This is a genomic window from Rheinheimera riviphila, from assembly GCF_004005945.1.
Classification (GTDB): Bacteria; Pseudomonadota; Gammaproteobacteria; order Enterobacterales; family Alteromonadaceae; genus Pararheinheimera; species Pararheinheimera riviphila.
In genome coordinates, this window is the sequence record NZ_SACS01000009.1 from 1 (window position 1) to 57,671 (window position 57,671).

Annotated in this window: 50 protein-coding genes (1 of these 50 running past the window's edge); 30 read left to right on the forward strand and 20 right to left on the reverse strand. The window is 49.2% G+C overall.

The window, feature by feature from the left end; genetic code table 11:
• Positions 1-688, reverse strand: a 688-nt coding sequence (locus EOE67_RS09590) for an IS110 family transposase (RefSeq protein WP_164852273.1), incomplete at its 3' end; no start/stop codon positions are given.
• Positions 689-1,155: 467 nt separating this feature from the next.
• Here EOE67_RS09590 and EOE67_RS09600 point away from each other — a divergent pair.
• The 5 genes from EOE67_RS09600 to EOE67_RS09620 are packed head-to-tail and all read left to right on the forward strand — an operon-like array spanning position 1,156 to position 6,273.
• Positions 1,156-1,830: an ABC transporter ATP-binding protein gene (locus tag EOE67_RS09600; RefSeq protein WP_127698881.1), complete on the forward strand. Its 675-nt coding sequence runs from the start codon at positions 1,156-1,158 to the stop codon at positions 1,828-1,830.
• On the forward strand, positions 1,824-2,810 hold the full coding sequence (locus EOE67_RS09605) for an HlyD family secretion protein (RefSeq protein ID WP_240652773.1): 987 nt from the start codon (positions 1,824-1,826) through the stop codon (positions 2,808-2,810). Before EOE67_RS09600 ends, EOE67_RS09605 begins: the two co-directional genes overlap by 7 nt.
• Entirely contained in the window at positions 2,807-3,853 is a 1,047-nt protein-coding gene (locus EOE67_RS09610) for an HlyD family secretion protein (RefSeq protein ID WP_127698882.1), read from the forward strand. Before EOE67_RS09605 ends, EOE67_RS09610 begins: the two co-directional genes overlap by 4 nt.
• Entirely contained in the window at positions 3,850-5,034 is a 1,185-nt protein-coding gene (locus tag EOE67_RS09615) for an efflux RND transporter periplasmic adaptor subunit (RefSeq protein ID WP_127698883.1), read from the forward strand. The genes EOE67_RS09610 and EOE67_RS09615 overlap by 4 nt, the downstream gene beginning before the upstream one ends.
• A gap of 3 nt (positions 5,035-5,037) precedes the next feature.
• Positions 5,038-6,273 carry an ABC transporter permease gene (locus tag EOE67_RS09620; protein WP_127698884.1) on the forward strand — a complete coding sequence of 412 codons (1,236 nt, stop codon included), beginning with the start codon at positions 5,038-5,040 and terminating at the stop codon, positions 6,271-6,273.
• Between the two features lie 207 nt (positions 6,274-6,480).
• Here EOE67_RS09620 and moaA read toward each other — a convergent pair whose 3' ends face one another.
• Genes moaA through EOE67_RS09655 form a run of 7 tightly spaced genes read right to left on the reverse strand, consistent with a single transcriptional unit; the run spans position 6,481 to position 15,307 of the window.
• The gene (gene moaA, locus EOE67_RS09625; RefSeq protein WP_127698885.1) at positions 6,481-7,506 is read right to left on the reverse strand and encodes a GTP 3',8-cyclase MoaA; all 1,026 of its coding nucleotides are present in this window, start codon (positions 7,504-7,506) and stop codon (positions 6,481-6,483) included.
• A gap of 38 nt (positions 7,507-7,544) precedes the next feature.
• On the reverse strand, positions 7,545-7,937 hold the full coding sequence (gene nirD, locus EOE67_RS09630) for a nitrite reductase small subunit NirD (protein ID WP_127698886.1): 393 nt from the start codon (positions 7,935-7,937) through the stop codon (positions 7,545-7,547).
• A complete protein-coding gene (gene nirB, locus EOE67_RS09635) occupies positions 7,937-10,537 on the reverse strand; it encodes a nitrite reductase large subunit NirB (RefSeq protein WP_127698887.1) in 2,601 nt (866 codons plus the stop codon). Before nirB ends, nirD begins: the two co-directional genes overlap by 1 nt.
• Positions 10,538-10,546: 9 nt before the next feature.
• A complete protein-coding gene (locus tag EOE67_RS09640; protein WP_127698888.1) occupies positions 10,547-11,986 on the reverse strand; it encodes an NAD(P)/FAD-dependent oxidoreductase in 1,440 nt (479 codons plus the stop codon).
• Positions 11,983-12,837, reverse strand: coding sequence for an ABC transporter ATP-binding protein (locus EOE67_RS09645; protein ID WP_127698889.1), 855 nt, complete (start codon positions 12,835-12,837; stop codon positions 11,983-11,985). Before EOE67_RS09645 ends, EOE67_RS09640 begins: the two co-directional genes overlap by 4 nt.
• Before the next feature lie 37 nt (positions 12,838-12,874).
• On the reverse strand, positions 12,875-13,873 hold the full coding sequence (locus EOE67_RS09650) for an ABC transporter permease (protein ID WP_127698890.1): 999 nt from the start codon (positions 13,871-13,873) through the stop codon (positions 12,875-12,877).
• A gap of 27 nt (positions 13,874-13,900) precedes the next feature.
• Entirely contained in the window at positions 13,901-15,307 is a 1,407-nt protein-coding gene (locus EOE67_RS09655) for a CmpA/NrtA family ABC transporter substrate-binding protein (RefSeq protein WP_240652774.1), read from the reverse strand.
• Between the two features lie 483 nt (positions 15,308-15,790).
• Here EOE67_RS09655 and moeA point away from each other — a divergent pair, with 483 nt between their 5' ends.
• Positions 15,791-17,011, forward strand: coding sequence for a molybdopterin molybdotransferase MoeA (gene moeA, locus EOE67_RS09660; RefSeq protein WP_127698891.1), 1,221 nt, complete (start codon positions 15,791-15,793; stop codon positions 17,009-17,011).
• 892 nt (positions 17,012-17,903) lie between these two features.
• Here moeA and EOE67_RS09665 read toward each other — a convergent pair.
• From EOE67_RS09665 to EOE67_RS09680, 4 genes are all read right to left on the reverse strand, one after another.
• Positions 17,904-19,232: an O-antigen ligase family protein gene (locus EOE67_RS09665; protein ID WP_127698892.1), complete on the reverse strand. Its 1,329-nt coding sequence runs from the start codon at positions 19,230-19,232 to the stop codon at positions 17,904-17,906.
• Positions 19,233-19,353: 121 nt separating this feature from the next.
• Positions 19,354-19,830, reverse strand: coding sequence for a hypothetical protein (locus tag EOE67_RS09670; protein WP_127698893.1), 477 nt, complete (start codon positions 19,828-19,830; stop codon positions 19,354-19,356).
• A 33-nt stretch (positions 19,831-19,863) separates the two neighbouring features.
• The gene (locus EOE67_RS09675) at positions 19,864-21,966 is read right to left on the reverse strand and encodes a bifunctional diguanylate cyclase/phosphodiesterase (protein WP_164852274.1); all 2,103 of its coding nucleotides are present in this window, start codon (positions 21,964-21,966) and stop codon (positions 19,864-19,866) included.
• Between the two features lie 143 nt (positions 21,967-22,109).
• Positions 22,110-22,760 carry a transglutaminase-like cysteine peptidase gene (locus tag EOE67_RS09680; RefSeq protein ID WP_127698895.1) on the reverse strand — a complete coding sequence of 217 codons (651 nt, stop codon included), beginning with the start codon at positions 22,758-22,760 and terminating at the stop codon, positions 22,110-22,112.
• 572 nt (positions 22,761-23,332) lie between these two features.
• Between EOE67_RS09680 and galU the strand changes: the two genes are divergently transcribed.
• From galU to EOE67_RS09765, 17 genes are all read left to right on the forward strand, one after another.
• A complete protein-coding gene (gene galU / locus EOE67_RS09685; RefSeq protein ID WP_206099548.1) occupies positions 23,333-24,277 on the forward strand; it encodes a UTP--glucose-1-phosphate uridylyltransferase GalU in 945 nt (314 codons plus the stop codon).
• A gap of 124 nt (positions 24,278-24,401) precedes the next feature.
• Entirely contained in the window at positions 24,402-25,412 is a 1,011-nt protein-coding gene (locus EOE67_RS09690; protein ID WP_127698896.1) for an NAD-dependent epimerase, read from the forward strand.
• Between the two features lie 47 nt (positions 25,413-25,459).
• On the forward strand, positions 25,460-26,719 hold the full coding sequence (locus EOE67_RS09695; RefSeq protein WP_127698897.1) for a flippase: 1,260 nt from the start codon (positions 25,460-25,462) through the stop codon (positions 26,717-26,719).
• A complete protein-coding gene (locus tag EOE67_RS09700; RefSeq protein WP_127698898.1) occupies positions 26,712-27,863 on the forward strand; it encodes a hypothetical protein in 1,152 nt (383 codons plus the stop codon). The genes EOE67_RS09695 and EOE67_RS09700 overlap by 8 nt, the downstream gene beginning before the upstream one ends.
• A 235-nt stretch (positions 27,864-28,098) precedes the next feature.
• A complete protein-coding gene (locus tag EOE67_RS09705) occupies positions 28,099-28,974 on the forward strand; it encodes a glycosyltransferase (RefSeq protein WP_127698899.1) in 876 nt (291 codons plus the stop codon).
• Complete coding sequence (locus EOE67_RS09710) at positions 28,967-30,079, forward strand: glycosyltransferase family 4 protein (RefSeq protein WP_127698900.1); 1,113 nt, start codon at positions 28,967-28,969, stop codon at positions 30,077-30,079. The genes EOE67_RS09705 and EOE67_RS09710 overlap by 8 nt, the downstream gene beginning before the upstream one ends.
• A complete protein-coding gene (locus EOE67_RS09715) occupies positions 30,076-31,311 on the forward strand; it encodes a WcaI family glycosyltransferase (protein ID WP_127698901.1) in 1,236 nt (411 codons plus the stop codon). Before EOE67_RS09710 ends, EOE67_RS09715 begins: the two co-directional genes overlap by 4 nt.
• A 5-nt stretch (positions 31,312-31,316) precedes the next feature.
• Positions 31,317-32,438: a GDP-mannose 4,6-dehydratase gene (gmd, locus tag EOE67_RS09720; protein WP_127698902.1), complete on the forward strand. Its 1,122-nt coding sequence runs from the start codon at positions 31,317-31,319 to the stop codon at positions 32,436-32,438.
• Between the two features lie 27 nt (positions 32,439-32,465).
• Complete coding sequence (gene fcl / locus EOE67_RS09725) at positions 32,466-33,431, forward strand: GDP-L-fucose synthase (RefSeq protein WP_127698903.1); 966 nt, start codon at positions 32,466-32,468, stop codon at positions 33,429-33,431.
• A gap of 11 nt (positions 33,432-33,442) precedes the next feature.
• Complete coding sequence (locus EOE67_RS09730) at positions 33,443-33,892, forward strand: GDP-mannose mannosyl hydrolase (protein WP_127698904.1); 450 nt, start codon at positions 33,443-33,445, stop codon at positions 33,890-33,892.
• On the forward strand, positions 33,885-35,099 hold the full coding sequence (locus EOE67_RS09735) for an acyltransferase family protein (protein ID WP_164852276.1): 1,215 nt from the start codon (positions 33,885-33,887) through the stop codon (positions 35,097-35,099). The genes EOE67_RS09730 and EOE67_RS09735 overlap by 8 nt, the downstream gene beginning before the upstream one ends.
• Positions 35,096-36,370: a hypothetical protein gene (locus tag EOE67_RS09740; RefSeq protein WP_127698906.1), complete on the forward strand. Its 1,275-nt coding sequence runs from the start codon at positions 35,096-35,098 to the stop codon at positions 36,368-36,370. Before EOE67_RS09735 ends, EOE67_RS09740 begins: the two co-directional genes overlap by 4 nt.
• An 87-nt stretch (positions 36,371-36,457) precedes the next feature.
• Positions 36,458-36,901: a VanZ family protein gene (locus tag EOE67_RS09745; protein ID WP_164852277.1), complete on the forward strand. Its 444-nt coding sequence runs from the start codon at positions 36,458-36,460 to the stop codon at positions 36,899-36,901.
• Positions 36,902-37,322: 421 nt separating this feature from the next.
• Entirely contained in the window at positions 37,323-37,670 is a 348-nt protein-coding gene (locus tag EOE67_RS20520; protein ID WP_164852278.1) for an acyltransferase, read from the forward strand.
• Positions 37,667-38,542, forward strand: coding sequence for a glycosyltransferase family 2 protein (locus EOE67_RS09755; protein WP_127698909.1), 876 nt, complete (start codon positions 37,667-37,669; stop codon positions 38,540-38,542). Before EOE67_RS20520 ends, EOE67_RS09755 begins: the two co-directional genes overlap by 4 nt.
• 128 nt (positions 38,543-38,670) lie before the next feature.
• On the forward strand, positions 38,671-40,089 hold the full coding sequence (locus EOE67_RS09760; RefSeq protein WP_127698910.1) for a mannose-1-phosphate guanylyltransferase/mannose-6-phosphate isomerase: 1,419 nt from the start codon (positions 38,671-38,673) through the stop codon (positions 40,087-40,089).
• 3 nt (positions 40,090-40,092) lie between these two features.
• Complete coding sequence (locus EOE67_RS09765) at positions 40,093-41,472, forward strand: phosphohexomutase domain-containing protein (RefSeq protein ID WP_276317439.1); 1,380 nt, start codon at positions 40,093-40,095, stop codon at positions 41,470-41,472.
• Positions 41,473-42,317: 845 nt separating this feature from the next.
• Here EOE67_RS09765 and EOE67_RS09770 read toward each other — a convergent pair.
• Positions 42,318-43,109, reverse strand: a complete 792-nt coding sequence (locus EOE67_RS09770; protein WP_164852279.1) for a PEP-CTERM sorting domain-containing protein — start codon at positions 43,107-43,109, stop codon at positions 42,318-42,320.
• 208 nt (positions 43,110-43,317) lie between these two features.
• Entirely contained in the window at positions 43,318-44,286 is a 969-nt protein-coding gene (locus tag EOE67_RS09775) for a hypothetical protein (RefSeq protein ID WP_127698912.1), read from the reverse strand.
• A 229-nt stretch (positions 44,287-44,515) separates the two neighbouring features.
• Between EOE67_RS09775 and EOE67_RS09780 the strand changes: the two genes are divergently transcribed.
• From EOE67_RS09780 to EOE67_RS09810, 7 genes are read left to right on the forward strand one after another with little or no spacing between them, the layout of a single operon-like run.
• Positions 44,516-45,916: an undecaprenyl-phosphate glucose phosphotransferase gene (locus EOE67_RS09780; RefSeq protein WP_127698913.1), complete on the forward strand. Its 1,401-nt coding sequence runs from the start codon at positions 44,516-44,518 to the stop codon at positions 45,914-45,916.
• A 16-nt stretch (positions 45,917-45,932) separates the two neighbouring features.
• The gene (locus EOE67_RS09785) at positions 45,933-47,141 is read left to right on the forward strand and encodes an outer membrane beta-barrel protein (RefSeq protein WP_164852280.1); all 1,209 of its coding nucleotides are present in this window, start codon (positions 45,933-45,935) and stop codon (positions 47,139-47,141) included.
• 9 nt (positions 47,142-47,150) lie between these two features.
• Complete coding sequence (locus EOE67_RS09790) at positions 47,151-47,672, forward strand: polysaccharide biosynthesis/export family protein (protein ID WP_068065103.1); 522 nt, start codon at positions 47,151-47,153, stop codon at positions 47,670-47,672.
• On the forward strand, positions 47,672-49,867 hold the full coding sequence (locus EOE67_RS09795; RefSeq protein ID WP_127698915.1) for a GumC family protein: 2,196 nt from the start codon (positions 47,672-47,674) through the stop codon (positions 49,865-49,867). Before EOE67_RS09790 ends, EOE67_RS09795 begins: the two co-directional genes overlap by 1 nt.
• Entirely contained in the window at positions 49,864-50,619 is a 756-nt protein-coding gene (locus tag EOE67_RS09800; RefSeq protein WP_127698916.1) for a tyrosine-protein phosphatase, read from the forward strand. The genes EOE67_RS09795 and EOE67_RS09800 overlap by 4 nt, the downstream gene beginning before the upstream one ends.
• The gene (locus EOE67_RS09805) at positions 50,616-51,416 is read left to right on the forward strand and encodes a hypothetical protein (protein ID WP_127698917.1); all 801 of its coding nucleotides are present in this window, start codon (positions 50,616-50,618) and stop codon (positions 51,414-51,416) included. The genes EOE67_RS09800 and EOE67_RS09805 overlap by 4 nt, the downstream gene beginning before the upstream one ends.
• Positions 51,413-51,862, forward strand: a complete 450-nt coding sequence (locus tag EOE67_RS09810; protein WP_240652775.1) for a 3-phosphoshikimate 1-carboxyvinyltransferase — start codon at positions 51,413-51,415, stop codon at positions 51,860-51,862. Before EOE67_RS09805 ends, EOE67_RS09810 begins: the two co-directional genes overlap by 4 nt.
• A gap of 131 nt (positions 51,863-51,993) precedes the next feature.
• Here the strand turns inward: EOE67_RS09810 and ttcA are convergent, their stop codons facing one another.
• The 6 genes from ttcA to EOE67_RS09840 form a co-directional block, all read right to left on the reverse strand.
• On the reverse strand, positions 51,994-52,938 hold the full coding sequence (gene ttcA, locus EOE67_RS09815) for a tRNA 2-thiocytidine(32) synthetase TtcA (RefSeq protein ID WP_127698918.1): 945 nt from the start codon (positions 52,936-52,938) through the stop codon (positions 51,994-51,996).
• 107 nt (positions 52,939-53,045) lie between these two features.
• Positions 53,046-53,969: a universal stress protein UspE gene (gene uspE / locus EOE67_RS09820; protein WP_127698919.1), complete on the reverse strand. Its 924-nt coding sequence runs from the start codon at positions 53,967-53,969 to the stop codon at positions 53,046-53,048.
• Between the two features lie 104 nt (positions 53,970-54,073).
• Positions 54,074-54,802, reverse strand: a complete 729-nt coding sequence (gene fnr, locus EOE67_RS09825) for a fumarate/nitrate reduction transcriptional regulator Fnr (protein WP_127698920.1) — start codon at positions 54,800-54,802, stop codon at positions 54,074-54,076.
• A gap of 44 nt (positions 54,803-54,846) precedes the next feature.
• Positions 54,847-55,515, reverse strand: a complete 669-nt coding sequence (locus EOE67_RS09830) for a sulfite exporter TauE/SafE family protein (RefSeq protein WP_127698921.1) — start codon at positions 55,513-55,515, stop codon at positions 54,847-54,849.
• Between the two features lie 12 nt (positions 55,516-55,527).
• The gene (gene ccoS, locus EOE67_RS09835; protein ID WP_127698922.1) at positions 55,528-55,815 is read right to left on the reverse strand and encodes a cbb3-type cytochrome oxidase assembly protein CcoS; all 288 of its coding nucleotides are present in this window, start codon (positions 55,813-55,815) and stop codon (positions 55,528-55,530) included.
• A protein-coding gene (locus EOE67_RS09840; protein ID WP_127698923.1) for a heavy metal translocating P-type ATPase crosses the window boundary here: on the reverse strand, positions 55,812-57,671 show its 3' portion. The gene runs 543 nt beyond the window's last position; only the last 1,860 of its 2,403 coding nucleotides appear in the window; the start codon falls outside the window, past its right edge; its stop codon occupies positions 55,812-55,814. The genes ccoS and EOE67_RS09840 overlap by 4 nt, the downstream gene beginning before the upstream one ends.

The window sequence follows — 57,671 nt, forward strand, 5'->3', positions numbered from 1 at the left end:
TAACCTGTGATGATTTCATCGTCGATGGTAACACGCAAAGCTCTGCCAGAATGGCGATGGCGCTGGTCTCACCAATGCCCTTGGCTGCTGTCATATGGCTAAAGTGTGCTGCTAAGTTGTCATCGCCGGCAATCAGTGCCAGAGCCGCCTGCGTCAGGCGTTTGATGCGCCGCTCCAGTTGGTCAATACCTTCTTGCTCATCTTCAATCAGCATTGGAAGCGTCATACTTTTTGATGTCAGCGCATGCAGCCGATTCTTCGCCTGCGTGCGGCTTCCCGTTAACCGGTTGAGCTGTCGGCCTATATCCCGCAGCCCAAGCAGTTCGTCTTGAGGTACATTCCATCGCCGCGGCGACATACACTGCGCGAATTCAGCCAGCAATGCTGCATCTACTGCATCGGTTTTGTTGCCGTTGAGCTTCATCGCCGCAAAGTGATGAAAACTCTTGGGATTAATCACCGACACCGGTAAATTCGCTTTAGCCAAAGCCACCGCAAGGTCGAGATAATAAATTCCGGTCGCTTCCATCACGACCAACTCAGGGGCAAATTTTTGCAACTTACGCACAACAGCTGCATGGCCATCAGGTGTTTGGCTGAATTGCTCGACTTTATTCGGTTTGCCGTCAATTCTGACAACCACATCAAAAGTCTTCGCAGCAACGTCAATCCCAACAAATGCGCTCATATGCTTCCCCTTTTATCATCAAATAGGCCAGAATAGTCACCGGCTCCCCGACCTCGCACTTGATGCTTGGCTCGACCTTGTGATGCGAAGTCCTTGTTATGCAAGGCTTCCGGATACTCTACGAGTTGAGCAATGAGGCGGGGGGCTACTCTACATACGAGGTCAGATAATGCTGCCTCTAGGGCGGAACAGCCTCCCCGGTAAACTGATAAAATTATTAACTCAATAAGATTCAACATACAAGGGCGCTACTCGCCGCGTCAGCGGCAGTACGCCGAAGCTATCTCGACTGTCATTTTACCTTTATCGACATATCTGGTTACATATCATCAACAGCTGGCCCTGAATTCAGATATTACATTCCGACTTATATATGGCACACTCGGATTGATGAATATTTGTAATTATTTTCCGAACTCTGTTACAAATACCTACTGATATTAATGATAAAACCAGGGACATTAGGGATGATTGAAGCGCGCCAGTTGAGGAAGGTGTTCGGACAAGGCGAAAATGAAGTGATCGCTTTGCATGATATCAATCTGAGCATTGCTGAAAATGAATTCGTGGCCATCATGGGCACTTCAGGCTCGGGCAAATCGACTTTGATGAATTTACTGGGTTGCCTCGACCGGCCAAGTGAAGGTAGCTATCAACTGAACGGCAAGTTGATCAGTGAAATGAATGACGAAGAGTTATCCGCGATCCGCAATCAGCATATTGGTTTTATTTTCCAGTCCTTTCATTTACTTCCAAGATTAACCGCCGCCGAAAATGTCGCATTGCCGCTGCGTTATACCGAAATTCCGACCGAACAAGGGCTGGTGCGTGCTCAAGCATTACTGGAACAAGTAGGGCTTGGCCATCGTATGCAACACAAACCGCATGAAATGTCCGGTGGTCAGCGCCAACGCGTGGCCATCGCCAGGGCCTTGGTCAACAAACCGAAAGTGATTTTTGCTGACGAACCGACTGGTAATCTCGACAGCAAAACCTCCGATGAAATTATGCAAATCCTGACCGATCTGCATCAGCAGGGGAACACCATTGTGATGGTCACCCATGAAGATGAAATTGCCGCTTATGCCAGACGGGTTATCCGGATGCGTGACGGTAAAATTATTGAGGACAAAGTATGCTGATCCCGCTGACTTACCTGATGTTGCTAAGCACCGTGACAGCAAACTCGCTGACAGCAGGCCCGGTGGCTGCAAGTTCGATCCCAACAAGCGAGCTGCCATTGATGTTAACGGGCACACTGCAATCGGAACATCGGCAGTCGATAGTGGCGCCGCTCAGTGATAGCTGGCAAATCCAGGTGCAATGGTTAAAACCAGAGCAAGAAATCGTCAAAAAAGGCGATCTGGTTGCGGTATTTAACGCAGGTAATAGTAAAGCCAATATCGAACAGTTAAAAAACCAGCTGATTTTAGCCAATGAACAATATAAGCAGATGGAGTCTGAAAACGCGCTACTGGTGATGGAAGCCGAGTTTGAGCTAAAACGGAATCAGTTACTGCTGGAAAAAGCCGGTATCGATGCCGCGGTGCCGCTTGAAAACCTCAGCCGCTATGATTACGAGAAGTATCAACTGGAGTTAAGCCGCGCCAGAACGCTGGCCGAAAAAGCGGCGGAAACCCTGGCGACTGCCCGAATCACCCAATCGACAGTGCTAAAAAAACAACAGCTGCAACAACAGCAGACCACGGCAGAACTGGCCGACGCCGAGCTACAACTGAGTAAAATGAGTATTTATGCCGAGCGCACCGGCTCGATCAATTACAGTTTACATCCTTGGTTTCGGACCAAACTTTTTGCCGGCGTGACCGCGCAACCAGGCTGGCTCATCGCCGAAGTGGTTGAACAACAAGGTTTATTTATTGAGTCTTGGGTTCACGAAATGGACATCAGCCGGTTAAAAGCGGCCACAACCCTGACCGCTCGTTTTGATGTCGCGCCCAATCAACTCTTTACCGTGCAACTGACAGACTTGGCGCCACAAGGGGAAAAACGGCAGAGTTGGGGCAGCGGCATGTATTTTAAAGCCAGATTTAAGACGCAGCAGTTGCCAATTAATGATGCGTTGCTTGGCATGGGTTTGTTGATAGAGGCGACCTTATGAGCGGTTTTCGTTTAAGCCAGGGCATTATTGTGGTGCTGGTCGCGGGTCTGCTGAATGCCTGTGAACAGCCCCAGGCTCAGGTCAAAGTGGTCCAAATATCATCGGTGAAAGCCACCGGCGAGCTGGTCGCTGCGACCTCGTTTAAAGCGTCACCGCCCAGTGTCAGCCAGTTGTGGCAATACAATATTAAAGAGCTGGCGCCTGAGAGCAGTTTGCTCAAAGCCGGTGAGGTGGTGGTGGGTTTTGACAGTCAAACCATCGCTGAACAATTGGAAACCAAAACCGTTGAATTACAAAGTGCCCGCCAGGAGCTGGCCAATCGGCTGCAGCAGGATGAACAGCGGTTTGAAGAGCTGAAACTGGAACTGGCGGAGCGGAAAATGGAGTTTGAACGCGACCAACGCAAAGCTGACATTACCGATCATTCGCGCTCGGCCAATGATCGGCGTAAAGCCCGCATCGACTTTACCATCGCCAGCAATCAATACGATTTGGCCAAAAGTCGGCTGGAATTTCATCAGCAACAGCGAAAAGCGCAGGCCGAAATGCTGCAATCGAAAATTTCACGGCTAAGCAGCGAAGTCGAGCAGTTTAGCGACGAAATCAATCGGATGCGGGTCACAGCGCCGTTTGCCGGGATGGTGATTTATGTCGCTGATTATCAGGGCGAGAAATCTTCGGTCGGAGATACGGTACAGTTTGGTCAACCAATTGCCGAGATTTCGCAGCTCGACACGCTGTATGTCAAAGCCGAAATTGATGAAATTGACGTCAAACGGCTGCAACTGGGGCAAAAAGTACAAATCCAGCTTGATGCACTGCCGGAGCGTAGTTTCAGCGGCACTTTGACCAGCCTCGGTGTGGCGGTGCGCGATAAATCGGTGGAAAACTTAAGCCGGGTGGTCGACGCGCAAGTGAAGTTTGATGCGCTGGACACTGGTTTGCTGCGACCCGGCATGAGCGCCAGGCTGAGTATTCAGCCGCTTGCTGCGTCATCGAAGCCAGCTACTTTGCCTGCTAAAACCGGGGACGCTGCGCCATGAAACAAATCATTATTCCTTCGCTGGCGATGCTGAGCTTACTGCTTGCAAGCTGCGGCGAACCAACCAGCACAGTGCCGACGTTTGAATTAAGCCCGCAGCGCTTGCAACATCAAATCAGTGCCGAAGGTGAGCTGTTTGCAGTGAACGCGGTCAGTATCCACGCGCCTGCCAGTCGCGGGCCACGATTTATCTATGAAATTTCGCCGGAGTTTAGTGAAGTGACACCAGGGCAACGCGTAGTCACTTTTGATGCAACCCAGTTGCAGCGCGAGAAAAGGCAAGCGGGTACCGCTTTGGCTGGGGTCGCTGCTGATAAATCAAAAAAACTCACCGACCAACAAGGCGATTTGCTGAAACTGGGTTTGGATCGGCTACTGGTCAAACGCGAATTCAGCTTTGCCGATCAATTTAATATTGATGACGTGCAGATCCGCTCCCGGCTGGAAATTCTCGACTCGATGCAAAACAAAGAGTTTTTGGCGGATAAGCAGCATTATCTGGGTTGGCAGCAACAAAGTTTTCAGCAAAAAAGTCAGGGTGAACTGGAGCTATTACAGTTGCAGCAAGATCAGCAACAAAGCCTGCTGAGCCAGGCTGAAAGTGGCTTAAATGCGCTTGAAATCAAAGCGCCGCACAAAGGCATTTTGCTGTTTGAAACTAACTGGCGCGGTGAAAAACCGGAAGTCGGCCGGATGGTATTTCCAGGCGATAAAATTGGCAGTATTCCGGATTTGAGTCTGCAACACATTAAATTACAAGTGATTGAGCAAGAAGCAAAAGGTCTGACGGCCGGCCAGCAAGTGCGGTTTGTGATGGCTGCGGATCCCGGTTTGCAGCTTCGCGGAAAAGTGCTGAAGGTCAGTCAGGTCGGACGTTCGCGTGAACGGCGTGACCCCCGTAAATATATTGACGTGGTGGTTGAACCGGCAGCGCAACATCCGGCTTTTATGCCCGGTAAAAAAATCCGCGCCACCATTGAAGTCAACAGCCGCGATGACGTGTTACAAGTGCCATTACAGGCCATTTTTAGCGCTGAGCAGCAATCTTATGTCTGGAAACAACAAGGTAGCAGCTTTGAGAAACAGTCGGTCAGTCTGGGTGAAAAAAGTCTGACGCACGCCGAGGTGCTGTCCGGGTTGGCGGTTGAAGATCGCATCGCCCTTATTGATATAGGAAGCTAACGGATGAAGTATCAGGCATTACTCAAAGATACGGTTGCTGAATTAGCGCAGCACAAATTACGGACTTTCCTCACCTTACTCGGAATGATCTTTGGGGTTGGCGCGGTGATTGCGATGCTCAATATCGGCGAGGGAGCCGAGCGGGAAGCATTAAAAACCATTGAGACCATGGGTTTACGTAACTTGATTGTCGAAGGCAAAACCTTTGATGAAAAAACTTTAATCGAGCAGCGTAAACATTCGCTTGGTTTAACCCAAAGCGATATGCAGACCGCGGTCAGCACCTTGCCCGGTATTACCGGTTTTAGCGCCGAGCGTTCGCTTGATACTTATGCCTTGTTAAGCCATCACGCGAAAAGTGATGCCAAAGCGATTGGCGTCAGTGCTAGTTATATGGAGTTAAGCAATTTAACCTTCGCTGCGGGCCGGAATTTTACCGAAGAAGAAGACTTGTATGCGGCGCAGGTCGCGGTGTTGGGATCGCAACTGGCGCAAACTTTGTTTCCGGAAGGGGATGCGTTGGGGCAACCGGTGAAGGTCAATCATGTCTGGTTAAAGGTCATTGGCGTATTGGCGTCGCGTGATCAAGATCAACAGGAGTTTCAGGGCATTAAACTCGGTGGTGAACAAAATCAGTTGTTTTTGCCGTTAAATACCGCGACCAGCCGCTTCCGCTCGCTGCCGCTTGGTGCTGAACTTAGTGGTTTCAGATTGCAGCTGGAAGATAGCGAACAAACTGCTTTGACCGCCCGGGCGCTGGATTTTTTGTTAAAGCAGCGGCATAAAGATATCGACGACTATCAGCTGGTGGTCCCGGCGGCCTTGCTGGCGCAACAAAAACAAACCCAACAGATTTTTAATATCGTGATGTCTTGTGTCGCCGGGATTTCGTTACTGGTCGGCGGTATCGGTATTATGAATATTATGCTGGCCACAGTGCTGGAACGAACCAAAGAAATTGGTTTATTACGCGCCGTTGGTGCCACCAAACGCGATATCCGGCTGCAATTTGTGGCAGAGAGTTTCGCCATCGCTATCGCCGGTGGCATTCTGGGGATTTTGTTCGGGATTATTCTGTCGGAACTGATCGCCTTTTATTCCGAATGGGCAGTGTCCTGGTCAATCCCGGCGATAGTTCTGTCGTTTAGTATCTGCGCGCTGATTGGCATTGCTTTTGGGGTGTATCCTGCAATTAAAGCGTCAGAGTTAGATCCAATTACCGCGTTGCAGACGGATTAACAGGGGATTGGTTGATATTGAATATTTAGTAGGGAATTTGGCAATGACCACACGGCGTACTAGCCTTCGGCTGAGTACGCCCTACGGAAATGTGTTTAAGCTATTGTTTTAAAGTATAAAAATTCCGTAGGGCGTCACTCACCGCGACCGCGGTAGTGCGCCGGATGCGTGACGAGGTTTGTTGCTGCAAATTTAAAAAACCTTTCTTCAACCCCCAATCATCGCAAAATGGCGGGTGGCGCCGGTTTGTTGGGTGGTTAATAAATGGCTGGCGGTTTTTTGCTGCACTTGTTGTTGTAGCCATTGTTGTAATACCTGGGTGTCCGGTTTTTGTTGGTTTTGCGACGATTCGTTTTGGCGCATGACCGCCTGCAACAGCGGCCGCAGATTCTGGTGCTCTTCGGCAAACAAACATAAAAACAGCTGGCCGGTGCTGGAGACACGCAGCCGGTTACAGTCATCGCAAAAATGCTCGCTATATGGCGTGATAAAACCGATTTTTCCCTGATAATCCGGATGCTGATATTCGCGCGCCGGGCCGGCATGTAACGCAGGTGTTTGCAGCTGCCAGCCTTGTTGTTGCAATTGCTCGCACCAGGCGCTGGCGCTTTGTTGTTGTTTTTTGAAAAATGCGTTACTATCGCCGGTTTGCATCAGTTCAATAAAACGCAGGCTGATATTGCGCTTTTGCACAAAGGCCAGGAAATCCGGCAGCGCCATGGCGTTGTAAAACTTCAGTAGCACGGTATTGATTTTAATCGCACTAAAGCCAAGTTCAGACGCTAGTTCTAATCCTTCCAGAATGTCCGATAGCCGATCCTGCCCGGTGATAAGCGCAAACGTCGCCGCGTCCAAACTGTCGATACTGATATTCAGCTGATCCAAACCTGCTTCGCGCCAGGCGACAACATCCTTTTTTAGCCGGTAGCCATTGGTGCTCAGCGCGACCGTTTCGATGCCCGGAATGGCTTTGATTGTGCGGATAATGGCGCACAAGTCTTTGCGTAAACTAGGTTCGCCGCCACTAATACGGACCTTTTTAGTACCAAGCGCGGCAAAACTTCGCACCAATATTTCTATTTCTGGCAGGGTTAGTTCTGCTTTGCTACAGGACGCATCGACGCTTGAACCGTCCGGCAGGCAATACTGACAGCGAAAGTTACATTGCTCGGTAATGGATAGGCGCAAGTAACTAAAACGCCGGCCGAAATTGTCTTCCAGCCGGTTGCTCATGTTTGTATCTAGCTGAAAAACTTCAGCTGAGCGCGCCATTAAGCACAAGCCTGCAGCGTATCAGCGCTTTGCAGCAACCAAAGTTTACCTTCGCTCACCGCCACCGAATAGGTTGGTAACTGTAATTCAGGTTGTTGCAGGCAAACGCCATCACGCAGCCGGTATTGCTGTTTGTAGAGCGGTGAGGCCACATAAAACTCACCCTGGCTTTCGCCAATCAAGCCGTGCGCAATCACCGGCGCCTGCGTCACAGGGTCCAGATGTCCCAGCGCATAAATGGCCGGATGTTGATCCGGTAGATAAAACAGCGCAATGCTTAAGCCGTTGTAGTTGGCCGCAACGCCGGAATAAGGAACTAAGTCGCTGATGGCGCAAAGTGGCACCGTAATGGCGGGCGTACTTGCGAGTGTCGTGGTAAATGATGTTGTCATCAGCGGTTCTCCTCAGCAAAAGTTTCGGTTGGTATGGCTGGTGCGCTAACCTGTGCCTTAAGTCGCGGGCTGGCGGCATCAATAAACTGGCTAGGAATAAGCTGGCCCCGCTCGCTGCGAAAACCAAAGCTGTCGCGCTCTGGCGCAGGCGCGTTGACAAAACTTTTGAATCGGGCGCGCTGTTCTGGCGTTTCTAAGGCGGTTTTCCATTCACATTGGTAGTTGTCGACCAATAGCGCCATTTGCGCTTCAAGTTCAGCACCAATGCCAAGGCTGTCGTGCAAAATCACCTGTTTTAAATAATCCAGGCCACCGTCGAGGTTGCCAAACCAGACCGAAGTGCGTTGCAGCCGATCGGCGGTCGCGATATAAAACATCAAAAAACGGTCGATGTAGCGCAGCAATTGCTCGTCGGTTAAGTCGGTGGCGAATAAGTCGGCGTGGCGTGGTTTCATGCCGCCGTTGCCGCAGACATACAAGTTCCAGCCATTTTCGGTGGCAATGACGCCAACATCTTTACTCTGCGCTTCGGCGCATTCACGGGTGCAACCGGAGACAGCCATCTTGATTTTGTGCGGGGCGCGCACACCTTTGTAGCGATGTTCAATCAACACCGCCATGCTGACGCTATCTTGCACACCGTAGCGACACCAGGTACTGCCAACACAGGATTTCACTGTGCGCAGCGACTTGCCATAAGCATGACCCGTCTCAAAACCGGCATCAATCAGCTGCTGCCACACCAGCGGCAGCTGATCTAAGGTCGCGCCGAATAAATCAATGCGCTGACCGCCGGTAATTTTGGTGTAGAGCTGATATTGCTCAGCAATCTGGCCGATGCTAATCAGCATTTTTGGCGTGATTTCGCCGCCCGGAATACGTGGCACCACTGAATATGTACCGTTTTTTTGCATATTGGCCAGAAAGGTATCGTTGGTGTCCTGCAGCGCCACATGCGGCTTGGCCAATACCGGTTCATTCCAGCAACTGGCCAAAATAGAACCGACAGCTGGTTTACAAATCTCACAGCCATGGCCTTTGCCATGTTGTGCAATAAGCTCGCTAAAGGTTTTGATATTGCCAACCCGCACCAGGTGATACAGCTGCTGGCGGCTATAGGCAAAATGCTCACAGATATCTTTTTTCACTGTGACGCCGCGGCTGGTCAGTTCATGGTCCAGCACGCTTTTTAATAGCGCGGCACAGCCACCACAACCGGTGCCAGCTTTGGTACAGCTTTTAAGGCCGACTAAATCCTGGGTGCCAGCGTCAATGGCGCTACAGATATTGCCTTTGCTGACATTGTGACAAGAGCAAATGGTAGCGGTGGCGGGCAGGGCGGCGACGCCTAAAGTTGGCGCCGGGCCAGAAGTCGGTAATATCAGCGCTTCCGGATTTGCCGGTAATTTCAGGCCATTTAGTACATATTGCAGTAAATTATCGTAATAGCTGTTGTCACCAACCAGCACGGCGCCGAGCAATTTTTTACCATCTTTTGACAGCACTAATTTGCGGTACACGCCACTTTGGTCATTGCGATAGCGCAAGCTTATCGAGCCCGGCGTTTTGCCATGGGCGTCGCCAATTGAGCCGACATCCACCCCAAGCAACTTAAGCTTGGTTGACATATCGGCGCCCAAAAACTTTGGCTCGGCGTCCAGGCATAAACGGGCTGCTGCGGCACGGGCCATCTGGTAACCGGGTGCGACTAAACCGAAAATCTGGTTGTTCCAAAGCGCACATTCGCCGATGGCAAAAATGTTGGCATCGCTGGTCTGGCACTGATCGTTAATCACAATGCCACCACGTTCGCCAAGCGTGAGTCCGGCAGCTTTGGCCAAAACGTCTTGTGGCCGGATCCCGGCAGAAAACACAATCAAATCGGTTTCCAGATGTTGACCATCGGTAAATTGCAGTTGCAGCCGCTTTTCGCTGCCAGCGCAAATTTGCGCTGTGGCTTTTTCGGTATGCACGGTGACGCCTAACGCCTGAATTTTTGCTTTGAGTAACTCACCGGCGTCCGGATCCAGTTGTACCGGCATGAGGCGGGACGCAAATTCCACCACATGCGCTTCGAGGCCAAGCATTTTTAAGGCATTGGCCGCTTCTAAGCCGAGTAAGCCACCGCCGATCACCACGCCAGTCGTAGCATGTTGGCTGCTTTGATAAATGGCGTCTAAATCTTCTAAGGTGCGATAGACCAGACAATGTGGCTGTGTATTGCCCGGAATGGGCGGTACAAAAGGGTAGGAGCCGGTGGCCAGTACCAGTTGATCGTATTTGTATTCGCCTTTTGCGGTGCTGACGGTTTTCGCGCTTGGATCAATCGCCAGCACCGCTTCATGCAGATGCAGCTTAATACCATGCTGCTGATAAAAATCCGGCGCTGCCAGCATCAGGCCATCAGCGCTTTGTGATTGAAAATACTCGGATAAATGTACCCGGTCATAAGCGGCGACCGGCTCAGCGCCAAATACCTGAATATTAAACGACGGGATATTAAAAGTGGGGTCTTGCTGCTGACTTTTTTCGACCAGTTGCTCTAAAAAATGTTGGCCGACCATGCCGTTGCCAATGACAATTAATTTTAAAGTTTGCATCTGCTGCTCCTAGGCGGCTAATTCGCCCGCGCTGTGCGAAAGGTTGGGATCGGTGGTTGGCGAGACTGTTGTCGGCTGCCTGAATAACAACGTTGGATGGCTGCCTTGAATTTGATGGCTGTCCTCGATTGGGGCTTGCTGTAGCAGTTGGCCATAAAACAGGCTATTGCTGGTATCGCCATACAGCACTGCGCCAACCAAGCGGCCTTGCTGCCACCAGAGTTTGCGATAATCGCCAAGCTGGTGATCCTGATAAACGGCGGTTTGGTCAAAGCTGGTTGGATCTTTGAGCAAAGTCGGGATGTCGCCGCAGGACCATAAATCGATGCCGCTGATTTTTAAAGCGGTGGCGGTATTGTCCGGCGTGAACGTAGCCGTACCACCGGTTAAAACTTGCGCTAACACAGTTGCTTGACTGCGAATTGGCGCAAGTAAACCAAAAGTTTGGCCAGCAAATTCTGAGCATTCGCCGAGCGCAAAAATTGCCGGATCTGAGCTTTGTAAGCGGCTATCGACACAAATGCCGCTGTTGGTTTTCACCCCGGCCAGCTGTGCCAATTGAATATTTGGGCTAATGCCAAGGGCTAACACCAATAAATCACAAGGCAAACGGCGGCCGTCTTTCAGAATCACTGCGGACACATTGCCATCGGTTTTATGCTGCAAACTGGCGATTTCACGGCCAGTTAAAATCATCAAACCGCGGCCGCGCAGTTCGCTGGCCAGTAAATCGGCGGCGGTTGCATCCAGCTGCCGGTTCAGCAAATAAGGACTGCGCTGCAATAAACAGACTTGCATGCCTTGTTTACGCAAACCTTCGGCTGCTTCCAAACCTAGAAACCCACCGCCGACCACAATGGCGTGACCTGGTTTGTGGGTGTCTCCAATTACTCCAATTCCAGCCTGACCTGATTTGTGGCTGTCCTCAATTTTGGCCACAGTTTTGAATTGAGCATCGTGCGGCTGAAAACGCGCGGCGGTTTGCTGCAACAGCGTCAAATCGCGCCAGTTGCGAAAATGGCAGATATTTGATGCTGTCCCAACTGCCTGCCGGGCGTATTCCGGCGTACTACCTTTTGCACCACAAGCAAACACCAGTTGCTGATAGGTCCAGCAAAAACCTTGTTGGCTGATCACCCGCCGATCGACGCGGTCGATGAGCACCACCGGATCCTGCAGATGCAGATCAATGCCATGTTGTTGATACCATCCCAGCGGCTCCAGCATCGCTTGCTCTGGCGCCAATTCACCGGCCAGTACCGGCGATAACAACACTCGGTTGTAGGCAGGCAAGGCTTCGTCGCCAATCACCAAAATACGTTGTGGCCGGTTTGGTTGTTGTATTAGTTCGCTTAACAGCGCAAAGCAGGCCATGCCGTTGCCGATGATCACCAGTTGATAGTCGGTTTGGGGCGTGCCAGCTGTTGGATGGAGGTTGCTCAAAGTCATGCTGATTTCGCCTCCACTGTCACGATTGCAGGTTTTGCTGCTTTGGTTTGCGTATGCAAAGGCTCAATTTTGCGCTGCTTTTCATACAAGAAACTCAGCACCTGATGGCGATAATGGTTGTAACGGGCATCGTCCGACAACGCCAGCCGTTCGCGTGGCCGTGGCAAATCGATGTGCAAAATCTCGCCGATGGTGGCAGCAGGGCCGTTGGTCATCATCACGATGCGATCGGATAACAACACCGCTTCATCGACATCGTGGGTGATCATAATCACTGTGTTATTCAGTTTCGCCTGAATATCCATCACCGAATCCTGCAGATGGGCGCGGGTCAGGGCGTCGAGCGCCCCAAAAGGTTCGTCCATCAACAGCACTTGCGGCTGCATCGCCAGTGCTCGGGCAATGCCGACCCGTTGTTTCATACCGCCGGAAATTTCTGACGGGCGTTTATCCAGCGCGTGGGTCATTTGCACCAAAGCTAAGTTGTGCAAAATCCAGTCGCGCATTTCGCTTTTGGATTTTTTGCCGCGAAACACCTGTTTTACCGCCAGTTCAACGTTCTGGTAGACCGTGAGCCACGGCAACAACGAGTGGTTCTGAAACACCACCGCGCGTTCTGGCCCCGGTTCATTCACTTCTTTGTTATTTAAAATCACGCCGCCGGTGCTGGCTTGCAATAAACCGGCGACAATATTCAGCACCGTCGATTTACCGCAACCGGAATGGCCAATCAGGCTGACAAATTCGCCTTGGGCGATATCCAGATTGACGTTTTGCAGCGCAACAAAATCACCTTTGGCAGTGGGGAAACTGATCCCGACCTGACTGAGTTGTAATTGGGCTTTTTGCATTTTGCAGCTCCTGTAAGCTTGTTTATCGCAACCGCTGTTAACGCAGTACGGCGTTTTTATCCCAGTTGACGTAGCGCTGTAGTAACAACATCAGCCGATCCAGCACAAAACCAATCACGCCAATCACCAGCACCGCAGCGCAAATGCGGCTAAGTGATTGCGATGAACCATTCTGAAATTCGTCCCAGACAAATTTGCCAAGCCCAGGGTTTTGCGCGAGCATTTCGGCGGCAATCAGCACCATCCAGGCAATGCCCAGCGATAGTCGCATCCCGGTAAAAATCATCGGAATTGCTGAAGGCAGCACGATGGTTTTGATATGGCTGACCCAGCGCAGCCGCAGCACTTTGCTGACGTTTTCCAAATCGGGCGAAATCTGACTCACACCGACAATGGTATTGATCAGCGTCGGCCATAATGAACAGAGCGCCACGGTAAAAGCCGAGACTAAAAAGGATCGGGATAACCCACCTTCGGTTTGCGGGTACAAAGCGCTGACCAAAATGGTAATAAGCGGCAGCCAGGCCAAAGGCGAAATCGGTTTAAACAGCTGAATGAGCGGATTAAACACCGCATATAACTTCGGACTTAACCCAATCACCACGCCAGCCGGAATGGCCAGCAAGGTTGCCAGCGCAAAACCGCAGAGCACCGTCAGCAAGCTAGTGGCGATTTGACTGAAAAAAGTCGGTCGGCCGCTGTAAGGGCGAATTTGTGCTTCACTGTTTGGATCAGTCAGTCTTAACTGCTCCAATCGCGCTTGCTGGCGCTGATAAAACGCCGCTTCGCGTTGTTGCTCGGCCTGGTGCTCATCCAACAAATTACTGAACTGTTCAGCCACCGCAACTGGTCCCGGAAACGAGCCTAAAGTCGTCACAATCTGACTGGCAACGGCGTGCCACAGCAGGAAAAATAGCGTCAGACCGACCAGCGGTAATAACAGTTGTTGCAACCGTAGCTGGGTTTGTGGGTGTTTGGCCCAGTTCAATTTATGGCTTTGTGTTTTGACCCAACGGGCTGGCAAAAATATCTGCATCTCGAATACTCCTTCCGATCACGCCGGTTAGTCTTTGTTACCGAGCGCAAACTGGCGCAGGTATTGGTTGGGTGTGCGCCCATCAAAGGCGATACCATCGATAAACGGCATCACACCAGCAGCGCGCAGGCCGGTTTCAACGTTAAAATCGGGGAAATCAGCCGCTGTTAGTTTTTGCTCTTTGATAAGTTCCATCGCTGCTTGTTGATAAATCGCCGGCTGAAACACTTGTTTGGCGGTTTGTAGGTACCAGGCGTCAGTTTGCGCGCTACTGATTTGGCCCCAACGGCGCATTTGCGATAAATACCAAATTGCATCTGAGTAATAAGGGTAGGTAGCGTGGTAGCGGAAAAACACGTTAAAATCCGGTGCTTTACGCACGTCGCCTTTGCTGTATTCAAAGATACCGGTCATGCTGTTGGCGATAATTTTCTCATCGGCGCCCACATAAAATGGCTGGGAAATTAATTTTGCGGCGGCGGCGCGGTTTTGGTTGTTGTTTTGATCCAACCAATGGCCAGCGCGGATCAAGGCTTTGACCAGCTTTAAGTGCGTCGTCGGGTTTTTCTCGGCCCAGCTTTTACTGACCCCAAAGATTTTTTCTGCCATATGCCGGTGAATATCTTCATTGGTCACCACCGGCACGCCTAAACCACGGGCCACTGCCTGTTGGTTCCACGGCTCGCCAACGCAATAACCATCAATGGTGCCTGCTTCTAAAGTTGCTGGCATTTGTGGTGGCGGGGTGACTGAAATCAGCACCTGCGCATCGAGCTGACCCGAATTGTCGCCCTTATCCGGCGCATAAAAACCAGGGTGAATACCAGCAGCGGCCAGCCAATAACGCAGTTCATAGTTATGGCTGGAGAAGGGGAATACCATCGCCAATTGCAGTTTTTTACCTTTTTCAGCAAAGCTATTCAGCACCGGCTGCAATGTGTTGGCATGCAGTGGAAACTGTACTTTGCCGGTTGCATCTTTTGGCAAGGTAGCTTGCAGCTGTTGCCAGACGTTGTTGCTAACAGTACAAGCGTTGCCGTTTAAATCCATCACAAAAGCGGTTTGCAGCGCCGCTTTGGTACCGATACCAACGGTTGCCGCCAGCGCCTGCCCGGTCAGCATATGGGCGCCGTCGAGTTGGCCGTCAATCACCCGGTCCAGCAATACTTTCCAGTTCGCCTGCGCTTCTAATTCAACAAACAAACCTTCATCTTCGAAAAAACCTTGCTCCAACGCGACAGCTAATGGCGCCATATCGGTCAGCTTGATAAAACCAAGCTTCAGTTCGGTTTTTTCGGCGGTGGCGGCTGTTGCAGCGGCGCTTTCTATCAACAAGCTGCTAAGGAACACGCTGCTATATAACAAGGTGCCCAGCATCAGCGGTACCCAGCGTTTGCCAGGGGTTACACCGGTATATTTTTGTTGTTTAAACATCATTCCCTCTGAGTCTGTTTGTCGATGGCTGCTGCCGTAAGTTTTTGGCAAAAAAAAAACGCCATTTGACAGATCCCGGAAGCGGAAGCTGTCAAATGGCGTCATTGCCAGGTAGCAAAATTTAAGCTGAGTTGATTGTTGTTATTGTGACCAGTACCAACCAGCATCTATGACTTAGCAGCTGTCGTGCCAGAGTTGTTTGCAATTCATAAGGCTATGAAATTAGATGAATTTGTTTGATTCGAAGCATTCGGCTATCGACAGCAGGTGCAAAATTCTGAACTTAACTGGTGCAAAGCTGCACCATTTTAATTCAGGCCAACAAGTGCAACCGCGTTTAAAAAAGTATGTCACAAAAAGTATGTCACTGGCGCCGACGGCCGGGCGTTGGCGATTTTTAAGATCAGGCGGTTGCATCGGGAGGGCGAGCCAGCATAAGCTCGGAACCAGATGTTGATAACATAAGCTGGAGCCAGCACCCGGATGAAATCTCCTTTATTAAGTTTTAATGATGCGCTGACGGCGCTGCTGGCAACCATCACCGCTACCACTCGCCGTGAACAATTGCCGTTGTCGCAAGCTTTGGGCCGGGTCTGTGCGTTGGATCTGTTGTCGCCGCTGGACGTGCCGGCTTATACCAATGCCGCGATGGATGGTTATGCGCTGCGCGCCTTGGACGCGGCAAGTTTTGATTGTTTGCGGATTGCAGGCCAAAGTTTGGCCGGACATCCGTTCGCTGGAGAGGTACCCGCTGGCAGCTGCGTGCGGATCATGACCGGCGCTATGATACCGGCCACCTTGGATACCGTGGTGATGCAGGAAGAGACCGAACTGACTGCCGATGGGGTGCTGCTCCGTAAACCGGTGCAGCTTGGTTCGCATATTCGCGAGCAAGGCAGTGAAATTTCGCGGCAGCAAGTGGTGTTGCGCGCGGGCAAAAAACTAACGGCGATTGACGTTGGGGTGTTGGCTACTTTGGGGTTAGCAGAAGTTCCGGTATTTACGCCGCTCAAGGTGGCCGTGCTGTCCACCGGTGATGAATTAGTGCCACCAGGTCAACCATTAGCAACTGGCCAGATTTATGACAGCAACCGATTTTTATTGCTGGCGATGTTACGGCGACTGGACCTTGAGGTGACTGATTTAGGTTGGGTTGGGGATGACAAAACTCAGCTGCGTCAGGCATTTGATCGGGCCAGCGCTGAGTTTGATGTCCTCATCACCAGTGGCGGCGTGTCGGTTGGTGACGCTGACTACACTGCAGAAATTTTACATGAAGCAGGACAGGTTGAATTCTGGAAAGTGGCGATGAAGCCGGGTAAACCATTTGCCTGTGGTCGTTATGGTCAAAGCTGGTTTTTTGGGTTGCCTGGCAACCCGGTGTCGGCGGCGGTGACGTTGGATTTATTGGTGCAACCGGCACTGCGGCAATTGTCCGGCGAAACCCTTGTCACGCCAAATGCGTTGCGGGCCGCGGCAGCGCAGCCTATTCGCAAAACCGCCGGCCGGATGGATTTTCAGCGTGGCCGCTATTGGCAAGTTGCCGATGGCAGTTTGTTGGCAGAGCCGGTTGGCAGCCAAAGTTCGGCGATGTTAACTTCATTTAACCAAGCCAATTGTTACCTTGCGCTGGAACAACACCGAGCCGATGTCGCAGCAGGTGAAACTGTGACTGTGTGGCCGTTGGGGCGGATGTTTTATTGACGTTGTCACAGCGCCCTCCGGAAAACGTGCTTAAGCTATTGTTTTAAAATATAAAAACTCCGTAGGGCGTCACTCACCGCGCAAGCGGTAGTGCGCCGAAATATTGATTAAAATTTGTTGAAGATGGTGATGGAAACTGCGCTGCGGCGTACTGCCTGCGGCGAGTACGCCCTACGAAAATATGCTTAAGCTATTGTTTTAAAAAATAAAAATTCCGTAGGGCGGCACTCGCCGCGCAAGCGGTAGTGCGCCGAAATGTTGATTAAAATTTGTTGAAGATGGTGATGGAAACTGCGCTGCGGCGTACTGCCTTCGGCGAGTACGCCCTACAAAAATCTGCTTAAGCTATTGTTTTAAAATAAAAAAAATTCCGTAGGGTGGCACTCACCGCGTAAGCGGTAGTGCGCCGAAATGTGGATTTAAATTCTTTTAAGATGGTGGTGAAAATTGCCGTGCGGCGTACTGCCTTCGGCGAGTACGCCCTACGAAAAATGTGTTTAAGCTATTGTTTTAAAACAAAAAATGCTGTAGGGCGTCACTCACCGCGCAAGCGGTAGTGCGCCAAAATGTTGATTTAAATTCTTTTAAGATGGTGATGGAAATTGCGCTGCGGCGTACTGCCTTCGGCGAGTACGCCCTACAAAAATCTGCTTAAGCTATTGTTTTAAAATATAAAAATACCGTATGGCGTCACTCACCGCGTAAGCGGTAGTGCGCCAAAATGTGGATATAAATTTGTTTAAGATGGTGATGGAAATTGCGCTGCGGCGTACTGCCTTCGGCGAGTACGCCCTACAAAAATCTGCTTAAGATATTGTTTTAAAATATAAAAATACCGTAGGGTGGATAAGCGAAGTATCATCCACCACTTATTTGACAAATCCGCCAAATATTAACTGCGGCGGACTTTATCAAAACGCATGCTATAAAGACGCTGGCCTATCGCCAGGATCGTCAGATAGAGCATGGCGGTCGCTGGTGCCTGCAGATTAAAATCGACGGTGCAGTGAATTAACATATGCACTGTTGCCATGGCACAACCAAATGCCAGACCGCGGTGCAGCTTGTGGTCGCTGGTCCGCATCACTTGCAGGTTTTGCCATAAACTCCACAGCAACATCAGGCCCAGCAGTAAGGTCATTGGAATGCCAACTTCGATGGCAAACTGCAGATAATCATTGTGGGCATGGTCATAAAAACCGGAATACACCTGCGGCTGATACGCCGGAAACACGGTGTAAAAAGTGCCGCCGCCTGAGCCTTGCCAGCCATATTGTTGCAAAATCGGCAGGCTGTCGATCACCACTTCATCCCGCGCTTCCGAGGCAAAGGAGGTTTCCACAAAACGTTGTTGTAGTTTTTCCAGCCCGAACATCGAGCCGATAATCAGCATATCGAGCAGTAAAATACTGATCACTAATGGTTTTAACAGCGCCGGTGGCCTTTTGTAGAAAAACAGCGCCAGCAACGACACCAGCGCCAGACTGCTGAAAAAGGCCGCATTACCCATCCGCGAGCGACTGAGCACCAGGCCAATCACCATCACCACAATCGCCAGTCGTAACATTAGTTTGCTGCTGAGCAAGCTGGTGACAACATCCCTAAGCATCGCTTTGAAACGCCACTGCGGTGGCTGACTGGATAACTCTGATAACAACAAGCCCAGCGCCATCGCCAGACAGAGCGCCAGATAATTCGCAAAATGGTTCTGATAAACAAAGCTGCCACGGGCGCGACCAGCTTCGTTCACCGCAAATAATGGCGAATTGGCGACTTCAGCTAAATTGAGCACCGAGCCATAAAACGCCTGCACAAAACCCGACAGTACCATCATCAGCACCAGCATCCGCAACCGGAATGCGCTATCGGTATAGATGCAAACCAACTGCAACCACATCAGAAAAAATAGCCCCTTCAGCAGCATAATTTCGGTTTGTTTTGGGTCAATGCTTTGCAGGAACGGCAGATAGCCGGACATTTGCAACCCTAAATACAGCTGCAGTAGCAGAATGGGCAATAACAACGGCCAAAACCAACGCTGCCATAATGCCGGACCATCGCGGCGACCACTATTGGCCAGGTGCAGTAAAAACACCATGCCAATCATCAGTTCCAATAACGACCAGGCCCAGGGACGGTTACTGCCCACCGGGATCGGTGCCCAGATCAGCACCACACAAAGCAAGGCGAAAATAATCGAACCGAATTTCAGTTGCAGCATGAAGGAAGATTGCCTGAAAAATAAATCTAAGTTATTGGAAGGGCAGAAAAAACGCAACAAAAAGCCCCAAATATGGGGCTTAATAAATAACTGGCTTGATAATCAAAGCAACAGTGAAGGCCTAGTTGCCTGAAGCGAGCTCAGTCGTCTGACCGCTGCCAGTACCGCCGCCAGCACCGGTGGTGCCCGGAGGAGTTGCGGTGACGACCGGAGCTGCACCGCCACCGGCTGCTGCACCTGCCGCTGTTGCAGTACCTAAAGCGTTTGACACCAGTGTCGGGTCAATACCGGCTGCGATAGCGTAGGCAGTGGTGGTGTCCTGATCAACACAAGAATTTGATACAGAACGTAAAATTTCTTCGACCAGAATTGGGTCATCTTTGGCCTGTTCCAAAGCAAACTCAACCACTTTCTCAGCGAGTTTAGGATTACAGGTTTTTAAATTAGTGATTTGTCCCACGAAATCGGTCAGAGATTGACCTTGGGATTGAGCTGTTGCGAACATCGTTGCGACTTCAGAATTGGCTTCCTGCGCTGACACTGATGGCACAAACAACTGAACTGCAGCTGCGACCAGAGCGATTTTTAAGTACTTCATATGCATTCCCCGCACAACGAACGTTAATTACAACTAAAACTTTTCTGAGTGTATCCGAGTTTTGTCGAAATTACAGCCAAAATTTTCAGAAACTAAGGTGAAATTTATTGGCGCATGTAAACCACGACCTTGCAGCGCATCAATATGAATCGCCAGACAAATGTCGGCGATGTCCAGATTCTCGACATGGGGCGCGATGACCCGGATGCCAATGCCGTGGCAAATATGGGTCATGGTCTCGACAAAGAAGCGCGTATCGGCTTGTTGCAACGCCCGGATGTAACTGCCATCAATTTTGATGTAATCGATGTTCAGCCCCTGCAAATAGCGGAATGAGCTGAAACTGGCACCAAATCTTTCGATGGTAATCAGCGCACCAGCGGCTTTTACGGCGTTGAAAAATTCTCCGGCCGACGCGATAGCACCTAAGGTGGCCTGTTCGTTCACTTCAAACACCAGTTTGGGTAATTGGTGCTGATTGGCGCGAATGGTATTGCATAACCAGCGGGTAAATTGGCTGTCGTGCATCGCGCTTTTGCTTAAATTAATCGCAAAGGTCTGGCCTTTAAAGTTTTTCAGACGGCTGAGAATGTAAGTGACCAGCGCCTTATCCAGCAGCAACGACACGCCAAGCCGGTCAGCCATCGCAAATACATCCGATGAAGCCAGTTGTTCGCCATCGGCCTGAAACTTAATAAAAGTCTCGACATACAACAGCTGTTGCTGCTGATACACCGGCTGCACTTCCATTTCAAACATCCGCTCCATGTCGGCGGAAATATGCAATTCGGTATTACTGAAACCGGCAGCGGTGTCGGACACCACCGAACGGGTGAAATGATGCAGAATTTCCTGCCAGTCGGAGCGCGATTTACCCGTCACCACCGGTTCCAGCTGTAAGCCGAGCGCCGGTGAAGGCTCGGCCTGTTGTTTCGCCTGCAAACCGTCGAGCCGGCTTAAGCTGGCGCTTAAATCATCCTGCGGTGCGACCGGCAATAAGGCGATGCTGGCAAACCCATGCGGATATTGTTCAGTGTTGGCGATTTCAAAGGCCTGACGCACATGCATCGCAAATTCCAGCGAACTGGTGGTGCCAAGGGTGGCCAGAATGGCGAATTCAGACCCCGACAGCCGGAAAAGCTGCGCGTGCTGCAAATTTCGAAGTTGTGCCTGCAACAGGCCACTGGCTTTTTCGACGTATTGATCACCAGCGGCATACCCCTGATGATCGTTGACGTCTTTTAACGAGGGCAGTGCCACCAACGCCAGATAAGGCACATTGCCTTCGTTGTCTGGCCCAGCCTGTAAACTTAAATATGATTGCACCAAGGCCCGTCGATTGGGCAGCGCGGTCAGACTGTCGATATAGGCCTGTTGATTCAGTTGTTCGGCGCGGTCGGTCAGTTCGGTAAAACTACGTTTGACGTTCCCGACCATATGATTCAGCGCATACACCACGGCGCGCAGCTCTTTGGTCATCGGCAAATAACTTAAAAATTCAAAACGTTTTTCCGCCAGCATTTCTGCTTGTTTTTCAATGTCTTTTAGCGGTTTTAATACCACAAGTAATAACCAGTGTACCGCCAGTAACGCACCGAGACACAACAGCAAACTGGTCCAGAATACCGCTTTGGTGTGATCCCACAAACTGCTGTAGGCAATCCCAGGGTGCGCCTGTACTTTTAACACCCCGGCAATCCGCCAGCCGTCGTTGACTTCCGAATTCATCACCGGCGGATGCAGCGGAAACAGTTGAATAAACCAGGCTGGCACACCTTGCACCTGCTGCGGGTTTTTCCGGTCAAACACCAGCTCTTTTTTGGCGTTGCTAAAACTGATGGCGAGGTAAGAACCCGAATCAAAAATGGCAGAAATCATGGTGTCGGCCGCGATTTTCTCATCTCCGGACAAATACGGCGAAATTGATAAACCAAGGCTATTGGCAGTATCCTGCGCCGAACGCGCCAACTGGATATCAAGATAACTGCGCATATTGCCGGTACTGACCAGCACCGTGACGGCAAAAGTAATAATGGTCAGTAAAATCAGTAGCACACTGAGCTGCGTACTCAAGGCAACCCCGTGTTTAAACAAGCTGTTGCTGGCGGGTTTAGCAACGTTTTGAGAGTTTGTCATAAAACTACCTTTGTTGGTCTTGTTTTGGTTGCTGCTGACCGGCATCGATGTGGTAGCACTGGCGCACCCAGGCTGCTACCCAAAAATTGCCCGTCAGTCGATGGTTAGTCACGTTGTCTCATAAAAAAGTCTAATAAAAGCGTCTAATAACCCTGTTCAATCTTTTCCAGCACTGCCGTCCAGTTGGAAATGCCACTGCTATCTTTTACCCGCCGCCCCAGGCCGTTGGCTTTCGCCAGCCATAAGCCACTGGCATTAAAGCTATAAATCGGTCGTAAGTCGGTGCGGTACTGCGCTAATTTGATTTCCGGATCCATATTATCCAGCACATAGGGCATCGCATCAGGTTCTTCAAAATACACCAACACCATATGCGGCTCGTTGACACTCAGCGCCCGCACGTACATCAGTCGTAGTTTTTCATCGCTGACGCCCATGGCACGTAACGTAAAATATTTGGCCAGAGCGTAATCTTCGCAGTCACCGGCGCCGGTACCTAAAGTTTCAACCGGTGTTGCCCAATAATCGGTCTTTTTCCAATGTTCGAGATCGGCACTGTAAGCCACTTGCCGGTTAAAAAACTGATTCGCCAGATGGATGCGGTCCCAGTCTGCTTCGGTGCTGCCTTCTACAATCAGATCTCGCCACGAGGTAAAGCGCGTAACCGCGTCTTCGCCGTAACGTTGCTGCACGTCAGTAAAAAACGTGGCGCTGAAGGTGGTATCGGTGTAATTGGCACTGACCGTTAAACAACAGCCTGCCGTCACCAACCATAATAAAGGTTTAAAATTCATAGACTCCGGCATAGATCACTGTTGAATACAGCCCCCGAAGCAGTAGCGCGCAGGGCAAGCGTACTTCCGGCAGCCGAGATTAACACAAGTGATTGAAAATCATCAAACATCGTAAAGTATCGTGCTGCCAAATGCGCTTTAAAAAAGTAGGGCGCGACTCAGCCGCAGGCTAGTCCGCCATCAAGCCGATCCATGTCAAATCATGCTATGGCGTACTGCCGCTAACGCGGCGAGTAGCGCCCAACAATTGTGATGTAGATGTATAGGATATACGGGGAAAACTTGTCTGGTGTCAGCAGTTTTACGATAAACATTTCGAAATAAATCCAGATCCGTGTTTGCATAAAAAACCCAAAAAAGTTATAAATGCCAACTATTCCAAGGGGGAAAACCAGGGCGGCTGTTCTTTAACCGCACCGATGCCAGCAGGGCATAAAATTTTTGTAGATGGAACTGCAACGCCGCTCACTTTGCCTCAGCGCGCACTTTACCAACCGGTAAAGTGGAAAAAGCTACACCGGCGCGGTTCCATCGATGTACATTCACTTCCACTACGGAACAGGATTTTATTGATGGTTCATAAAGCGACACAAGAATCTCATTATGGCAAACGTACCGATGACAGCCTGAAAGTCACCCGGGCTGTTATTCCGGTAGCTGGACTTGGCACCCGGATGTTACCTGCCACCAAAGCCATGCCCAAAGAAATGCTCACCGTGGTTGATAAACCACTGATCCAATACGTGGTCCAGGAAGCCGTAGCTGCTGGGATCACCGAAATTGTGCTGGTGACGCATTCTTCAAAAAACATGATTGAAAACCACTTCGACACCAGTTTCGAATTAGAAGCTGCGCTGGAAAAACGGGTCAAACGCCAGTTACTGGAAGAAGTTCGTAACATCACCCCTAAAAACGTCACCGTGATTTCCGTGCGTCAGCCACAGGCGTTGGGCCTGGGTCATGCCATTTTGTGCGCGCGGCCGGTGGTGCGAAACCATCCATTTGCGGTGTTATTACCGGATGTGATTGTTGATCAATATCAAAGCAACCTGAAAAAAGACAATTTAGCGGCGATGATCCGCCGTTACAACGAATCCGGCCATAGCCAGGTGATGGTAGAGCCGGTGCCGGCCGAACTGGTGAATCAATACGGTATTGTTGATGTGGACGGCATTTCGCTGCATCAGGGCGAAAGCGCCAGCATTACCGATATGGTGGAAAAACCGGATATTGATGACGCGCCAAGCAACTTCGCCATTACCGGCCGTTACGTGCTGTCGCCAACGATTTGGGATTTACTGGAATTTACGCCACCTGGCGCCGGTGATGAAATTCAGCTGACCGACGCGCTGCATCAACTGCGGTTATTAGAAGTGCTGGAAGCCTATCATATCAAAGGCAAATCACACGATTGTGGCAACAAACTGGGTTACGCGCTGGCCAATGCCGAATATGCGTTAAATTCCGGTTTCGGCGCGCAGTATAAAGAGCGGCTGTTGCAGTTGTTGGGACAATAAACGAGCAGCCAGTGTGGTTGGCTCCATGGACTAAAGGTTGCAAAACGTAGGTCGGATCAGCGAAGCGCCATCCGACATCACGCAATAAACATGACGATCACCAGGGTTCGGTAAAGGATATAACATGAAGTTTCTGGTCACAGGCGCTGCCGGTTTTATCGGTAGCAAAGTCGCTGAAGAGTTAGCACTACAAGGTCATCAGGTGGTCGGCATCGACAACCTGAACGACTACTATGATCCAGCGTTAAAACTGGCGCGGCTTAACCGCATCCAACAAGTCCTGAGGACCACTTCGCAAACCGATTTATTTCGTTTTATCAAACTGGATTTAGCTGACCGCGATGGCATCGCCAACTTATTCGCCACCGAAAAATTCCAGCGGGTCATTCACTTAGGCGCGCAAGCCGGTGTCCGTTATTCCATTGATAATCCAATGGCTTACGTCGATTCCAACCTCACCGGCACGATGACCATTTTAGAAGGTTGCCGCCACCACCAGGTTGAACATTTGGTCTACGCTAGCTCCAGCTCGGTGTATGGCAACCAGCAAAAAGTGCCGTTTAGCGAAACCGACGCCGTCGACACACCGATCTCACTCTACGCCGCCACCAAAAAATCCAACGAGCTGATGGCACACACCTACAGCCATTTATATCAGCTGCCCACCACCGGCCTGCGGTTTTTCACCGTCTACGGCCCCTGGGGCAGACCCGATATGGCGCCATGGAAATTTACCAAAGCCATTCTCGAAGGCCGCGCTATTGATGTCTACAACCACGGCCAGCTGATGCGCGACTTTACCTATATTGATGATATCGTCGAGGGTGTTTTGCGCATTCAGGATCTGGTTCCGGCAAGCGAAGGCTACCCAACACAGCTTGCCAACAACCCGTATTACGCTTTATATAACATTGGCAATAACCAGCCAGTCGCGCTGGAAGACTTTATCAGCGCCATCGAAAACGCCGCTGGCGTCAAAGCGCAGAAGAATTATTTGCCGATGCAGGCAGGGGATGTTTATCAGACTTTTGCTGATGTGGGTAAATTAGCCGCTGCAGTTGGTTTTCAGCCAGCGACGCCTTTAGCAAAAGGGATGCAGCAGTTTGTGGACTGGTATCTTCATGAAATTGCATGATTTTTTGCCGCGAACACGTATTTCAAAGTCGCTGTTAAGGACCCGCCTTGGCTAATTACCACAAAGGCGCGGTATTTATGCTGGCGGAAAAGCTATTAAAAATGGCTTCGCAGTTATTGATGTTGGTGCTGATGGCGCGGGTGCTGGCACCGGATGATCTCGGCCAGTTGATGTATTGTTTTGCTTTAGCCTCCATTTTCCTGTTTTTAAACCAGCTAGGTCTCGACACTTTATTGGTAAAGAAATTTGTCGATCAGGCGCGTAAAAAACAATCTTTGTTATGGCATGCCTTTGCTGCAAGATTGCTGGCAGGCGTGTTATGTATTGTGTTAGTGAATGGTCTTGGTTGGCTGTTGGTTGATGCGCAGCACCGCAATTTGTTGTTTATTATTTCGTTGTACCATTTGTTTTTGCCTTTTAGTACCTTTGAATGGTTCTTTCAGGCAGAAGGTCGCAGCGACTTAGCGGCAATAGGTTTAATTGCGGGTCATGTTGCTGGTTTTGCACTGCGGTTATGGTGTGTGTTAACAGCGCCAGATTTAGCGATATTGGCCAGTGCTTATGTATTAGAAGTGGCAGTAACCGCACTGGTGTATGTGCTGCTGTTAAAGCAGCAACAACTAAAATTACCCAAAGTATTATCAGCCGATCGGATCCAACACCTCGGTACTGAAGCACTGCCCTTGATGATTTCAGGCGCGGTGATCCTGATTTACATGAAGGTTGACCAATTGATGCTGGGGCTATTGTCCAGCGCTGAAGAAGTGGCTTATTACGTAGCTGCTACCCGTTTAAGCGAAGCCTGGTATTTTGTTGGTTTGACGGTGATTAGTGTTTATTTTCCGAAAATTTTAAAGGAAAAGACAAATAGCACTCAAACTTTTGAAAAGTCTTTTGTTAAGCTAGGTCGATTAATCGTTATTCTGGGCAGTGCGATTGCGATCGCTACATATTTTTTTGCCGACGCAGTTATCGAATACCTCTATGGACCTATGTATTTGAAATCCATCGAAGTATTGCAAGTAACAATTTTCGCTGTTCCTTTGGTGTATTTAGGAGCACTCTCTACTAGGTTATATTTGGAGCTTCATAACACTAGGGCAGTTCTATATAAATCTATTTTTGGCCTGATTATTAATATTGTATGTAACTGCTTATTGATACAACGATATGGTGCAATAGGTGCAGCTATAGCAACCGTTGCTGCTCAGGCAACATCAGGCTATTTTTGCCATTATCTACTCGGTAAAGACGGCAAAGCTATCTTAAATGTCCAAGCGAAAATAGTAGGAGTGAAGCGTGGCTAGGAAATTTTTCTACTACTATGTGCTGATCTCATTTGTTCTCTGCATAATTTTTACAGCCAGCAGGCTCTATCCGATGCCTTTTGATTATGAGCAGATATTTACTGTCTCCGAAATTTTTCATTATTCTCTTTATATATTTTGGGGCGTTTTCGTTTTTTATATTTCTCAAAAATTAACTCGTGGAGGTGAAGTTCATAATAGCTACAATTTCCAGTTTGATCTTACAAACTCCGTGTCCTCTAGGTATGTTCTACCAGCTCTGCTCCTTCAGGTTTTTATACTGAGTTACTTTTTAATAAAGATTTCAATCGGCTTAGATAGCAGTGATGGCGAGCAGTATATAAAAAACTACCGTCCACTCGGAGATAAAATCAGTGTAATGTTGCTTCTTTCTCAAAGTTTTCTCCCCATTATTTTATGGCGAGTGAAGCTCGCTCGAGTGTTTGCTATTCTTTCCTGTGTGTTTCTGGCATTTATATTTTCATGGATAGATGCTAGTAGGGCGTCTATTTTACCGTTGATAGGTGTAGCGTATGTATTTTATACAAAACGTAGCTACTTCCTTTTGTTATGTGTGTCAATTGTAATGGTGTGTTTATTCATGACAGCCATCATCGCAAGATCGTACATAGATCGTATCAGTTTCGATTCACTAATTGAGATTGTAGTTCACACGTACACAAATTTTTCTGAAGTTTGCGTATGGGTCGTTAGCTATTTTACGGCGTTTTCAATATATCAATTTGCGTATATTGTTCGAGATGGTTTAGGTGATTTCACTTCATATGATCTTATTTATTCTGTAATTCCATTGCCTTCGTTTTTATGGTCAAACGTACCGGACTATGATAATTGGCGTGCAGATGAATTCAGACCGATGGGGGCGCTAAGCGAAATTCTTCGTGTTTCTATACTGGCTTTCACATTTTTCTTTTTTATTCTTGGCGTTCTTGCGAAGAAAATTGATTGCATGACAGATAGATATATGAAGCTCCTAAGTGTGTTTGTTTTTAGTATGACGACAGTTATGATATTTCAATATAATCTTCGCACCGTTCAATGGTTTTACTACTTCTTGTTTTTTTTGGTTCTTTATGACAAAACTCCAAACCTGAAATTAAAGAAAATAAAATTTACTTTTTAACAATATTTTGAGAGTGAATGTGCTGAATAGGTTAATAATACAAGCTGTGGCTCCGGATTATAGGCTTGGTCTGTTTTCAATTTTAAAATCGAGTGGTTTTAAATTCGTGATTGGTAATAATTACTTTACCGAAAGTGTTAAAACTGCAAATTCAGCGTCAGATGTTTTAAGTCATGTGACATCGGATAATTTATATTTTTTTCAAAGACGAGCTTTAATCCAAACATGGCCTGGTATGTTGCAAGACTTAACTGCCAATAGCACCAGAGTTGTCGAATTAAACCCACGTTGCGTGACGAGCTGGCTATCGTTGCTGTTTTCAAAGGTGTTAAGACGTGGCCGTACAGTTGTTTGGGGGCATTTGTTAAATCGCGCCGGTGAAGTGAAAACCTTGAGTGCACGGCAGTTGATGCTACAACTGGCAAGTGGAGCTTTGTTCTACACCCATGGCCAACAGCAGGCCTTTTTAGCGACCAAACTTGGTAAAAAAGTCATTAGTGGTTTTGCCCCTAATTCGGTGGTCTATGCATCGCAAGTGCAGGCGTTTACTAATGTGGGACACGATTTTATTTATGTTGGGCGGTTAGTTACTGATAAAAAACCGCTGTTGTTGGTTCGGGCATTTGTCCGCGCCTGTGAGCTTGGACTTACGCAATCACAGTTACATATTGTCGGCACGGGTGAGTTGGCCGAACAGGTGAAGCAAATTGTTGAACAAAGCCCGGTGGCTGCACGGATCCATCTTTATGGACACAACAATGACTACGATTTTTTAGCCGGTTTATATCAGAAATCGGTGTGTTCGGTATCACCCGGCTATGTTGGCTTGTCTGTCACTCAGTCATTTTCTTTTGGCCGACCCATGTTAATTTCCAAAGATGAGCCGCATGCGCCGGAAATTGAAGCTTTTAAGCCGGGTGAAAATGGTCACTTTTTTGAAACCGATCAAGCAGAAGCTTTAGCTTTGCAACTACTCGTTATGTACCAACAACGCGAGTTTTGGGCGGAACAAGCGCCGGCGATGGCAACATTGGTGCGCGACAATTACACCTACGAAGCGATGGCAAAAGGCTATCTGGAACTAATAGAACGGGTTGAATTACATGGCTAAACGAGTGCTGATGGTCGGTCAATTTCCGCCACCTGTAACCGGTGAGGGCCAAATGAATATGCTGGTCGAGCGCATGCTAAAGGCGGAAGGACTGAGTGTGGCGAAAGTCGACAGTTGTATTATTGCTGACGTAAATCAGGTCGGGCAGTTCAGTCTGTCGAAGTTTTGGCGCGCGCTGCAAGTTTGTCTGAAGTCGATACTATTTGTGTTCAGTATTGACGTGCTGTATCTGACACCGGGTCAGACTTTATTTGGCTTATTGCGCTTTCTGCCGGTAATAATGGTTGCAGCACTTGCGCGCAAACAAGTGATTCTGCATTGGCATGGCTACGGGATTTTACCTTTGTTTAAACGTTATCCAAGAATTGCCCGTTGCTACTTTAATCAGCGTTTTATCAATGTGGTGTTAACTCATGACCTTATTCAAAAGCTTGCTGCCGCCGGAATTAATACCAGTCGCACTGTTAAAATTGCCAATTTTAGTGAATTGCCGGTGCAAGCGGCTGTAAGCAGCATTGCATCAGAGCAGCAACCTGTGCGGTTAAAGGTCCTGTTTTTGGGCGGATTGATGGCTGAAAAAGGCATAGATCTGTTTTTGCAGGCAGCTGCAAGCAGTGCAGCTTTTGATTTTATTGTTTGTGGGGCTGGTGATGCGGAAATTACCGAGCGGGTTCAAAGTCTTGCCGATGAGGGCAAATTGACTTTTGCCGGTCTGGTGCAAGCTGCGCAAAAACAACACATTCTAAACGAAGCTGATATTTTTGTGCTGCAAACCCATTATCCGACAGAGGGTGTACCGCTGACCATCCTCGAAGCGATGGCGAGCGGTTGTGCCATAGTGACCACTCAGCACAATGGCATTCCGGAAACAGTTGGCGAAGCCGCGTTCTTTGTCGAGGCTCAGTCGGTAGAGAGTTTACTGGCGGCGTTGAAACAACTGGATCAGCAACGCCAACAGCTGTTGGCGTTACAGCAATTGGCGCTGCAGCAGGCCCGTCAGTTTTCTTACAGCCGCTTTAAAGATGCAATGTTGCCACTTTTTTATTTAAATTCGTCGCAAAACCCGCCAAGTAATGTGGGGGAAAACAGGTTGGATCGCAGGTGAAGTTTATTTTATACAGTATCAATTACGCGCCGGAGCTTACCGGTATTGGCAAATATAACGGTGAGTTAGCCGCCGCGCTGCCTGCGCTTGGCGTGGCAACTACGGTTATTACTGCGCCACCTTATTATCCGGAATGGCAGATCCATGCCGGCTTTGACAATAGCTATAGCACCACCAAGCCGCAATCTGGACTCACGGTTTGTCGTAACCCTTTGTATGTGCCGTCAAAAGTAACTACGTTCAAACGGCTACTGCATTTATCTTCGTTTGCGCTCAGTTCGTTTGGTCGTCTGCTGACGATGATACGACAAAAGCCGGATGTGATTTTTCTGGTGCAACCTACCTTGTTTTGCGCTCCTTTTGCACTGCTATATGCCAGGGTTTGTGGCGCCAAAACTATTTTGCATATTCAGGATTTCGAAATTGATGCCATGTTTGGCTTAGGGTTAGCAACTCAGGGCAAGTTAAAACAGCTGGTCAGTAGCATTGAACGTTTTTTGATGAACCGCTTTGATAAAGTCTCGTCAATTTCTTTCAGCATGCTGGAAAATGCCCGCCGTAAAGGTGTACCCGAGCATAAATTGCTGTTTTTCCCAAACTGGTCTGATACCAATTTTGTGCATCCGGATGTCGATGCCAGCGCGTTAAGAGCCAGCTGGGGTTATCAGCCGGATGATAAAGTCGTGTTGTATTCCGGTAACCTCGGGCAAAAGCAGGGGCTGGATATTGTATTGGAAGCCGCCAAAGCATTGGCCGATTCACCGAAGGTGAAGTTTATTATTATTGGCTCCGGTGCTTATCGCGAAACATTGGAACAGCTGGCGCACAGTATGGGCTTAAGCAATGTCGAATTTAAGCCGTTACAACCTTGGGAGCTGGTGCCGCAAATTCTGGTGATGGCCGATGTGCATTTAGTGGTGCAGAAAAAAGGCGTCGCCGATGCAGTATTACCGTCCAAGCTGACCAATATTTTGGCCGTCGGTGGCCATGCGTTGGTCACCGCTGAACAACATACCGAACTTGGTAAAATTGCCGAGCGTTACCCCGGTATTTATCAGTTGGTAGAGCCGGAGCACAGCATCGATTTTATCGCCGCATTAAAACAGATCCTGCAACAGGATACGCAGGCAACTAATCAGGTTGCCCGTAACTATGCTGTTGAAAATATTAATAGTGACAAAGTGATCAAGCGTTTTGTCGAAGATTTACAGCAGTTAGTACATAAGGAATAGTGGTTATGACACAAAAAGTCGCATTAATTACCGGCGTGACCGGGCAGGATGGCTCGTACCTGGCTGAGTTTTTATTAGAAAAAGGTTATGTGGTTCATGGTATTAAACGCCGCGCTTCTTCATTTAATACCCAGCGGGTTGACCATATTTATCAAGACCCGCATACCGACAACAAAAACTTCATTTTGCATTACGGCGATCTCACCGATTCCTCGAATCTGACCCGTATTTTGCAGCAAATTCAGCCGGATGAAGTGTACAACTTAGGTGCGCAGTCGCATGTGGCGGTGTCGTTTGAGTCGCCGGAATATACTGCCGATGTCGATGCGATGGGTACTTTACGGTTACTGGAAGCTATCCGGTTGTTAGGTCTGGAAAAGAAAACCCGGTTTTATCAGGCGTCCACTTCCGAGCTGTATGGTTTGGTGCAGGAAACGCCACAAAAAGAAACGACGCCGTTTTACCCACGTTCGCCTTATGCAGTGGCGAAAATGTATGCTTACTGGATCACGGTCAACTACCGTGAATCTTATGGCATGTATGCTTGCAACGGTATTTTGTTTAACCATGAATCACCCCGTCGCGGCGAAACCTTTGTTACCCGCAAAATTACCCGGGCGATTTCGAATATTGCTTATGGTTTAGAGCCGTGTTTGTACCTTGGTAATATGGATGCGCTGCGCGACTGGGGCCATGCTAAAGATTACGTGCGGATGCAGTGGATGATGTTGCAACAAGACCATGCTGAAGATTTTGTGATTGCCACTGGTAAACAAATTTCAGTGCGTGAATTTGTGCGGATGTCCGCCAAAGAGGCTGGTATTTCGCTGGAGTTCGCCGGTGAAGGGGTGCATGAAACCGCCACAGTGACGGCAGTTGATAGCTTACTGGCGCCAAAAGTAAAAGTGGGTGATGTGATTGTCAAAGTTGACCCACGTTACTTCCGTCCGGCTGAGGTTGAAACTTTGTTAGGCGACCCCTCTAAAGCCAAACGCAAACTGGGCTGGGTGCCGGAAATTACCGTTGAAGAAATGTGCGCCGAAATGGTCGCGCATGATCTTGGCAAGGCCAAACAGCATGCGTTGCTGCAGCAACATGGTTTTGATGTCAGCGTGACGCTGGAATAAAGGTGTCGGCTGAACAGGAGCTATAACATGACCAAAACCAGAGTTTATGTCGCAGGCCATCGCGGTATGGTGGGCTCGGCGATTGTGCGTCAATTGCAGCAAGACAATCGCGTCGAGCTGGTGCTGCGTAGCCGCAATGAGCTGGATTTAACTCATCAGGCAGCGGTGCAGCAGTTTTTTCAGCAAGAAAACATCGATCAGGTGTATCTGGCAGCGGCAAAAGTTGGCGGTATTGTGGCGAACAATACTTATCCTGCTGATTTTATTTATGAAAATCTTATGATCCAGGCCAATATCATTCATAGCGCGCATCTGGCCAATGTGCAAAAGCTGCTGTTTTTGGGCTCGAGCTGTATTTATCCAAAGCTCGCGACGCAGCCGATGACCGAACAAGCGTTGTTAACCGGTACTTTAGAACCGACCAACGAGCCTTATGCGGTAGCGAAAATTGCTGGTATTAAGCTTTGTGAAAGTTACAACCGCCAATATGGCCGCGATTACCGTTCGGTCATGCCAACCAATTTATATGGCGAAAACGACAACTTCCACCCGGAAAATAGCCATGTGATCCCGGCGTTATTACGCCGTTTTCATGAAGCAAAATTAGCCGGTTTACCCGAAGTAGTCGCTTGGGGCAGCGGTAAACCAATGCGCGAGTTTTTGCATGTGGATGATATGGCCGCGGCCAGCGTGTTTGTGATGCAGCTTGATAACAGCAGCTATCAGCAACATACCGAAGCGATGCTGAGCCATATTAACGTCGGCACCGGCATCGATTGTACTATTCGTGAATTGGTGGAAACGGTGGCGCAGGTGGTTGGTTATCAGGGCACTATTGCTTTTGATGCCACTAAACCAGATGGCGCACCGCGTAAACTGATGGATGTGTCGAGGCTAAAATCCCTAGGTTGGACCGCGTCCATTGAATTAGCGCAGGGGCTTGCCAGCACTTATCAGTGGTTTTTGCAGCATCAGGATTCGTTTCGGAAGTAACAGGCGGGTTTATGTTTCTCGAGCAACAACTGTTTACCCAAGTGATCCAAAGCACACCGTTGGTGGCGATCGATTTACTGGTGGAAAACAACGCCGGTGAAATTCTGCTCGGTCAGCGGCTGAATCGCCCGGCGCAGGGTTTTTGGTTTGTGCCGGGTGGGCGGATCCTGAAAAATGAAGCGTTAGCCAGCGCTTTTGCCCGGCTGACGCAGGCTGAACTTGGGGTTGCCATCGATTTTCAACAAGCACAATTACAAGGTGCTTATGATCACTTTTATGCTGATTATGTGTTTGGCGAAGGAATTTCGACCCATTATGTCGCGCTGGCTTATCGGGTCAGAGTCGCTGTGGAACTGAGCCAATTGCCACAGCAACAACATGCGGCATATCGTTGGCTAAAGGTCTGCGATCTATTGGCTGACCCCACAGTGCACCAACATACCAAGGCATATTTTGGCTAACACGAAGCCGGGCATCGGCAACACGCTATCGCTTGCTATTCACAAGTTGCGTGTGCCGTTGGTGTTGCTGATTTTGTATGTACATGCCTGGCCGATATTAGCCTCTTATACCAATACCACTCGCGCGTTCAGCGAATTAGGCGTAGCCGCCGGCATTGCCTGGCTGCTGGCAGATGCGCTGGCGAATCACTTTGGGCGCGTCGCTGTGCCGTTGTTGTTTATGATTTCCGGTTATCTGTTGTTTTTCAACTTTGCACCAACGCTGCGCCAGTACCTGCAGCTGTTGCAACGACGTTCCTACAGCTTATTCATACCCTTTTTGAGTTGGAATCTGTTGATTTGGTTGTTTTTTAGCGCCGGATTATCTTTTTCTCTGACCCAACCATATTTTCAGTCATTATCGACACTGGTAACGCAAGAAACATTGGGACAGTGGTTGGCGATGATCTTTGGATTTGATCGGAATCCACTGGCGTATCAGTTTTGGTTTGTCCGCGATCTGATGTTGATGGTGCTGATCTCGCCATTGATCTTGCTGTTGTTGCGATATTTTAACGCAAGCTTACCGCTGCTAATGCTTGGCTTATGGTTGGTAGGCAGCTGGCCCTGGTTTGCCCCGGCCTTGTTGTCATGTTGTTTTTTCAGTGTTGGGGCCTATCTTGGCTGGCGGCAGTATGACGTGACTTGGCTCGCTCGACATCGCAAAACCTTATTATGTGGGTACGTGCTGTTATTCATAGGATTGAGTGCCGGGCAAGCATTAATGGGTGATTTGCAGTGGATTAGATTGTGGCCGTTAGCCGCAGAAGTCAGCGTTTCATTGTTGTCAGTATTTAGTAAAGTATTGGTTTTATTAGGTTGCTGTACCTTGCTAAGTATTGCATTGGCTCTTACTCATCCTGTGCCAGAATTCCAAAACCAGCAGTCCAAATCGGTATCAGCAAAAGCGCTTTCGACGCAGCAGCAAGCCAGTAGTCTGGCATTTTTTATTTTTGCAGCACACGAGCCGCTACTTACCATAGTGCGGAAATTATCGGTGTTAATGTTGCCAGCGTCGTTCTGGCTGGATCTGCTGTTGTTTATGTTGTTGCCGCTCATGTTAAGCTGGGGTTTGTTTCAGGTGTTTCGCCTGATGCAGCGTTTTACGCCAACGCTTGGTTACTGCCTAACAGGAAACTTTACAAGACACTTTACAGGGGATCGATGACACTGTTGTTCGCCCGAATTTTCAGCCCGAAGTATCTCACTTTAGTCGGCAATATCACGCTGGCGATGTCTTCTTTTGTCCTGGGGTATTTGTTGTTACTGGTAGCTCCGGCGAAAGACTATGGTAATTTTGCGTTTATGCTCATTGTGCAGGGGCTCGGGTTTGGCGTGATTAATGCGTTGCTAGCATCTCCTTTATTGATCCAGCTGCATCACAAGCAATTAAGCACTCGTCAACTTGCCGGATTTACCCGGCTGGCCTTTGCGCTGGCATTTCTGACCGGCTTGTTACAAGGCGCGTTGCTGGCGGTGCAACACTATGATCTGGCAATAGTTTTACTTTATTCTGCCGCCGGTCTAGTACAGCTCTTACGCTGGTATGGCCGTTGTTATTGCCAGAATCTGACACCAGCGTTGGTGGTTGTGTCAGATCTGCTGTTCGGCGTTCTTTGTACCGGTGCGGCGCTGCTGTGTTGGTGGTGGCGACAACTTGATTTTCTGAACACGGGTTGGATTTTACTGTGTAGCGGGCTCGTGGCCTGCGCACCATTTGTGGCAAGTTTAGGCCGGAGTTTGCTGCAGACAGCAGATTTTAGCGCCCTGCAACAAGGGTACTCTGCGCAGGGTAAACCAGCGTTGATTGGCGTGGTTACCGTTGAAATGACCGCTAATATCCACAGTTATCTGGTGGTGTTAATAGCCGGTGCCGCTGCCTTTGCGCCACTGGCGGCGGCAGCGCTTTTTTTACGGCCGATGTCGGTCATTCAGGCGAGTTTAGGTCAGTCAGAAAAACCGCAATTGACCAAAGCACTGGCCGAAAATGCGTTGAATGACCATGAAAATATGGGCGGCGGTTTAGCAAAGATCATGCAGTTGATGGGGGATTTTCGCAGGTTGTCGTTCGCGGCGTTTATGCTAAATTCGGTGCTGGTCTTGATGGCATGCGTCTGTTGGCCAGTGTTGTTGTGGCCAGATGATTTAAGCCGGACTGATTTTGTGGCCGCTTTAGGTCTGTTGCTGCTGATTGCGTTGTTACGCAGTGTTCGCGGACCAACCAGCGCATTGCTGCAAGCTGCTGATCAATTTCGACCGCTGGCCAAAGTGACATTATGTTCAAGTGCCATCACGGTGCCGCTGGTCGTGGTTTTGTTGTGGTGCAGTGGGCCCATTTCAACTTTGGTCGGGATTTTGGTTGGCGAGTTGATCATGACCATCCAGATCGAAAAAATTTACCGAAAGCTGTTACAGCAACTGCCGTGCAAGGTAACCTGACATAGGTTCATTGCACAAATTTTCGGACAATCAGCACTGGCGGAAATGAAACGCGCCGTGTTGCTTGTTAAATTCAAAGGAAAACGGGTGTCAAAACAAAACAACACCAAGTGGATCAGTATCGGCAGGGCGCTCACCGATTTATGGGTTTGGACTGCGTTGTTATCGATGTTGTTTTTATGGTCTGCTAAATATCTGGTTGCCGGCGCGCCGCTTTTGCTGAAGTTTGAAACCTGGGTTGGCAGTGATGCGCCAATGCACTTTACGCTGGGTTTTTTACTGCCACTTTGCATTGGCTGGCTTGGTCGGGTTTATCGTAAAGCGCCGCGCAAGCAAGCATTGTTTTTTTTGCTGATCGCCTGCTTATATGCCTGTGACGAACTGCTGCAAATGTTGTTGCCGTTTCGAAGTGCCACCTGGAGTGACTTTTTGATTTCAATGGCAGGTTGGTGTCTGGCAATGTTGTGTTGGTTTTGTCTGTGGCAATTGTTACGTGGTCGCTTTGCCATTTGGGCAAAATATGCTGATTAACTTCAGCGGACTCGTTATAAAGTGACAGCTTGTGCCCGAAAAATGCGATAGTATCCAGGTTGTTAGGTGTAAATCACAAACTAAATCATCTCTTAAACGGTGGCCAGTGCATAAGTTGGATCCGATAATACAAACTCCGCGGAAAGTAGCAAAACCAGTCTGGAATGCTTTGCCGTGGTTGAGCTATAAAACCGGGCAATGGCTGCTGCAGCTTTGTTGCGGCTGGCGAATGAGGCTACGTTGTCGCTGGTGGGGTGTCAGTACTGGCACAGGTCATCGTTATTTTGGATTGCTATTGTTGCGCCGTCATCCATCGGCGGTGATACAGATTGGCCAAAATGCAGTTTTTCGTTCCAGTCCATCAAGTAACACTATCGGACTCAATCGCCGTTGTTTTTTATCGGCCGATGGTGGGGCCGAGTTGATCATCGGAGATGATTGTGGTTTTAGTGCGACAGTGATTAGCGCAGGTTATTCAATCCGGATTGGCGATAGAGTCATGTGTGGTGCGAATGTCACTATTACCGATAGCGATCGCCATCCGTTGGCAGCAGCCGCGAGACACGCAGGGCAACCGGGAGTTTCAGCTGCAGTGATTATCGAAGATGACGTCTGGCTGGGAATGAATGTGCTGGTGCTCAAAGGCGTCACTATCGGCAAAGGTGCTGTCGTTGCCGCCAATTCAGTGGTGAGCCAGAATATTCCATCATACAGTCTTGCTGCTGGTGTTCCTGCCAGAGCGCTGCCAGGTACAGAAGTTACACCATGATCAATGTTGCCGTTTTGCTGACTTGTCATAATCGTCGCGAGAAAACGCTCCGTTGCCTGGCAACCCTGGCACGCCAACAGTTAACCGGTATTTGCCTGACGATTTATCTGGTTGATGATGGTAGTGTCGATGGCACCAAGGATGCGGTCGCTAGCCAATATCCGGACGTCATCTTGTTAGAAGGACATGGCGAACTCTACTGGAATGGTGGTATGCGTCTTTGCTGGCAAAGGGCACTTCAAGATGGCGCCGACTTTTATCTCTGGCTCAATGACGATGTGTCGTTGGTGAACGATGCTATCGACCGGCTCGTGGCCTGCTATCTATACCAAGCTTCGTTGCATCAGGTTGGCGCGGTGATCGGTACCATGCTGGACCCGACTGCCAACAAACCAAGTTATGGCGGTCGCAATAAAAAATATAGCTTTCACCCGCTGGCGCTGTCTGATGTGTTGATTCCGGGGGAATCGGCGATTGAATGTGACTATATCAACGGTAACTTGTGTCTGATTCCGGCAAAAGCTCAGCAGACCATTGGTATTTTGTCAGATAGATTTACCCACAGCATGGGCGATTTTGACTATGGCTTGAGATTGCAAGCTGCCGGTTTTAGTCTGTGGGTCGCGCCAGGTCAGTTTGGTTATTGCACACCACATTTAATCAAAGGCTCAGTTCGGGATGCAAGCATCGACATGGCGACGCGATTACAGTGGACAAAAAAACCGAACGTATGGCCGCCTTTGCAAGAATGGTTATGGTTTGTACGCTTACATGGTGGGCCTATCAGGCCATTTCTTCAGGTAAAAGCAATTTTACGCCGTCAATTACCCCGCTTATGGCTGTGGTTAAATCAATCGAGGCCAGAGGCCTGAACTCTATTCTTAGTTCTCCGGCAGCCTATATTTCATGATTGGCTAAATTGGCAAAACCACAGTTGACATGCCTTGGCCCCTTGGTCAGACTAACGCCTTAGAACTTATGCTGAAACAGGACTTTACTAATGTTCATGCCCGTAATTATGGCCGGTGGTTCAGGGACTCGTTTGTGGCCGCTGTCGCGCGGCAATTATCCAAAACAATTTCTGGCGCTGACCGGCGCGCACACCATGTTGCAGCAAACCTTGTTGCGCCTCAAAGGCATTGCGCATAGCGCGCCTTTACTGATTTGTAATGAAGATCATCGTTTTATCGCCGCCGAACAATTACGGCAACTCAATATCAATGACGCCGCCATTTTGCTGGAACCGGTGGGTCGCAATACCGCACCGGCCATCGCACTGGCTGCTTTAAAAGCAGTGCAACAAGGCGATGACCCGTTATTGCTGGTGCTGGCGGCTGATCATGTCATTAATGACACCGCCGCGTTTCAATCGGCGGTATTACAGGCCGAAGTGTTTGCCAACAGTGGTAAATTAGTGACTTTTGGCATTGTGCCGACTCATGCTGAAACCGGTTATGGTTATATTCGTCGTGGTGCCGGTGCGGCAGATGCTTATTATGTGCAGTCGTTTGTCGAAAAGCCCAATGCGGCAACTGCTGAGCAATATCTGCAAACCGGTGAGTATTACTGGAACAGCGGCATGTTTATGTTTAAAGCTTCGGCGTATTTGCAGCAGTTACAGGCATTTCGGCCGGATATTTATCAGGCTTGTGTTGCAGCACTGAGTGAACAAACCCCGGATCTTGATTTTATCCGCATCAATAAAGCCGCGTTTATGGCCTGTCCGGATGATTCCATTGATTACGCCATTATGGAACCTTTAACCGCCCAAGCGACCGATTCGGTGGTCGTAGTTCCGCTGGACGCCGGTTGGAATGATGTTGGTGGTTTTGCCGCTTTATGGCAAGTGGCTGAAAAAGATAGCAATGGCAATGTGTTACAAGGCGATGTGTTGACTGAAAACAGTCAAAACTGCTTTGTGCGCTCAGAGCAGCAATTAATTGCGACTGTTGGTGTGTCAGATTTAGTGGTGATCAGCACCAAAGATGCGGTATTGGTCGCACATAAAGATCAGGCGCAAAACGTCAAAGCCATTGTCAATCAACTCAAAGCTGCCGGCCGCCCGGAAGTGACGTTCCACCGCGAAGTGTATCGCCCTTGGGGAAAATACGATTCAGTCGATCACGGCGAACGCTTTCAGGTGAAACGGATCACGGTCAAACCAGGCGCGAAGTTGTCGGTACAAATGCACCATCACCGCGCTGAGCATTGGATAGTGGTATCCGGTACTGCCAAAGTCAGTATCGATGGCGTGGATCAGTACCTGACTGAAAATCAGTCGGTGTATATTCCGATCACCGCTGTACATGCGCTGGAAAACCCGGGCAAAGTGCCGCTGGAACTGATTGAAGTGCAGTCGGGTTCGTATTTAGGTGAAGACGATATTGTGCGGTTTGAAGACCGTTATGGCAGGGCTTAAGCGATGACTAAGCATATGTACCGCAAAATCAGCTGCGTCAAAGCCTACGATATCCGCGGCAAATTAGGCGAACAGCTGGATAACGACGTGGCGTACCGTATTGGCCGTGCTTTTGGTGAATTTTTGCAAGCCAAAACGGTGGTGGTGGGCGGTGATGTCCGCGAAACCTCCGAAGCGTTAAAACTGGCGCTGGCCGATGGCTTGATGGACGCCGGTGTTGATGTGATTGACCTCGGCATGACTGGTACCGAAGAAGTGTATTTTGGGACTTTTCACTTAGATGTTTGTGGTGGTATTGAAGTTACCGCCAGCCATAATCCGTTGGATTATAACGGGATGAAGTTGGTACAGCAGGGTTCAAGGCCGATCAGCGGTGATACCGGTCTGTTTGATATTCAAAAATTGGCTGAAAATGCCGATTTTAAAACTGTGGCCGAACGCGGCAGTTATCGGCAGCAGTCAGTTTTGGCCGATTTTACGAAACATTTAATGGGTTACATCAACCCTACCAATTTCAAACCACTGAAAATTGTGGTGAATTCCGGCAATGGCGCCGCTGGTCATGTGGTGGATGCGTTAGAGCAAGCTTTTGCTTTAGTAAAATTACCGGTTGAATTTATCAAAGTGCATCATCAGCCAGATGCGACTTTCCCCAATGGTATTCCTAATCCGCTATTACCGGAAAACCGGGCTGATACAGCTGCGGCGGTGTTGGCGCACAGTGCCGATTTTGGTGTGGCCTGGGATGGTGATTTTGACCGCTGCTTTTTGTTTGATGAAAAGGGTGGTTTTATCGAAGGTTATTACATCGTCGGTTTGCTGGCCGAAGCCTTTTTGCAGAAAAACCCGGGCGCACGGATTATTCATGATCCACGTTTAACCTGGAATACGATTGATTTAGTGCAGCAAGCGGGTGGACAGGCGGTACAGTCAAAAACCGGCCATGCTTTTATTAAAGAGCGGATGCGCTTAGAAGATGCGGTGTATGGCGGCGAAATGAGCGCACACCATTATTTCCGTGATTTTGCTTATTGTGACAGCGGCATGATCCCGTGGTTGCTGGTGGCAGAATTGATGTGTGTCAAAGGCTTACCTTTGTCCGAGTTGGTACAACAACGGATTGCGGTTTTCCCTTCCTCCGGTGAAATTAACTTCACTATTGCAGAGCCGAAGTTGATGTTGGAAAAAATTCTGGCGTTGTATCAGCCGCAGGCTTTAGTGGTTGATCACACCGATGGGATTAGTCTGGAGTTTGGTGACTGGCGGTTTAATTTGCGCAGCTCGAATACCGAACCTTTGGTGCGGCTGAATGTGGAAAGCCGGGGTGATATAACGTTGATGCAGCAAAAAACGGCCGAGCTTGCGGCGTTGTTGACAGCTTAAAAACCGAGCCGGGTCAACACGTCAATTGGCGTACTACCGCTATCGCGGTGAGTAACGCCCTACGCATTTTTGTTTTTAAAACAATACCATACCGCTATTTAAGAGTAGGGCGTCACTCACCGCGTTAGCGGTAGTGCGCCATTGTTTGACATAAATTCAATTGTTGTTGCATGGCAGACTGCCTGTGGCGAGTCGTGCCCTACGCATTTTTGTTTTTAAAACAATAGCTTAAGTGTACCTTGAAAGTAGGGCGTCACTCACCGCGTTAGCGGTAGTGCGCCATTGTTTGATATAAATTCAATTGTTGTTGCATGGAGGATTGGCTTCTGCGCGTCGTGCCCTACGCATTTTTATCTTTAAAACAATAGCTTAAGTGTACCTTGAAAGTAGGGCGTCACTCACCGCGTTAGCGGTAGTGCGCCATTGTTTGACATAAATTCAGTTGTTGTTGCATCGAGGATTGCCTGCAGCGCGTCGTGCCCTACGCATTTTTATCTTTAAAACAATAGCTTAAGTGTATCTTGAAAGTAGGGCGTCACTCACCGCGATAGCGGTAGTGCGCCATTGTTTGATATAAATTCAATTGTTGTTGCATCGCGGACTGCCTGCGGCGAGTCGTGCCCTACGCATTTTTGTTTTTAAAACAATACCATACCGGTATTTAAGAGTAGGGCGTCACTCACCGCGTTAGCGGTAGTGCGCCATTGTTTGATATAAATTCAATTGTTGTTGCATGGCGGATCGCCTGCGGCGAGTCGTGCCCTACGGTTGAAACGCAGAATTAAGAAATTTTTAGACAAAAAAGCCGTCATCAGACGGCTTTTTCAATTTGCGCTAGTCGGTTATTAAGCTTTACGGCGACGTGACAGTAGTGCCAGACCCGCTAACCCAAACAAGGCGATCGTAGCTGGAGCTGGAACTTCAACCAGTTCAACCATGTCCAGTAAAGCGCCTTTGCCATTCCCACCAGCAGTGGTGTTTTTTGATGGGTTGTAAACTTGCTCGCCAGCACCGCCAAAACCAATCAGCATTTCTGTTGAAGTAGCGACTACTTTTTGTTTGTATTGCACCCAGTTAGCGTTGTTATTGGCACCAGCGCTGTAATCGTAGGTGTAGTCAGCGTTAGTTTTGTCAATAACCGAACCATTGGCTTTCCAATACACGTTCAGACCATTGTTGTCTGTAGCGGTATCACGAGCGCGATACCAAAAAGATAATTCGTAAGTTTGGCCAGCTTTTAAACCAGTCAGTAACTGGAAAATACCGGTGTTGCTGTTGCCTGGTGTTTTGTAACTGAAGTGGGTGTCCATCTCCAGGTAGTGTTCACCGTCAGCTGCGTTGTTGTTGATAGTGCCGTTAGCTGAAGACAGGGTGCCATTGTGATGAACTTCAACACCTGGACCGTAACCTGCAATGTGTGACCAGCCTGGTAAGCCTGAGTACACAGCCCAACTAAAACCTTGTGGTTTTCCGGCTAAATCGCCAAAAGAGAGAGCAGGTTGTTCACCACCGAAGGTGATTGAAGTGCCTGCTGGTGCTTGCTCGAAGCTACCGTTGGTAATCAAAGAAGCATTTGCCTGAACTGACATTAAACCAGCCAGCAATACTACTGATTTTAACAAACTTTTATTCAACATCGACACTCCCATGGCATCTGAAACTTCACTAATGGTTTACTGGCAATAATTATGCCAGTGCATGTAACTTATTGATTTATATATGGCGATGCTTTGTGCCACTTTTCGGGATGTAAACAAAACTGACGAATATGACTTCCTGTCACCTGACTACATTACTTCTCCCCGTACTGCACATTTATATTAACCACTGAATTGCATAAAAGCATCATTTAAATTGTGAAGATTTGCCGGTAATCTGCTGTTTCAACTGTTGAATGTTGCCCCAGCGCCATAGTAGAGCCGGGCGATGTTTGGATTTTTCCTGGGTTAACCAAATTTGTTGCTGCCTATCAATGCAAATTGCTTCCAACTGACCGCCTTGTGGCACCGGTATCACTTTTTGCAGTTTAAACTGCCGATCCAATACGGCTAGGAACGGCCGGTAATCATTGTATAACGCCATATTCAGCACGTTGTCGCGAAATCTGGCGTAACCTGTCAACACAAATAATTGATGCTCCGAATTAAATGCGCCGCCGGTGATCACACCCGGCAGGCCAGCGACTGTGGCGATTTTCACCGCTTTAGTACTGCCAGTGCTGGTATAAGGTGTTAATTGATAAACGGTGCTATGGGCACTTTGCCAGGCTTTGTTAAAAAGCAGTAGTTGCTCCGAAGTGCTGACCAATGCTTCCGCATCAAAATCATGTTGATATACCTGCAACGGGGGCAGCGGCAGATCCGGATAGACAAAACTGGTTTTACCGGTTGGATTCAGTCGATCGGAGCTTAAGTTCAGCGCTGCCCGGTATAAGTCACCACCGTTACGAACGCCACTGTTATTGCCGATATCGCCAATCCACAATTCACCCTGATGTACTGTCAACGCTTCCCAGTCCTTGTTGGCAGCGTCCATCGCGTAATGAGCCAGTACCTCGCCACTGGCGTTCAACTGATAAACCGTGGCGTTGTTACCAGAATCATTGATGGTTAAAAAAGTCCCATCCGCCTGACAGACTAATCCTGAGCTTTCGACAACTATGGTTGGGAGCGTGGCTTCTGACCCTGCTGCCGTCGCAGCATCGGCCGGAGCCAATGTTGGCGGCGAGCTGCAAGCCGCTAAGCTCAAGCCAACAACGTGAAACAACACGATCAGCGATAACCGCCGGCAAAAACGAGGACTTTGGTCAATCACGAGTCTTGGAACTCCCTGGCAGATGAAATGCGGCTACCGCCACAGCCACAAAAATGGCGGTAAACAGCAACAAATTATTGGTGTTATATTACAACAATGCCAATGAAGCTCGCCATTGTCGTTGAATTATGGTGAGATAAGCGCTGGAATCATCGAACAACTGCAGGTATTATCGCGCCGTGACTCAAAGTCCTGTGTATGTAATTGTTATTCATGGAAGAGATAACGTTTGAATAAATCCAGCACCCTCGAAGTGACCGGCAACGGTTTTGCTTTTTTGCATCGTCTGCTCGACCTCTGTATTCTGATTTTAGTGCTGGTGATCAGCAGTGAATTTTATCGTCGTGGTTTTGATAAAAATGACTTGTTGTTACTCCTGTCGCAAATTGTGGTGTTTTCTTACATCGCCGAAGCATTAGACTTGTATCGATTCTGGCGGGTTGGCAGATTTGGTAAAATGTTATGGCTGGTATTGATTATCCTCAGTATTTCTTTTGCATTGATGCTCAGCGTGTTGTTCTTATTTAAATCAGGTGCCGATTATTCCCGTGTAGTGATTGGCCTGTGGTTTGTCGGTTCAGCAACCCTGATGCTGGGCTGGCGCTTGGTCTACCGGGCTGTCAGGAAAATTCAATTAGAAAACGGGATTAACCTGCAACGGGTGGCGATTGTCGGCCTGACGCCACGGGGCATCGAGCTTTATCAGGAAATCAAAACCCATCCGGAACTCGGCTTTGAATGTATCGGATTTTTTGATGACCGGGAACCGGATCGGTTTCCGCAAGAGTTCCGGGCTTTGTTGCTGGGCACCGTCAACGATTCGGTGATCACCGCCCAATCGAGCATTATCAGCCGCCTTTATATCTGTTTACCCTTAAGCGCCGATCGGCGGATCCAGCAAATCGTGCAACAACTTGGCGATACCACGCTCAATGTCTATCTGGTTCCGGAATTGTTAATCATTAATATGATGCACGGTCGGCTGAGTAATGTCGGCGATATCGACGCTATCAGCGTGTTTGAATCACCGCATTATGGTGTACAAACGTACCTGAAGCGGAGCTTCGATATTCTGTTTAGTGCCTGTGCTTTATTGCTATTGTCGCCGTTATTGCTGCTGATTGGCCTTGCCGTGCGGCTGACCTCAAAAGGTCCGGCGATTTTTAAACAAGATCGGTACGGATTAGATGGCAAACAAATTGGTGTTTACAAGTTTCGAAGCATGAAAGTGCTTGAAAATTCTGATAACGTAGTACAGGCAACCAAAGGTGATCAGCGAATTACTGCTCTTGGGGCCTTCTTACGCCGGACATCGTTGGATGAATTGCCGCAGTTTTTTAATGTTTTGCGCGGAGAAATGTCGGTCGTCGGACCACGACCACATGCGGTTGCTCACAATGAACATTACCGGAATCGGGTCGCGTTTTATATGCTGCGCCACAAAGTCAAACCAGGCATTACCGGTTGGGCGCAAATTAATGGCTGGCGCGGTGAAACCGATACGCTCGATAAAATGGAAAAACGGGTCGAGTTCGATTTGCACTACATCCGCAATTGGTCGTTGTGGTGGGATGTGAAAATAATTATCAAAACATTATTTAAAGGCTTTGGTGGGAAAAATGTGTACTGAAAACAAAGGGATCTCTATGAAATTTGCGCAAGGCGTTATCATCAGCACAGCATTACTCACTTCGGTAGCACCGGTTGCGGCACAATCAACAGCACCGGCTTCTGGTGTTATTAAAACTTCATCGGGCATTGATCTGGTGCCAAGTTTACAGGTTGGCCTGAAGCATGATGACAACGTTGTCCGGTCAAGCACGAATGAAATTAACAGTTGGGTCAACACCATAGCGCCGGCGCTCAAAGCGACGCTGGTCGATGGTGCCGATAGTTACACCCTGACAGCGGCATTAAATAATGCCCGTTATTTCAGCAGCCATCTGGATGATTTTACCGATGGTTATCTGGAAGGTGAGGCCCGTATTTCTCCGGCCAGCCACCACAATTTCAAATTAAAAGCCAACAGCAGCTGGTTGCATGAAGACCGTGGTACCGGTGTATCCGAAGGCCGTGGTTTATTGCTGAATGACGTGACCAAATACAACAGTCAGTTATTTGATGCTGAATACTTGTATGGAGCACCAAGCTCAACAGGTAAAATTCGACTAAATTCAAGATATTACAATAAGGATTACGATAACTTCCGCGATGTCACCCAATATCGTGATTACGATTCAACCTTATTCGGTGGTGCGTTTTTATACCAGACCAATGGCTCCATTAAGCTGGTCGCTTCGGCAACGACCGCTGAAATTGACTTTAAAGTGTTGGACTTAAGTGGCGATCGTAACAACACCGACAACAACTACCGGGTTGGCGTTGAGTGGGAAATGAGCAGCATCACCTCGGGTGAACTGAAACTTGGTTACCAGGACAAAAACTTTGACCGCTCGCAGCGGGAAGATTTCAGCGGTTTTGCCTGGGAAGCAATTTTGGTATGGCAACCACTGACCTATTCGGGCTTTGACGTGGCCACCGGACGTCGCGCCAAAGATGTTGATGCCGTCAACGTGTTAGGCGATTACATTATCGAAACTACCTATGGCCTGGGCTGGAATCACCAGTGGAGTGAAACCTGGGACAGCAAAATTGCCTATGAATACCAGACCAACGAGTACAACTTGTCGAGCCGCAAAGATACCGGCAAAGTACTGACATTGGAGCTGAATAAACAATTGCTGCGCTGGGTAAAAATTAAGGCTTTTGCCAATATTGAAGATCGCACCTCAACCTTGGGCGTGATTGAGTTTGACCGTAATGTCATTGGTTTAAACGCTGAATTTACGCTCTGAGGATAAGCCATGAAGTACCTGCTGACGATTTTGTTGTTTTGGTTTGCCGCAACTTGTGCCCAGGCGCAGGAAGCGGACAACTATACGCTTGGGCCTGGTGATGTGATTGTGATCCAGGTCTTTGGCGAAGATGAGCTAAAACTGGAAACCCAACTGACTGATAGTGGCACGGTGAACTATCCATTTCTGGGGACTATTAAAGTCACCGGCATGACCATCAAGCAAGTCGAACAGCATGTATATCAGGGACTTAAAGGCGATTATTTTGTCGAGCCGAATGTGTTTGTCGGGATTGTGCAATACCGGCCATTCTACATTCACGGTGAAGTGAAGCAGCCCGGCGGTTATCCGTATCAGCCGGGTATGACCGTCAACCAGGCCATTGCATTAGCCGGCGGGATGACCGAGCGGGCGTCGCGCGATAAAATTTTTATTTCCCGTGAAGGGGATAAAAGCAATACTCAGACCGGTTCGTTAGCGAGCCGGATCAGTGCCGGTGATACCATTACCATAGAACAGAGATTTTTCTAATGTCTTTAGCTGTTGAACCTCAAGGCGTCGGTCAGGTGAATGAAGAAGTCATTGATCTGAGAAAGTATTTTTCAGTCATCAATAGGGCTAAATGGCGCATTCTGTTATTGGCGATGCTGGTGTCTGCGCTGACGGTGTTTATTGTGCTGAACCTCAAGCCGGTGTTCAGCTCGCGCGCAACCTTGTTGATTGAAGCGCAGCAAGCCAAAGCGGTAAAGATTGAAGAAGTGTACGGCATGAATTCGGCGCAGCAGGAATATTACCTGACGCAGTTTGAAATTTTGAAATCGCGCAGTATCGCGGAAACCGTGATCGAACGCCTGCAGTTGGGCAAACACAGCGATTTTGTTACTGAAACATCGCTGATGACTGAGTTGAAAAAACAACTGCCGTTTTTACCGGATGACGCTGCTGATTTATTGTCGGAAGAAGACAAAGCTGCCCGCGTTAAAGAAAAACTGGTGCAGAAGTTTGTCGAAAAGTTAAGTATTGATCCGGTCCGTAAAACCCAGTTGGTGAACATTACTTTTGAATCGCATGACGCCAAGCTGGCCGCAGCTGTAGCAAATGCTGTGGGTGATGCGTATATCGAAAGTCAGCTGGAAGCCAAAATGGGTATCACTCAAAAAGCCAATGCCTGGTTGGGTGGGCGTTTGGGTGAATTGCGGTTACGTTTAGATGAATCTGAGCTGGCACTACAACAATTCCGGGTGCGCGAAGGCCTGATTGATGTGGCGGGCGTGCGGAGTTTAGGTAGTCAGGAACTGGAGCGGTTAGGGGTTGAAATTACCCAATCGAGGGCAAAAAAAGCCCAGGTTGATGGTTTTATCCGGGTGATTTCGCAATACGGCACCGATAAAATTGACCGGTTGGAGTCGTTACCGGAAATCACCGCGCACCCTGGCGTGCAAAACGTCAAAAAAGAAGTGATTTCAGCCGAGCGTAAAGTGTCTGAGCTCAGCAAAATTTATGGTCCTAAACATCCAAAACTGCTGGCAGCAAAATCTGAGCTCACCACAGTGCAGGACAATTTACGCGACCAAATTCGTAAATTAATTTCCGGTATCGAAAATGAAGCGCAAACCGCTTCCCAAAATCTGCAATCACTGGAAGCTGAAATGGCGCGCGCCAAGGTGCAGTATCAGGATTTAAGCGGCAAAGAGACCGAATATCAGCGCCTGCAGCGTGAAGTAGAAACCAATCGGCAGCTGTTTGATACCTTTATGGCGCGGCAAAAAGAAACCGAAGTGGCCGGTGATTTTAACTCCGCCATTGCCCGCTTTACCGACCGTGCGATGCCAGCCACCGAGCCGCTGAAGCCAAAACGCAAATTGATTGTGATCCTGGCTTTTATCGCTGCGCTTGGTTTTGGCGTGATCGTGGCGTTTGTGATGGAGTCGTTAAATGACACCATCAAAACCACCAATGATGTCGAGCAGCTGCTGCAACAACGCGCTTTGGGTGTGGTGCCAAAAGTGCCTGGAAAAATGGCGCTAAAAGACATTAACACCATGTTTTTTAATGCCGAGCAGCGACAATTCAGTGAGTCTATCCGCAGTATCCGTACCAGTATTTCGTTACTGGCGCTGGATAAACCGTTGCAAATCATTGAAGTGACGTCCTCTATTCCGGAAGAAGGTAAGTCGACCGTTTCCAGCAATATTGCGTTTGCTTTTGGTCAGCTGGAAAAAATTCTGCTGATTGATGCCGATATGCGCAAGCCAACCATCGCCAAACGATTTGCGTTACCGGCTTTCCAGCCGGGTCTGGCCAATTATTTGTCAGAAACCGAAAGCCTGGACGAATGTATTGTGCATGATGAAGCGACCGGTATTGATATTCTGACCGCTGGCACTATTCCGCTGAATCCGCTTGAGCTGCTATCTCATCCAAGGTTTGAAGCCTTATTGGTGGAGCTGAAAAGCCGTTATCAAAAAATTGTGATTGATACGCCGCCGGTGCATGCGGTTAGTGACGCTTTGGTGATTTCACGTTTTGCTGATGCGGTATTGGTGGTGGTCAAAGCCGACCAAACCCGCTCTGGCCTCATTCAGCATTCGTTATCGAAACTAGTCCATGCCCATGCCAAAGTCTTTGGGGTGGTGCTGAACGATTTGGACCTGAAAAAGGCAGAAAAATATTACGGTTCATACGGTTATTATCAATATTACGCTGAGAAATCTGAATCATCATGATTGACCTGCATTGCCATATTCTGCCTGGCATTGATGATGGCGCCAGTGATTTAACTGAATCACTGGCGTTGTTGCAGCTTGCAGTGGCTGATGGCATCACGCAGATGGTGGCGACGCCGCATATTAATCCCGGTTATTTTGACAACACTAAAACCACCATCCAACAGGCATTAATACTGCTTCGCCAGGCGCTGGTGCAACAAAACATCCCAATTGAAATTGCTGCTGCCGCCGAAATCCGGGTCACTGCCGATTTAATGCCGGCTTTTGAACAAGGCCAATTGCCCATTTTGGGACACTGGCAAGGACAACAAGTGTTGTTGCTGGAGTTTCCACACAGCCATATCCCGGCTGGTAGCGATAAATTGATGAAATGGTTACAGCAGCGTGGCGTGATGCCGATGATTGCGCACCCTGAGCGCAATCGGGATGTGCAAAACGATCCGAAAATCCTGGCACCTTTGATCCGTGCTGGTTGTTTATTTCAACTGACCGCGTCTTCATTGCTCGGTGATTTGGGTGAACGCCATCAGGAATGTGCCAGGTTGTTACTGCAACAAAAATTATTTACGGTGATGGCGACCGATAGCCACAATTTGCTGCGCCGTCCACCCAAATTAGCGGCTGCCAAAGCCGAAGTCAGTCGGCTGACTGACGAGCAATATGCACAAGATTTGGTGCAGCTGCATCCGCAGTTAATTACCGCCGCGCTGGATTTTAACCGCATGCCGAGCCTGGAGCCGACCTCATGAGCAACACCGTACCTGGCACAGCCGACGCCGCTTTATCTGCCGCAGCGGGCGCGACTTTGGCAAAAACTCAAAAACGGTCGTTGCTCCATCGGCGTATCATTGCGCTGCTGTTAGCGCTTGGCACCTTGTTCCTGCTGACGCCGGTGTGGCAAGCGGGCATGGCCAGCGCCAATTTTTTCCGGGTGCAGTTTCTGCTCAATGAGTGGGACAAAAACAGTGACAATCTGACACCAGAGCGTTACGCGCAAGCGGAGCACCTGATGGCAGTCACGCTGTCCAAAGATCCACATCATCCGCATTATTTGCTGAGTATGGCCAAAGTACTGGAGTGGGGCTGGTATAAAGGTTTAAGACCAGCCTCAGAAATGGCGGTGGTGGAGCGTTATTATCAGCAAGCTATTCAATTAAGACCGCAGTGGCCAAACGCCTACGCCGATTATGCCTGGTACCTGAGCATTGTGCAGTTCCGGGTGACTGAGGCGTTTGAGCAGCTGGCATTGGCGCAGCGATACGGCCCTTATATGCCGCAGGTACTACAACGGACGTTGGCGGTGGTGTATTCACAGTGGCCACATTTAAACGCCAGTCAAAAGGCTTTGGCTTATCAGGTACTGGCGCGCAGTATTGATGCCAGCCCACGTTTGTATAATCCGGTGCTACAACTGGTGAAACAGTATCAAATGCAGCGCCTTGGGTGTATCTATTTGCAGGCACGCCAAACGACGGATAAACCATACTCTGCGTTGGCGCAGCAGCGGCTGCAACGTGATTTTTGTCAAAACCGGCAACTGCGATGACCGAGCCTAAAACCGACGCCTTGATAACAAAAGCCTCAACACCAACCAACGCTGATATTCGCCAGGATCCGGGTTTACAAAAACTACTGAGCCGGATGCCAGCTGATATTGGCGAAAGCTTTACCGAACAGCAGTTGTCGCACTTGCGGGTAGCACTTGGCGCGCGGCAGTGGGGCAAACATCAGCTGGATTTACGCGGTACACTGCGGATTTTTCACTGGCGTTATTATTATGTGGTCGTCGCCGGACGTAACTTGCGGGATGGCGCCCGTTCGCAGCAACAGTTTTCAAAGTTGATGCTGGCGGTGATTATTTCGATGTTATTGGTGGTGTCGGCGGGTCTTGGGGTGTTGCTGTTGTATTTAGTCAAATCGGCATTTGGCATCGACTTATTCGACGGTTTTTCGCTGGGGATTTGGAGCTGGTTTAAGGCGTTGTTTGCTTGATAGAACCCGGTGATAGTTCGGCGTACTGCCGCTGTCGCGGCGAGTAACGCCCTACGCAAATAATTGATTTTATGTATAAATTGTAGGGCGACACTCACCGCGGCAGCGGTAGTGCGCCATCAATCAATCAATCAAACCAATTCTAAAGTCTGTATATGTGCTTGCTGCGTTGTTGTGGTAATTAGCTCGGCATTGTCATCATCTTCTGCAATATAACCAACCGGAACTGTCGGCACTGCCACTTTATCAAAGGCGGTATCACCTTCCGCAATCGGCGTGTGGTGGGAAACGGCAGCAAAATCAAACAGGTTTTTATCAATCATGTGCGAAGGGACAATATTCTGCATCGCCTGAAACATGGTTTCGATGCGGCCTGGGAAGCGTTTATCCCAGTCCTGCAGCATTTCTTTCACCACCTGACGTTGCAGGCCGTCCTGCGAGCCACACAAGTTACAAGGGATGATTGGGAACCCTTTGGCGGTGGAGTATTTTTCGATATCTTTTTCGCGGCAATACGCCAAAGGCCGGATCACGATGTGTTCGCCGTTGTCACTTTGCAGTTTTGGCGGCATCGATTTCATTTTGCCACCATAAAACATGTTCAGAAACATCGTTTCAATCATGTCATCGCGGTGATGGCCAAGTGCAATTTTAGTCGCACCCAGCTCTTTGGCGGTGCGGTATAAAATGCCACGGCGTAATCTCGAGCATAACGAGCAGGTGGTTTTGCCTTCCGGGATTTTGTCTTTAACGATGGAGTAGGTGTCTTCGGTGACAATCAGAAACTCAACGCCCAGCTCGGTCAGATAACGGGGTAACACATCAGCCGGGAAACCAGGTTGTTTTTGGTCCAGGTTCACCGCGATGATCGAAAAATCAATTGGCGCAGATTGTTGCAGGTTCAGCAGGATGTCGAGCATGGTATAGCTGTCTTTACCACCCGACAAACAGACCATGATTTTATCGCCTTGTTCGATCATCGAAAAGTCAGCGATTGCCTGTCCCACGCCACGCCGTAAGCGTTTGTGCAGTTTGTTCAGATTATATTGAGCTTTTGCTTGCAGAGCGTGTGACATACCAACAACACCAGATTACCTAAAAAATGGCGCACATTATAACGGATCCACCAGCTTTGCCAATCAGCTTCACTAATCGGCTAAGCTGGTCACTATTTAAATCGTAGTTATGGGATAGCGATGCTGCTGTCGGGCTTGAGCGCCAGTACATCACAATCGAGCCGGTCTATCACGTGCTCGGCGGTGTTGCCGATGATTGCCGCCGACAAACCGGTGCGACCAATAGTACCGATGACCACCATTTCGGCGTCAATTTGCCCGGCAATGCGCGGGATCACATCTTCGGGCATGCCTTCGATGACATGCACACAGGTACCCGGAATGCCAAATTCGGTGGCTAACACCATCGCCGCATCTTCGTGATGGCTTTTCATGCTGTCGTTGTAATCGGCCGGATTAAATTCCGGGATTTCAATTGCCACATGAATAGGCGTGCCGGGATAGGCATTCACCAGATGCACATCGGCTTGTAGCATCAACGCCAATGCTTTAGCCTGACGAATAATCCGGTTGTTCAGCGCCAGGTGGTGCGGTTGGCTGCTACCGGCGTTAACCGCCGCCAGAATATTGCCTTTCGACGGCCAGGCGTGTTCTTTGACCAGCAGTACCTGACAAGGGCATTTACGCAGAATATGCCAGTCGGTGGGGGTGAAAATCATTGATTTGAGCACGTCGTGGTTATGGGGGCCTTTAATCACTAAATCATAACCATCGTCCGTGACGGCTTTGACCACTGCTTCAAACGGCCGATTGTGCCAGACCACTTTGACATGCACATTGATGCCTTTGGCGCGCGCCGGTTCGACAAGTTCGTTGATCCAGATTTCGCGATCGGTGAGCACGGCCTGGCGCATCGATTCGCGCTCTTCGCCGGATAACATCGTGGTCATTTCGTAGGAAAAATCGTAGATGGATAAAAAGGCCGTGAGTCGGCAAGCGGTGTGTTCCGCCAGTTCAAAGGCTCGATCTAACGCCTTTTGTGTGGGTTGACTGGGGTCGAGCACCACCAGCACGTCCTGATAAGTTGCCATCGTTGTCTCCTTGCGAAAGGCAGTTGTGTGCCTTAAGTGTAGACAACTTACCATGATCTGCTTTTGCAAAACTTAATCTAGCGCAAATCAACGGCAGTCTGAACTCAGGGTATGCTAACAGCCGCCACATTGCCCATACCGGCAACCCGGCTCAGTTCAGCAAAGTCATTGATCACAATCAATTTGCCATCGACATGGATCAGCTCATCTTTGTGAAAACGGCCAAGCAAACGACTGATGGTTTCGACGGTGAGACCAAGATAGTTACCAATTTCACCGCGGGTCATCGTCAACCGGAATTCCTTTTTCGAAAAACCCCGATGGCCAAAGCGTTGCGCCAGATTGGTTAAAAACGCCGCCAGTTTTTGTTCGGCGGTTTTGCGATTGAGCCACAACATCATTTGTTGATCGCCCGAAATATCCTGACTCATCAGCCGCATCAGTTGTTGCCGCAACTTCGGTAACTGATCCAGCAATGGTTCCAGCGTGTGATATGGAATTTCGCAGACCATCGCTGTTTCCAGCGCCTGAGCATAGCTTGGATGCTGCTGATTACCGATAGCGTCAAACCCGATGACATCACCCGGCAGATGAAAACCGGTAATTTGCTCTTCGCCTTGTTCGGTCAGGGTATAGGTTTTAAAAGAACCGGTCCGCACCGCGTACAAGGCTTGCAATGGTTTACCGGCTTCAAACAGATGATCGCCTTTATGCGACGGCCGTTTACGCTGAATAATGTCGTCCAGTTGATCCAGTTCGGCCGTATTGAGAGAAAACGGCAGGCACAGTTGGCTGAAACCACAGTCCTGACAATTAATTGCAGAAGCACTCATAGCGGGAAGTTTCCAATTTGTTGCCAAAATGGCAGGCTGTCAGCTTAAAAAAATAACCTTAATAGTGCAAGGGATATTGTGTGGCAACCATAAGCGAGCAACAACAAGGCGGCGCTATAACGCACCCAAGGCAGGTTTTTCCAGCGCGTTAATGTTGAAGCGGCCTGACCAGCAACCAGCAATGCCGGTAAAGTTCCGACGCCAAAAGCCAGCATCCATAGCGCACCGTCCAACGCGGAACCGCTGGCCAAACTCCAGCTTAGACTGGAATAGACCAGACCACAGGGCAAATAACCCCAGCCCCAACCGTAGGCAAAGGCTTTAGGCAGGGTATCGAGTGGTAACAGCCGCTTGGTGAATGGCTGAATATGCCGCCATAACCGGGATCCCAGCTGCTCGAGACCGGTTAATACACTGGAAATTTTTGCGATATACAGTGCCATCAGTACCAGCATCACACCGGCCAGCAATTGCAATAACTGCCGGGCAATGCCACCAGCGCCCATCGCCTGATAACCGAGCCAGCCGACCAGGCCGCCAAGCAAGGCATAACTGCAGATCCGACCGGCACTTAACGCTAGCTGGAACTGCAAGCGTTGCCAGCGACTTTGCTCGGGCAGCATCATCTGCAAGGCGCTGGCGATCCCACCGCACATTACCAGGCAATGACCGCTGCCTGATAATCCGATAAGTACTGCTGCCAGTATTTCCATCAGCGACGACCGTTAGTGATTTTTCGAAGAAGTGTTGTTGCTGGTGTCGACGTCGACCTCGGCATCGCTAGCGCTAGCGGCAATAGGATCGGTAATGGGATTGGTATGGGTATGAGCATCGACGGGCAGTGAAGGTTCAGCAGCAGCCGGAGCTGGCTTGGTCTGGTTATCAAATAAAATGCTATAAGCTTCTTTGTCCAGATCATCAAATTGGCGCGAACGTACCGCCCAGAAAAACACCCCCAGGCCAATCAGCACAAACAACACTGCGATCGGAATTAATACAAAAATGATGCTCATGCTTTTAATAACCTAAGAGAGTTGGAAACCACCAATAATGAGCTAAACGACATGCCAATCACCGCCACATAAGGCGACACAAAGCCGCAAACCGCCAATGGAATAATCACCAGATTATACCCAACGGCCCACAGTAAATTCTGCCGTACCACTTTTTTTGCTAATTGCGCGCCGGCGATAAGCTCTGCCAACATCGATAAATCGTTGTGCAGCAATACCACATCGGCCTGGTTTTTTGATAAATCCGTGCCGCTATCCAGCGCCACCGACACATGCGCGGCATGAAAGCTGGGGCTGTCGTTAATGCCATCACCAACCATCAGTACAATATCACCGGCGCTAACTGCCTGTTGGATAAACTGCACTTTATCTTCCGGGGTACAGGATTTATGTAAGGTTTCGATGCCAAACTGGCTGGCAATGTCATCAGCTTGCTTAGAACTGTCGCCGGTCAGAATACCAAAGCTTATACCGAGTGTTTGCAGTTGCGGCAGCACTTGCGCTATTTCCGGGCGCACTTCGTCAGCCAGCGCAATGCTCGCCATATGCTGGCCGTCGATGGTACAAAATACTTGCCAGTTGGCGTCGGCAGTTACTTCGCAAAAAGCGGCGTTGCCAATCCGCACTTGCAGTGCCTGTTGTTGATAGTGCCAGATGGCACTAATGCCTGCGCCAACTTGCAAGGTTACTGCTGACAACGACAGCTGACTTTGGCGATAGGGTGTAAAGGCCTTGGCGATTGGGTGTTCGGAATAGGCTTCGATATTGGCGATTAGATCCAGCAACTGGCTTTGGCTAAAGTGATTTTTGCTAAGGAGCGAGGTTGGTAAATCAAGCTGGCGAACACTAAATTTGCCATGGGTCAGGGTGCCGGTTTTATCAAAAAATACTTTGGTTAAATTCGGTAAAAATTCCAGGACCTGCTGATTTTTAATCAGAATGCCTTTGCGATTGAGCCGCGCCAGCGCACAGGTGATGGCTGTGGGTGTTGCCAGGCTGAGCGCGCAAGGGCAGGTGGCGACCAGCACCGATAACGTCACCCAAAAAGCGCGATCGGCATCAATATAAAAATACCAGACAGCGAATGTCCCTGTTGCCACCACCAGTAAGCGCTGCACAAAAAAACGGGCGATTTTGTCGGTTTTTTCCAGCAGCTGCGGTTTTTGATGCAGGGTTTGTTGCTGCAGGCTAATGATTTGGCCAAGTCTGGATTGGGTAAGCCCTTTGTGTACCGCAACAATCAGCACACCGTCATGATTGACGGAACCGGCCAGTACCGGATCGCCGGTTTGTCTGGCAACCGCGCGATATTCACCGGTCAGCATCGACTCATCGACACTGCTGCTGCCACTTTGCACCACGCCATCGGCGGGCATGGTTTCACCGGCTTTGACCAGGATCAAATCACCGGGTTGTAGTCGGCGTGCAGAAGTGGCGGTTGCTTGTTCGCCATCCCATAACCAGGCGGTGACCGGCATAATTTTTAATAAGTTACTGGTGGCGTCACGCGCTTGTTTGCGGGCGCGAAATTCAAAGAATTTGCCCAGTTGCAGCAAAAACACAAACATACAGACCGATTCAAAATACACTTCGCCGCTGTGGCTGATGGTCGCGTACAAGGATGCAAAAAAGGTGTAATACAGTGCCAGTACAATCGGCACATCCATATTCAATTGCCGACTTTGCAGCGCACGCCAGGCACTTTTCGAAAATGGTGCTGCGGCATAGATCATCACCGGCAGGGTGAGCAGTAAGCTGACCCAACGTAAATAACCTTCATACTGTTGTTCGATGCCGGTGTAGTCACCAAAATACAGACCAAAGGCCAGCATCATCACCTGCATACTCATAATGCC

What these genes read in the sequence shown, in the direction of transcription:
- EOE67_RS09600 (WP_127698881.1), top strand. Translation starts at nt 1,156, where the DNA reads ATGATTGAAGCGCGCCAGTTGAGGAAGGTGTTCGGACAAGGCGAAAAT.
- EOE67_RS09605 (WP_240652773.1), top strand. Translation starts at nt 1,824, where the DNA reads ATGCTGATCCCGCTGACTTACCTGATGTTGCTAAGCACCGTGACAGCA.
- EOE67_RS09610 (WP_127698882.1), top strand. Translation starts at nt 2,807, where the DNA reads ATGAGCGGTTTTCGTTTAAGCCAGGGCATTATTGTGGTGCTGGTCGCG.
- EOE67_RS09615 (WP_127698883.1), top strand. Translation starts at nt 3,850, where the DNA reads ATGAAACAAATCATTATTCCTTCGCTGGCGATGCTGAGCTTACTGCTT.
- EOE67_RS09620 (WP_127698884.1), top strand. Translation starts at nt 5,038, where the DNA reads ATGAAGTATCAGGCATTACTCAAAGATACGGTTGCTGAATTAGCGCAG.
- moaA (WP_127698885.1), bottom strand. Translation starts at nt 7,506, where the DNA reads ATGAGCAACCGGCTGGAAGACAATTTCGGCCGGCGTTTTAGTTACTTG.
- nirD (WP_127698886.1), bottom strand. Translation starts at nt 7,937, where the DNA reads ATGACAACATCATTTACCACGACACTCGCAAGTACGCCCGCCATTACG.
- nirB (WP_127698887.1), bottom strand. Translation starts at nt 10,537, where the DNA reads ATGCAAACTTTAAAATTAATTGTCATTGGCAACGGCATGGTCGGCCAA.
- EOE67_RS09640 (WP_127698888.1), bottom strand. Translation starts at nt 11,986, where the DNA reads ATGACTTTGAGCAACCTCCATCCAACAGCTGGCACGCCCCAAACCGAC.
- EOE67_RS09645 (WP_127698889.1), bottom strand. Translation starts at nt 12,837, where the DNA reads ATGCAAAAAGCCCAATTACAACTCAGTCAGGTCGGGATCAGTTTCCCC.
- EOE67_RS09650 (WP_127698890.1), bottom strand. Translation starts at nt 13,873, where the DNA reads ATGCAGATATTTTTGCCAGCCCGTTGGGTCAAAACACAAAGCCATAAA.
- EOE67_RS09655 (WP_240652774.1), bottom strand. Translation starts at nt 15,307, where the DNA reads ATGTTTAAACAACAAAAATATACCGGTGTAACCCCTGGCAAACGCTGG.
- moeA (WP_127698891.1), top strand. Translation starts at nt 15,791, where the DNA reads ATGAAATCTCCTTTATTAAGTTTTAATGATGCGCTGACGGCGCTGCTG.
- EOE67_RS09665 (WP_127698892.1), bottom strand. Translation starts at nt 19,232, where the DNA reads ATGCTGCAACTGAAATTCGGTTCGATTATTTTCGCCTTGCTTTGTGTG.
- EOE67_RS09670 (WP_127698893.1), bottom strand. Translation starts at nt 19,830, where the DNA reads ATGAAGTACTTAAAAATCGCTCTGGTCGCAGCTGCAGTTCAGTTGTTT.
- EOE67_RS09675 (WP_164852274.1), bottom strand. Translation starts at nt 21,966, where the DNA reads ATGACAAACTCTCAAAACGTTGCTAAACCCGCCAGCAACAGCTTGTTT.
- EOE67_RS09680 (WP_127698895.1), bottom strand. Translation starts at nt 22,760, where the DNA reads ATGAATTTTAAACCTTTATTATGGTTGGTGACGGCAGGCTGTTGTTTA.
- galU (WP_206099548.1), top strand. Translation starts at nt 23,333, where the DNA reads ATGGTTCATAAAGCGACACAAGAATCTCATTATGGCAAACGTACCGAT.
- EOE67_RS09690 (WP_127698896.1), top strand. Translation starts at nt 24,402, where the DNA reads ATGAAGTTTCTGGTCACAGGCGCTGCCGGTTTTATCGGTAGCAAAGTC.
- EOE67_RS09705 (WP_127698899.1), top strand. Translation starts at nt 28,099, where the DNA reads ATGTTGCAAGACTTAACTGCCAATAGCACCAGAGTTGTCGAATTAAAC.
- EOE67_RS09710 (WP_127698900.1), top strand. Translation starts at nt 28,967, where the DNA reads ATGGCTAAACGAGTGCTGATGGTCGGTCAATTTCCGCCACCTGTAACC.
- gmd (WP_127698902.1), top strand. Translation starts at nt 31,317, where the DNA reads ATGACACAAAAAGTCGCATTAATTACCGGCGTGACCGGGCAGGATGGC.
- fcl (WP_127698903.1), top strand. Translation starts at nt 32,466, where the DNA reads ATGACCAAAACCAGAGTTTATGTCGCAGGCCATCGCGGTATGGTGGGC.
- EOE67_RS09730 (WP_127698904.1), top strand. Translation starts at nt 33,443, where the DNA reads ATGTTTCTCGAGCAACAACTGTTTACCCAAGTGATCCAAAGCACACCG.
- EOE67_RS09740 (WP_127698906.1), top strand. Translation starts at nt 35,096, where the DNA reads ATGACACTGTTGTTCGCCCGAATTTTCAGCCCGAAGTATCTCACTTTA.
- EOE67_RS09755 (WP_127698909.1), top strand. Translation starts at nt 37,667, where the DNA reads ATGATCAATGTTGCCGTTTTGCTGACTTGTCATAATCGTCGCGAGAAA.
- EOE67_RS09760 (WP_127698910.1), top strand. Translation starts at nt 38,671, where the DNA reads ATGTTCATGCCCGTAATTATGGCCGGTGGTTCAGGGACTCGTTTGTGG.
- EOE67_RS09765 (WP_276317439.1), top strand. Translation starts at nt 40,093, where the DNA reads ATGACTAAGCATATGTACCGCAAAATCAGCTGCGTCAAAGCCTACGAT.
- EOE67_RS09770 (WP_164852279.1), bottom strand. Translation starts at nt 43,109, where the DNA reads ATGTTGAATAAAAGTTTGTTAAAATCAGTAGTATTGCTGGCTGGTTTA.
- EOE67_RS09785 (WP_164852280.1), top strand. Translation starts at nt 45,933, where the DNA reads ATGAAATTTGCGCAAGGCGTTATCATCAGCACAGCATTACTCACTTCG.
- EOE67_RS09790 (WP_068065103.1), top strand. Translation starts at nt 47,151, where the DNA reads ATGAAGTACCTGCTGACGATTTTGTTGTTTTGGTTTGCCGCAACTTGT.
- EOE67_RS09795 (WP_127698915.1), top strand. Translation starts at nt 47,672, where the DNA reads ATGTCTTTAGCTGTTGAACCTCAAGGCGTCGGTCAGGTGAATGAAGAA.
- EOE67_RS09800 (WP_127698916.1), top strand. Translation starts at nt 49,864, where the DNA reads ATGATTGACCTGCATTGCCATATTCTGCCTGGCATTGATGATGGCGCC.
- EOE67_RS09805 (WP_127698917.1), top strand. Translation starts at nt 50,616, where the DNA reads ATGAGCAACACCGTACCTGGCACAGCCGACGCCGCTTTATCTGCCGCA.
- EOE67_RS09810 (WP_240652775.1), top strand. Translation starts at nt 51,413, where the DNA reads ATGACCGAGCCTAAAACCGACGCCTTGATAACAAAAGCCTCAACACCA.
- ttcA (WP_127698918.1), bottom strand. Translation starts at nt 52,938, where the DNA reads ATGTCACACGCTCTGCAAGCAAAAGCTCAATATAATCTGAACAAACTG.
- uspE (WP_127698919.1), bottom strand. Translation starts at nt 53,969, where the DNA reads ATGGCAACTTATCAGGACGTGCTGGTGGTGCTCGACCCCAGTCAACCC.
- fnr (WP_127698920.1), bottom strand. Translation starts at nt 54,802, where the DNA reads ATGAGTGCTTCTGCAATTAATTGTCAGGACTGTGGTTTCAGCCAACTG.
- EOE67_RS09830 (WP_127698921.1), bottom strand. Translation starts at nt 55,515, where the DNA reads ATGGAAATACTGGCAGCAGTACTTATCGGATTATCAGGCAGCGGTCAT.
- ccoS (WP_127698922.1), bottom strand. Translation starts at nt 55,815, where the DNA reads ATGAGCATCATTTTTGTATTAATTCCGATCGCAGTGTTGTTTGTGCTG.